The following is a 57077-nucleotide window of genomic DNA, read 5'->3' as shown; positions in this document are numbered from 1 at the left end:
ATGGGCGTGAGTTGGGGTCAGACGTTGTCAAGGGCGGGTTTGCATACCGCGGTTGCTGCAGCAGTGAATTCTTCTTTGGCGGTGGTGATCAACCTCGCGACCAGTGATGCTCATCCAGGGTGGGTGTGGGTGGCGGTCGGGGCGCTGACGGTGTGTGTGTTCGGGGTTTCGCTGTGGGCTCAGCACAGTCAGTCGTCGGCGCCCTCTGATGTGGGGGGTGATTTCGAGCTGGGGAAGGTCAGGGCGGGAAAGAATCTGCGGTTTGGGAAGATTCGTTCGCATGGGGGATTTCGGATCCACAGGGCCCGTTCAGGTGGGGACATGGAGTTCCGAGACATTGAGTCCGGCCGTGGTGATGCCTCACACCCATGAGCGTCGTCCGCCGACCAGCGACGCTGAGGCCTTCCACCTCGATCGGGAAGGCCACGGCGGGTGGCGATCTGAATATCACCTACAACCAGTCTGGTGGACAGCCTGTCCAGGCTTCGTCTTCACCTCTGGCGGGTTTGAGGGTAGGAGCGTCTGGCCTGATTCCTCAGAAGCCGGCGCATTTCGTTGAGCGGGATCAAGTCGAAGCGCTGGAAACTGGGTTGGGTGGTGACCGAATAGCAGTGGTAGTGACTGGTATGCGTGGTGCTGGAAAGACTCATCTGGCAGCCGCCTACGCTCGCCGGGTCCTCGCCCGGCGGGAGGGTCTGGTGGGGTGGATTAACGCCGAAGCCCCGGAAACTCTCTACACCGGGTTGGCTGGCCTAGCTGATCGTCTCGAGGTCGCTGCTCCCGATGGCGACACTGTCGAATCGGCACGTCTGTTGCGTGACTATTTGTCCTCCAGTGAGGATCGACATCTGCTGGTGCTCGACAACGCTGAAGACGTCGAGTTGCTGCGCGCGGTGATTCCGGTCGATGGCGGTACCCGGGTGGTGATTACCACAACCAACCAGGCGATGGCTGGGCTGACCACGGTCGTGGTCGACGCGGGTACCGGCTACACACCCGATCAAGCACACACCTACCTGCGAGAAGCTACTGGTATCACTGACGACCCGACCGGAGAGGAGGCGCTCGCCTGCGAACTCGGCTACCTGCCGCTGGCGTTGGCAGCCGCAGCTGCGTCGATCGCTCCGCCCAATGCGCCTCGCCTGAATTACCACGCCTACCTGCAGCGGCTTCGTGACCAGCCGTTACCGTTGGCATTGAAGCGTCGTGAGGGCCACGAGTATCCGTTCTCTGTGGATCAGGCGCTGTTGTTAGCCATCCGTTCCGCTCAAACCCCCACGGGTATAAGGGAACTCGATTCCACGGTCGCGTGGCTGCTTGGGTTGTTCGCGCTGTTGTCGCCGGCGGGTATCAACAGGAACCTCCTCGTCCATCCAGATCCGCTTCTGAACCAGTTCGTCGATGCCGCCATCAGTCATTGCACGCGACGTTCGCTGCTCACCTGGTCCGCGACCACCGAAGCCCTACTCGCCCACCGGCTGACCGCCCGTGTGCTACTTGAGGAAGCCCGTGACCACCATGGCACCACAGAGTTGATACGCAACGCTCTGGACATGCTCGAACCACACTTGTTCGACGGCAGCCAAGGATGGCTGCGTCGTGCGGAGGGCGCTCACTTAGTCGACCAAATCGAGGCAATCCACGCCTATGGTGTCCCTGACCTCACGGCTAAAGAAGCAACACGACGATGGTTTGCGCGACGGCAGCGACCTACTTCGCTTGCCGAGAGGAGTCTGCTGAGCCTCAAATGGGCTACATCACAACTGATTTTCGCAGCTGACCCGCAACGCGCGATCCCGCTCGCACATGTTCTTCTTCGCTCTGCCGAAAAAGTCTTTGGGGCCCACGGGGTTGTAACGGCTATTTGCAGAGACGAGCTTGCCTTGGCCTATCGAGATAGGGGACAAGTTGAGCGAGCTATCCCACTGCTCGAACGCACCCTCATTGATACTGAGCGGGCACAAGGTGCTGACCACCGCGATTCTTGGACTTCACGCGGCAATCTCGCTGGCGCGCTCGAACGGGTGGGGCGGGTCGATGAGGCGATCCTGTTGTTCGAGCGTGTCCTCGCGGACCGTGAGCGGGTACAAGGAATCGACCACCCCGATACCCTGACTACCCGTTGCGACCTCGCCAGCGCCCTCCAGAAGGCGAGGCGGCTGGAGGAGGCGATTCTGCTATTCGAGTGCGTCCTCGCGGACCGTGAACACATCCTCGGCGACACCCACGCCAACACCCTCACCACACGCAACAATCTTGCCGTTGCTTACCGGGAGGCTGGGCGACCGGAGGATGCGATCCTGTTGCTTGAGCGTGCACTCGTCGACCGTGAGCGGCTACTTGGTGTGGACCACCCCGACAGCCTCGCTTGCCGCAACAATTTGGCTGTCTCGTACGGCGATGCTGGGCGAGAGGAAGAGGCGATGCAGCTGCTTGAACGAACAGTTGCGGACCGAGCTCGGGTGCTTGGTGTCGATCACCCCGATACCTTGATTTCCCGCAACAATCTCGCGGGCGCCGTCCAGAGGGCTGGGAGAATCGACGAGGCGGTCCTGCTGTTTGAGCGGACCCTCGCCGATTCTGAGCGAGTACAAGGTGCCGACCACCCAGTTACGCTGGCCGTCCGCGGCAACCTTGTGATCGCCCTCCAGACGGCAAAACGTGCGGAAGAGTCGATCCCGCTGTCCGAGCGGACCCTTGCCGACCGCGAGCGAGTGCTTGGTGTTGACCACCCCCATACCCTGGCCTCTCGCAATTGCCTCGCTAAGGGCTATCTGGAAGCGGGTAGGACGGAGGAGGCGATATCGCAATTTGAGCGGAATCTGGCTGAGCATGAGCGGTTGCTTGGAGTCGATGACCCAGATACCCGCGCCCTTCGCAGCTATCTCGCTCGATTGCGTGCAGATCTCGAATGCTGATCACCCCGCCCGGGCGGGCAGGCCGACGTATGGCCGGCGGCCGCGCACGCTCACGGCGATGTGAGATGAGTTGTGGTGTGGGCAATCCGGAATGTCTAAGGTATGCCTTAGCTTGGTGAAAGACACCGACGCATGTCACGTGGACGCCAGGATCGCACTTCTGGATTGGTCTGTGTCATGCTGCGGCCAGTTGGATTCGCCCAGCGGCAGCGGGCTGCCGGAACCTGGTGTCCTGCAGGACATCCGGAAGTGCATTTTCAGAGTGTTTTCGACCCACGTGCGCGCGAGTTGAAGGCCGACGACCGTGAGTGTGAGGCTGGGGCTCTAGAGCTCGGGTGAAGAACTGCCGAGAACTCAAGATCGGGCCCGAATCCGGCACGTGTGGCCGGGCGCGTGGACTGTCGGGCGCAGCTCTCCCCCAGATTGCCAAAAGTTTAGGAGGGGAGGCCGCCGCCGGTCGACCAGCGTTACGGCGAGGGCATTTCCTCGTCGCCGAGCGATGTCAGATTGCCACGGATGACCTGAGTGATCGGGTGGTCCGGTCCAAGGATTCGCTCACTGTCGGCGAGGGCCCGCTCCAACAGCGGAATCGCCTCGGCCAGCCGCCCCGCGGACCGGTAGGCGTAGGCGAGGTTGTTGCGGGAGGCCATGGTGTCGGGGTGGTCGCTGCCGAGCACCCGCTCGCGGTCAGCGAGGGTCCGCTCGTATCGCGCGATCGCCTCGGACGACCGGCCCGCAGACCGGTAGGCGTAAGCGAGGTTGCTACGGGACGCCATGGTGTCGGGGTGGTCGCTGCCGAGCATCCGCTCGCGGTCGGCAAGGGTTCGCTCGAACAGTGGGATCGCCTCGGACGACCGGCCCGCGGACTCGTAGGCGCTGGCGAGGTTGTTGAGGGAGGTGAGGGTGTCGGGGTGGTCGCTGCCGAGCACCCGCTCAAAGTCGGGGAGGGTCCGCTCATACGACCGGATCGCCTCGCCATGCCGCCCCACCGACACATAAGCGTAGGCGAGGTTGTTGCGGGAGGTGAGGGTGTCGGGGTGGTGGCTGCCGAGCACCCGCTCGAAGTCGGAGAGGGTCCGCTCGTATAGCGGGATCGCGCGGGTAGGCAAACCTTGGCCTCCGAGGAACATCGCCACCTTGGTGAGCAGGGCCGCGGTGGTGGTGGTGTCGCTGGCAGGGCGGGTGTGGCCGGCTAAGGCTTCGGCGTGAGGCAGCAGCGCCCGCCACACCGGCCAGGTGGTGGGATCTTCCGACTGGGCGGGTAGAGCGGTGTTCAGGGCTTCAGTGGCACGGTCGCGGGCCTGGTCGACCGCGGTCTGAGTGTGGTGCGCGCCGGGGTTGCGGGTGACCGCTTGCACGAGCCGGTGGATCGCTATTGTGTCGGTGCCGGTGCCGGTGCCGGTGCCGGTGCCGGTGCCGGGGTCGAGGGTGATCATGTTGTACGCGGTCAGGACCCCGAGCGCGGCGTTCACCGCGGGGGGTCGGCTAGCCCGTCGAGCAGGCTGGCGGGGATGCTGTCGGGGGCGTACCAGGCCAGTATCGCCAGTGCCTCGACCGCGAACGGTTCGGTGGCGGCGATGCGGTCCAGGCTCACCTGCCACACTCGTGCGACCGTGCGCTCCGACTTGGTAGCCACGCCTCCGCGGGCGTACATCGCGGCCGGGTACTCGCTCAACAGCGCCAGGTAGGCCTGCGGGCTGGTGATCGGGTTCTGCGCCAGATACGCAGCAGCCTGCTCGACCGCCAGCGGCAGATGCCCGAGCACGTCGCACACCTCGACCGCGCCGTCGAGCTCCCGCCGCGCACCGCTACCGCTGGTGGTGAGGATGCCGGTGAACAGTTCGAGGGATTCCCTAGGCGTCAGCACGTCGACCTGCAGCACGGTGGCAGCGTGCTGCCAGCCAGCGGCCATCCGGCTGGTGACGATGACTCGGCCGCTGGTGTGGCGGGTGCGGGCAAGCACACCCTGGATATCGTGCGGGTCGGCGACATTGTCGAGGACCAGCAGCCACCGGTCGTGGCTGGCCAGCCACTGCAACGCCCGCTCGGCCAGCTGTTCCACCGCCAGCACCCGAACCAGCGCCGGCTGCAGCGCCTCCGCCAGATCCGCCAGCCCTTCCTCCACCGCGGCCGGACTGGCGGCGGTGATCCACCAGATCGGTGTCAACCCGTGCGCGCGAGTGTCAGCCCACTGGGCCACCAGCGTGGATTTACCGATCCCGCCCAGCCCGTGTACCGCGGCCACCACCACCTGCGGCGCCTCGGCCAGCGCCTGATCCAGGCGGTCCAGCTCCGCTGTGCGGCCCACGAACCGCGCTGGCAGCAGGGGCAGATTGACCAGCTTGAGTGGGGCATCGACCTCGGCCACCGGCGTCAGTGTTTCGGGTGGCAGAGTCACTTCCACCACGTCCCGGCCAGCTTGGGTGATGCGGTTACCGGCCCCAGACACCGACACCGACTGGCTTACCTTGAGACCCGCTGGCACACCGGTTTCGACCGGTTCCTTGTCACCTTCGCCGGTCACGGATTCGAGGGCCGGTACACGTCACCACCGGCCCTGGATGGTGGTGTTGCGGCTGCCCTTGACTGTGGCCGTCTGGGTGAGCGTTGCGGTCTGGTTCGTGCCGGCCAGCATCGGTGCCAGCTCCTCGGCCAGCAGGTGCCGTAGTTCGGCGGCCAGGGCTGGATCGGTGGCGAGTAGTCGCTTGAACCGCAGCCGCCACTCTCCGGCCAAGGCGTCACGCGTGTCGTCGTCGATCTCAGCGTCGATGACCTCGTCGTGCAGCTGGTCGAGCTCGGCGCCGACCTGCTCGGCTTGCTCCGGATGATGTTTGCGCCACCAGCCGACCACAACATTCTTCGCGCCCGACCACACGTCGGTTGCCATCAGCTTCACCACGGCCGTACCGGCCTCCACCACAACAGGATCCACAGTCATCCCCACACAGTCGCCAACTCGGATGGCTTCATCCTAGAATCCCTGCAGTCTTCCCCGGCTGGGTTCTCGATCATGCTGATATGAGATGAGTTGTGGTACAGGCCATCCGGAATGTTTTGGGGTCTGCCTTGGTCTGGTAGAACAGGTCGCCTTACGTTACGTGGGAGCCAGAATCGCACTCCTGGGTTGGGTCCGCGTCACTCCGCCGCTACATACGCGGACCTCGAATCCACGAAAGCGGTGGCCTGATGATGATTTGGAGTGACGTCGTCGAGTTCGGCGACCGGTGTCGCGATGCGGGACGCTCCCGGCTGGCCGGCGGACGAGGACGTTGACCTCGCGCTGCGGTTGATCGCCGAAGAGGTCGGTGAACTGCGCACGGCGATCGGCTCGACGCGGAGTTCGGCGCGGCGACCGAGAGCTCAAGTTGACCGGCGCCAACATCGAGCTGCTAATCCAGCGTCTGCTTGGCAGTGCCCGCCTCCGTGCAGCTGCCGTTGAGGTCGCTGTGGAAGGAAGTCCACGCCAGTAATCGGGAAATCGCTGGACGGCAGGTGGATCCGTGTTTCCGGTGGAAGGGGCTGAAGTCCGCGGCGTAGAAATCCGCCGCAGGTAGCAGGTCCTGCCAGCTCGGCAGTGCGAGGAGGAGCCGGACCTCGGATGCCTTGCCAGCTGTTGTATTTCGACGCGCTTTGTCCAGGGCTGTTTTCGTATCGGTCGCGGCTTGGCTCTGGGAAGATGCTGCCTGTGACTGCGTGGTGGCAGATCCTCCTTGGTGGGGTAGGGACCGTTCTGGCGGCGATCGTTGCGGGGTCGTTTAGCGTCCGAAATGCGCGAAAGCAGCCCTTCGAGGTGCTGCAGGCCTTGCTGAAGGCTGCGGAGGACACGAGCACCTCGATGAGCGATCCGGACAAGGCGATACTCAACGATGCGATCCATCGTGAGATTCAGAGGATGGAGCAGCTCAACAGGGCCAGGTTGCAGGGCTTCTGGGCCTATCAGAAGGAACGAGTGAAGATTGCTCTGCAAATCGATTCGCAGCGCAAAGCGAAGACTCTTCCGATCATCTTTTCTGTGTTTCTTCTTTTATTTAGTCTGATGATCCTCTATCAGGTCAAGGCGGCGAGCGCTTGGCGTGAAGGGGTGGAAATGTATGGTGTGATAGGTGATGTCGCCGTTTCACCTATATTCTATCTCGTCTCTTTAGTGGGATTCGGGATCGCGTTGTGGTCCGCCGTCAACCTGCTTCTGGCTGCTGCGCGGTGGACGACTAGGTCGGTCCGATCCATTTCGACGTACACCTTGATAATTGGACTGTCGGTGATGTTATTTAGCCTACTTACCGATGGGATTTGGAATCGATTTGTGACCCTTGGGTTTGCGATTATACCGATGGTTGCGGCAGGTGCGGTGTACTGGTGGCACCGGATTGAGCCCCTGGTTCTTGCAAAATATCGACAGCGGCCGGTGGTTCGTCGGCGATTGCGCATTATCCTGGCAAGGAGGAGGGCGCGTCTCAGTATGGGCTCTGTATTTGTAAACCTGACGCTTCTTGGTCTTATATTTCTAATACCCATTATTATCACGGTGTTTCCTTTCGTGCGAGGCGCGGACGAGGAGCCCGTCTATTATTTCGATGAGTGGATGGGCTACCAGGTGCAGGTAAAGGGCGGCTTCATTCGCGTGGAGGATCATAAGGCTTGGCAGGATCATCGCGCGGATGCTCTGCCTCCCGTGACGCTCGTATATGCCACAGTTCGGTCGCGGGTGATTGGCTCTACGCGGTACTACGAGGAGCTCTATGATATTCATACTGAGACGACCGTCGATCGGCTTCGCCTGCATGATGTCGCAGTGGGGCCAGTGCATTCGCAGGTCGCCGAGGTGAAAGTCCATCGCCTAGCCGGATTCATGCTGTGCAGGCGGCAGGACGTTGCGGACGAGTGCTCCCGCTGGGTTGAGACGCCCGCCTACAGGTCTGCGTAGGCCAGCTAGTTCACGGCGGCCATTCAATGAGCGGAGTCGTACCCGCAGCCTGACTAGACCAGACCACTACTTCAACACCGACACCTATGTCGCCTCTAATGACGGCAATCAGTTTTGACTGGTTACCAAGGGCGTGCTCGCGACGCCATGAGCCTAGGTGCTATGGGAGCCCGGCAGCGTCGAGATCATCTATCAGCTTGCTGACAAACGTGTGAAGGCGGCGGAGCACCTGCACGACGTCGTCGTGATTCGGTGTGCCCGGGTTTTCGGGATTCTCTGTGCCCGGAATATCGATAACTGACGTAAAGACCGGCTTGGTGACGTAATCAATCTTCGCCCTCGTTGCATCAGGCGTAGTGGGATGAAGGGTGTAGATCCCGATAACTGACCCGACTGACAGCTCTGAGTTGTATAGCGATGGGATCGGCTGTTCCTGGATCTCAAAGTCGCCAGCGAAGCGAAGAGCGAGATCAAGCTTGCATCCATTGGCGATCAGGATCTTTCGATGCTTGTCCTCGTTGACGAGTTCGAACAGGATCCCGAGTTCATGCATGTGAGGATCGGCACTCTCGTATGGCTGCGCAGCCACCATCACCGCGGTGGCTTGCGGATAGCCCGGGATCGGGTCGACTTGCTTTGGGAGTTTGGTCTTTCTATCGACCGGCTGTGTCTTTGCGGTTGGGAACTGCCGGATCAGACCGTAGACCGAATGATCGAGTGCTGCACGCAGATTCGTCAGCGCGTCGCCAGCGATGAGTGGCCACTCCTCTGGAACCTCTTTGACGTCAGTCACGATGGCGTGGCACTTGACGTCCCGATCCGTGGATGTGCTCTCCTTGACGACCACCATCTTGTAGGTGCACGCGCCGTCTTCTTGATACGAAGCGATCGCACTGTCCAGGTCATCGATGTGGTGGAGTGCGCGCTTTAACTTCTGTCGTGCACTAGCAATTCCGGTCAGGGACACCGAGTCAGCCTACTGGATGGTCCTGGCTCGAATGACTTAACTGCGCGTAAAGCGTAGTGCGACCTCAAGATCGAGGTAAAGCAGTGGCGGTGCTGCCCAGAGAACGCCTATCGCACTTGGCGAAGCTTCAGATCGCGTCACCCGAACGGGGATAGTCGACTGACCTGGGGCATCTGTCGCAGTCCTTAAGATTTCGCCACCACCCTGGTGCCCCATTCGGCAACGGGGTCACACCCCCACGGCGGGTAGCAGGGCATCTCGATGGCGGGTCGCAGGTAGCCCTCGGCGCCGCGACCAGCCCGCTACCCCGATGCCGCGGCGGGCTTCAACATCACTCGCCGCAGCGGTAGGCCCTGCCATGGCCGATGCGGCGGGTGATCTTGAGATCTGCTGGCGTGGAGAGGGTTTGGGTCAAGTAAGGCATGCCTTGCCTTGATGGAATAGGTCCGCAGAAGTCTCGTGCACGCGATCGCACCAGACAGGTGTCAACCCCGCACCCGAGGTGTAGTTGCATCATCGTATGTGCCTGTGCGGCAGTCAGTTTGCCGGGATCGGAGTAGCACGACCACAATCCACGCACCGAATACCCGGCCACCGCGGGCTCCTCGGTCGCTCGGTCGCCCACTACGGTCTGCCGCTTCTCGCGTTCGATGCGGTCGATGATCGCCTGCACCGACCACTGGTTGTCGCTGGACATAGTCACCTGCCTCCGTGTCGTCGCTGTGACCAGGACACCACCGGGGGCGATTCTGAAAGCGGAGAATCTGAATATTCAGATCAGCTAGTCTGAAACCCCACGGCAAGAACCAGATCGGCCGTGTATCAACATTCGGATTCCGTTGTCAGCTGTATTCACTTTTCAGGGGAGCAGCCATGGTGGAGGACGTATCGCCGACCCTCTTGCGGCGGCAACTGGGCAGATTCCTGCGTGAACGCCGTCAGGCCACGGGCTTGACCCTCGAGCAGGCGGCAGTCCAGGTTCAGCTCAGCTTCAACGCATTACAGCGATTGGAGACGGGGCGCACGGTCAAGCCGCGACGGCAGGATGTGCGAGAGCTGTGCATGCTCTACGAGGTGGACGCCAACGACACCGAGCGGGCGGTTGGTCTGGCCTTCCGTGCGGCCACCGCCAAGGACGAGGGTGGGATCTTCTCCCTCGGTGGGCTTTTCAGCGACGCGTTCAACATGTATGTCGGCATGGAACGATCCGCCCGACGCCTGATCACCTACCAGGAGCAGATACCCGGGCTCCTGCAAACCGCCGACTATGCGCGCGCGGTCTTCCGTTCCTTCCCTGGCTTCGAGAACGAGGAAGACATCCAGCGACGTGTGGAGATTCGGTCGAAACGTCAGATCATCGTGACCCGCAAGGCCAATCCGCTCACTGTCGAAGTGCTGCTGCACGAAGCGGCGCTGCGTCGCGTAGTCGGCGGCAAGCGTGTCATGGCTGCGCAGCTACAGCATCTCGCCGACGCGAGCACCCGGCCGAATGTGACCGTGCGGGTTCAGCCGTACACGTCCGGGTACATGTGGGGTTTCCAACACGGTCCGTTCGTGCTGCTGGATTTCGGTGTCGACGCAAGGAACACCCAGATCGAGCCGCCGATCGTCTACGTCGAGGGCCGGCTGACCAGTGACTTGTACGTCGAGAGGCGCGAGGACGTCGAACGCTACGTCGAGTTGACCCAGGCCATCCGGGCCGAAACCCTGGATGAAGTACGAACCAGAGATCTGATCCGCCAGGTAGCAAGGGAGTTCGATCGTGACCGTTGATTCGACCGAGGGCCGCTGGTTCAAGAGCAGTTACAGCGAAACCGGATCCCAGTGCGTGGAGGTCGCGTTCTTTGCCGCAGGTCGGGTCGGAGTCCGTGACTCCAAGAACCCGACCGGCCCGGCCCTCGTGTTCAGCGCCGGGGAGTGGGATGCCTTCACAGCCGGCGTGATCGGAGGTGCGCTCGACGGTTCGGAATGAAGGACCCTCGCGCCGCGAAATATGCTGTCGCAGTGCCCGATATCGCAGACCTGACCCTGCCCCCTGCCCTGGCGGAGGTTTTCGCCATCGGATTCGAGTGGAACTGGGACGAGGAGACCGACGAAACCACCGGCTGCGACTTCGAACCGTATGAGCAATTCGAAGCGCCCGACCGTACGGCGTGGTGGTTCCGGCTCTGGACGGGCAACGACGAGGTCGACGGTGGCGAATTCCGGTTCTTCGGTTCCACCGGCGCCGGAGACTACGCCGGCTGCTGGCTGATCCGGCCGGATGCGCCGCTCGCCGACCAGCCCGTCGTCTACGTCGGCTCCGAGGGTGAAACGGGTGTGATCGCACGGAATCTCGGCGATCTGCTCTGGATCTTCGCCAACGGCTCGGGGCCGGCGGAGGCGTACCTCTACCCGAGTATCGACACCGAGCCGAACGACGAGTTCCGTGCCATCGCCGAGCGTCACGCGCCGGGGGCAGGCCGTCCGACCGCACAGATCGTGGCCGATGCCCGCGACGAGTTCCCCGGCTTCTCGGCGTTCATCGAATCCCTGTGCCGTTGAGCGATCGTGACCGTTGATTCGACCGAGGGACGCTAGGTGTCGGTACGCGATCGCCGAAATGTTCAGCAGGGGCGCGTGATTCCGTCGAGCCAGTGCCCGACCAGGGCCCGTACCGTCTCGGCGCGCTCCACCTGTGGGTTGTGCCCGGCGGCATCGAGCACCGTCGCGGCCATCCGGGGGTAGTGGTCGAGCAGGGCCTTGTCGTGGGCCCGCCAGCCGGGCAGCACGTATCGCTCGAACAGCTCCCACCCGGGCTTGTCCAGGTGGGCCATGACGCAGCCGAAGAGCTCGCGGTCGGCGGCCGGGAGGCGGTCGAGCAGTTCCTCGTCGCGTTCCAGCACCGATTCCCCGGGCAGAGTCCGGTCGTCGCCCCAGCGCACCACCGGCACCAGCAGCGCCGAGCACCTGCTCCCCGTACCGTGCCGTCACCGCCCGCGTCAGCTGACCGCCGAAGGACTCGCCGCCACCCTGCTGCAGACCGCCGTCGCCGACGCCGCGGGCACGGCCGCCGATCTTGCTCAGTCCCTCTTGGTCACCTGCTGGAACCTCGGCATCGCCGCCGCAGCGTTTGCCGGCGGCGTCTTGCTCGACCACACCGGCCCGGGCTCTCTGCCCTGGTCGGCCCTGGCGTTGCTGGCCCTCGCCCTGACCATCACGGCCGCTGCCCGCCACCACGGCTTCCCGACCCGCCGATGACCTCGTTCGCAGATCGCCGAGCGTCATGTTCAGCGAATCACTGTGCCGTTGAACGCGGTTCAGTGGCCGGTGCGCGGGGACAGTTCGACGACGGGGATCACTCGGGTGGTGCGGTTCTGGTAGGTCTCGTAGCCGGGGTAGGCCTGGAGGATTTGGGGCCAGCGGGCTTCGCGTTCGGCGGCGGGGAGGACTCGGGCGGTCATGGGCTGGGACGGGCCGTGCTGGAAGGACACGTCCACCGAGGGGTTGGCAGACAGGTTGTGGAACCAGGCGGGGGAGATTTCGTCGCCGCCTCGGGAGGCGACGATCAGGTAGCGGGGGCCGTCGACGATCGGGACGGTCAGGACGACGGTGCGGGATCGGCCGGTGCGACGGCCGGTGGTGGTGAGGGTGAGGGTGGGCATGTTCTTGAAGCGGGTGCCGAGTTTGCCGGCGGTGACGTCGATCAGGCGGCGGTGCAGGGTGGTCGAGGTCTTCAGGAACAGCTCGGTGGCGGTGCGGTGGAGGTCGGGCACGGCGGGCTCCTCGGGTCGGTGGGACGGTCGGGAACAACGATCGAGCCACCCACTAGTAGACGACCAGTGACCGGTCAGTGGCGGAGGCGCGCCCTGGCGGCGGTCACCCAGGTGGGGTTTCCGCACGCCCGGCCGATATCGAGGGCGGCGCGGTGGTGCTCGGCGGCCAGGGCGGCTTCGCCACGGCGGGCCGCCAGATCGCCGAGCACGGCGTCGACGGGACCGACGACATACGCGCCGGTGTCCGCGCCACCCAGTCGACCCCGGTAGACCAGCAGGTCGGTGTAGGTCTCGTGCGCCTCCTGTGGCGTGCCCAATTCCGCGACCACCATGCCGCGCAGGGTGAGGAAGAACGAGCGGAACCGGTCGTGGCGGATCGGTTGCGCTCGGCGCCACAGCGATTCGGCCGCCGCGCGATCACCGGCGGCGAGCAGGACGAGCGCATGGAAGTCGACGACGGCGTCCAACGACACCGCGTCGGCCTGCTCGACGAACGTCGTGATCACCGGCGCCAGCTCGCCCAGCCGCTCGCGGCCCAGATAGACCGTGAAAATGGCCATCAGCACGATGCCGTCCGCATTGAGAATGCCCGCGCCGGCGAGCAATTCACCGGCGCGCAGGTAATGGCGCTCGGCGTCGTCGGGGTCACCGGCGGCCAGCGCCAGCAGCCCGCGCGCCATCGCGTTGGCCAGCTGAGCCTGCCGCCACTGGTAGCGGTCGGCCGTCACCGTGGTCGCCTCGAGATGCTCGCGGGCCGCGGCCAGGTCCCCGGCGGAGGCGGCAGCTTGCAGCGCGATGGTGTGGCCCAGCAGCTGATACGTGTGATCGCCTGTACGCCGCCCGATCTCGATCAGCTCGGCGCCCAGCGCGCCGCGATCCGGCTTGTCGTACAACGAAGCCCGGGCCTGTAGCACCGGTGCGAGCAGGGTGTCGTCGCCCAGTTCACGGGCGATCGCCTCGGCCTCGGCCGCCGCCGGGCTCGCCTGTTCGCCTGCCTCGCCGCCGATCTCGTCGACCAGCGCCACCAGCAATCGGCAGCGATCCGCCGGGGACAGGCCGGGCAAGCGCAGCGCGTTCTCCAACCGGGCGACGATCGGGTGCTCGACAACGCCGTATTGACGGTTCATCCACGGGGTCGGTGCATCCCAGGCGGTGAAGGCCCGCACCACCAGGTCCGGCCGATCGGCGTCCTCGGCCAGCCGCACCGCGCGGTCACGGGCGGCGCGTGCGGCCAGAGCGGACCCGGCGGAGAGGTGATCGTGACCGGCCCTGCCCAGCAACGCGACTCGTTCGTCGACCGTCTCGTCGCGGGGGAGTCGCTCCAGCGCGGCCACCGCGCGTTCGTAACCGGTCGCGGCGACGTCGTAGGCGAATCGCCGCTCGGCGCGGTCGGCCGCCGCCACCGCGTAGCGGGCAGCCCGCCGCGCCGTCTCCGGGGTCACCGATTCGCCGAAATGATGCGCAAGAGCGGTCAGATCGTCCGGAGCGATCTCCTCGAGCGCGGCCCCGATCCGGCGATGCCAGCGATCGCGGCGCACCCGCGACAGATCCCCGAGCAGGGTGTCGCGGACCAGGACGTGGGTGAAACGGGCACGGCCGCTGGCGGGTTCGTCGAGCAGACCCGCCACGCTGCCCGCCTCGACCGCGTTGAGCACGTCCTCCTCACCCACCTCCGCGGCCCGCAGCAACACCGAGAGATCGAACTCCCGGCCGATCACCGCCGCCAGGCGCAGCAACGCCACATCGGTCTCCGGCAATCGGGACAGTCTGCGGCGCAGCACATCTCGCACGCCCTCGGGAACCTCCGACGCGGCGACCAGCTCGCCCTCGCTGCGCAGCAGCCGCGCGGTCTCGGTGAGGTAGAAGGGGTTGCCGCCGGTGCGTTCGTGCAGGGTCGCCAGCACCGAGTCCGCCGGGGCGCTCCCGGTCAGCGCGGTGACGAGCCGGGCGCTGTCCTCGAGGCCCAGACCGCGCAACTGGATTCGCGCCCGGATCGTGGTCGCGAGACCGGCCAGGGCTTGGGTCAGCGCGGGCGGCGCCTCGTCGGGCCGGAAGCCGATCACGACGAACACCGGCGCCCGGGTGGCCGCGGCGGCGAGCAGGGCCGCGGTCTCGGCATCACAGCGATGCACGTCGTCGAAGAGAATCGCCAGCGGTCCCTCGGCCGCGACGGCGGTCAGGTAGTCGCACACCGCCCGGTGCAGCAGGAACCGGCCGTGCGCGCGGTCGGTCTCGGGTGCGCCCGCGGCGTCGGTGAGCAGGGGAGCGAGTGCGGGCGCGAGCCCGGCGGGGTCGTGCTCGGCGGCCAGGGCGCGCAGGATCTCGACCCAGGGCCACGCCGAGGGCGCGGCCTCGTCCTCGGGGCAATGACCCAGCACCACGCGATAACCCGAGTCCCGCAGGTCGTCGCGCAGTCGGCGCAGCAGCGAGGACTTGCCACTGCCCGCCTCACCCACCACGGTCGCCGTCCGCGGACCGGGGGCTGCGGCCGCCGCATGCAGGGACGCGAGTTCGGTTGCACGCCCGAGGAACTCGGGGACCGCCCGACCCGGAACCGGATCGCGCGGCGGCGCGGGAACGGCGATCACCTGCTCCTGCACCGGGATTCGCTGGGCCAGGATGTCGGCTTCGAGCCGGGCCAGGGCCGGTCCCGGATCGATGCCCAACTCCTCGGCGAGCACCTCGCGCGCCTGCCGCAGCGCCGCGAGCGCGTCGGCCTGACGGCCCGCGCGATACCGGGCCAGCGCGGTGAGCCGCCACGCCTCCTCCCGCAACGGATGCTCCCGGCACAGCACCTCGGCCTCGGCCGCCGCCAACGCCGGCTCGTCCTGTTCGAGCAGCGCCACCGCGAGCTGTTCGCGCGCGCTGAGCCGCAGCTCCTCGAGTCGCACGGCCTCCGCGTTCGCCCAGGACTCCTGCGCGAACGCCCCGTACGCCGGTCCCTGCCACGCGGCCAGCGCCCGCTCGAGCGCGCGCCGCCGTTCGCGCGGATCGTCCAGTCGTGCCGCCGCGTCCAGGTCGGCGCCGAACGCCCACGCGTCCACCTCGGTGGTGTCGAGTCGCAGCGCGTATCCGGGAGCTCGGCTGATCAGCACCGTCGCCGGTGTCCGTGGCGCGCGATCCGGTTCCAGCAGCCGCCGCAGATTGGAGACGTAAGCCTGGAGCGAACCCAGCGCCCGGGGCGGCGGCTCGCCGCGCCACAGGTCATCGATCAACCGATCGACCGGCACCACATCGCCCCCGGCGACCAGCAGTCGTGCCAGCACCCCGCGTTGCCGCGGCCCGCCGAGATCGAGTTCCCCGCGCTCGCCGGTCGCGGTCAGTGCGCCGAGTACCCGAATCCGAACCATGATCGCGTAAGTCTAGGACGGCCGCCCCCAAGTCCGCCTCGAGTCGATTCCAAGCGCGCCGAAGCACTCTCGTCGCAATCACCGACTTCGACAGGAGCAGCCATGAGCACCGACATCGCGCAGGCCCGGCCCGACACCTACGACATGGTGGTCGTGCACAACGCCTTTCGCCGCCACTTCCGCGCCCTGCCCGCCCTGGCGGCGGCCGTCGCCCCGGGCGATGTCGAGCGCGCCCGCGTCCTCGCCGACTTCCTCGCCGAGCTGGGCACCGGGCTGCACAGCCATCACACCGGCGAGGACGAACTGATGTGGCCGCTGCTGCTCGAACGCGCCCCCATGGCCGCCAACCTCGTCCTGCGCCTCGAGGAGCAGCACGAACGCATCGCCGAACTCTCGGCCCGCGCGCAGCGCGACGCCGCCGAGTTCGCCACCGCCGCCGACCCCGCCGCGCGAGACCGGTTCGCCGCCACCGCCGCCGCCCTCGCGGCCGCGTTGGACGAGCACCTCGCCGAGGAGGAGACTCACATCCTGTCGGTCGTCGAGCAGGTCATGACCGTGCCGGAGTGGCGGGCGCTCGGCGAACGCGGCCGCGCGCACATGCCCAAGGATCGCCAGCTGGTCTTCCTCGGCTTCCTCCTGCACGCCGCCTCCGCGCCCGATCGGCGCAAGGTTCTCGCGGAGCTCCCGAGGGCCGCGCGCCTGGCGTGGCGGCTGCTCGGTCGTCGCACGTTCGACCGGGAATATCGCCAGGTCTACGGCATCGGGCCGAACTGGTGACAGATCAAATGAACGCTATTTAGTAATACGTGTTCACAAACCGGCCTGTGGTGTGGTTCACTCGACGTCGAACGTGTTCCAAAGGAGGTTCCGTGTCCGCGCCGTCCATTCCCAACGGTTTCGACTTCACCAACCCCGACCTGCTGGCCGAGCGCCTGCCGGTCGAGGAGTTCGCAGCTCTTCGCAAGCAAGCCGCTCCGTTCTGGGTGCCGCAGGCCGATGGCCTGACCGGCTTCGACGACGGCGGCTACTGGGCGATCTCCCAGATGGATGACATCAAGGAGATCTCCAAGAACCCCGAGCAGTTCTCCTCCGAGGAGAACACCTCGGTCATCCGCTTCTACGGCGACATCGCCCGCGAAGAGATCGAGGTGCAGCGCTACCTGCTGCTGAACATGGACCCGCCCAAGCACACCAAGCTGCGCCGCATCATCTCCAAGGGCTTCACCCCGCGCGCGGTCGAGTCGCTGCGCAACGCCCTGCGCGAGCGCGCCGAGCGAATCGTGCACGAGGCCAAGAAGAACGGTTCTGGCAACTTCGTCGAGCAGGTCGCCTGCGAGCTGCCGCTGCAGGCCATCGCCGAGCTCATCGGCATCCCGCAGGAAGACCGCCGCAAGATCTTCGACTGGTCCAACCAGATGATCGGCTACGAGGACCCCGAGTTCGACGGTGACCACAAGGTCGCCACCGCCGAGGTCATGGGCTACACCTACAACCTCGCCGAGCAGAAGCGCGCCTGCCCGATGGACGACATCGCCTCCACCCTGCTGCAGGCGGACCTCGAGGGCGAGTCCATGGCCTCGGACGAGTTCGCCTGGTTCATGATCCTGCTGTCGGTGGCCGGCAACGAGACCACCCGCAATGCCACCACGCACGGCATGAAGGCGTTCGTGGACAACCCGGATCAGTGGGAGATCTACAAGGAGCAGCGTCCGCGCACCGCTCCCGACGAGATCGTCCGCTGGGCCACCCCGGTCATCGCCTTCCAGCGCACCGCGACCGAGGACCTCGAGCTGTCCGGCGCCTCGATCAAGAAGGGGCAGCGCATCGGAATGTTCTACAGCGCGGCCAACTTCGATGAGAAGCACTTCGAGAACCCGAAGCAGTTCAACGTGCTGCGCAACCCGAACCCGCACGTCGGCTTCGGCGGCACCGGCACCCACTACTGCGTGGGCGCCAACCTGGCCCGCCTGCAGCTGGATCTGATCTTCAACGCGATCGCCGACGTGATGCCGAACCTGCGTCAGGTCTCGGAGCCGGTTCGCCTGCGCTCCAGCTGGCTGAACGGCATCAAGAGCTGGGAAGTCGCCTACGAGTGAGCGATCGGGCCCCGGACGCGGTAACTTTTGATACCCCATCCGGGGCCCTGCTCGTTTCTACATTGGAGTCAACCATGAGTGAACCTCGCCGACGCGGACGAGCGCCGGCGGTCAGCGACGCCGATATCCGCCGCGTCGCGCGGTCACTACTGGTCGACCACGGCCCGGACGCGATCACGCTCCGGGCCATCGCCCGTGAACTGGGCATCACCGCCCCCGCGCTGTACCGCTATTACGAATCGCGCGACGACCTGGTCGCGGCCGTCCGCACCGATGTCTGCCTCGACCTGGCCAAGGATCTCGAGGCGTCGGTCGAGGGTCTCCCCGACGACGCCGGGGTCCGCTTCTTCGCCATCTGCCGCGGCTTCCGCCGCTGGGCGCTGACCCACTCGCGCGAATTCACCCTGGTCTTCGCCTCCCCGGTCACCGCCGGAATCACCAGCGCCATGCAGCAATTCGGCGAACCGGTCGGCCGCATCTTCCTCGGGGCCGCGGGCCGCCTGCTCACCGACTACCAGGTCGTGACCACCCCCACCGAGCTGATCCCGCCGGAACTGCGCGACGACCTGATCACCTTCCAGACGGAACTGCTTCGCGTGCTGGCGGATTCGGGCCAGAAGTTCCCCGCCGAGAAACTCGACCTGGGCGTCAGCTACGTCATGATCCAGTTCTGGGCGCGCCTCTACGGCCACGTCACCCTCGAGGTCTTCGGCAACTACCCGATCCAGATCTCGCACCCCGACGTGCTCTTCGACTCCACCCTGGCCGATATCGGCCGCGGCATCGGCCTCGTGGCGCGCTGACCCTGGCGTCAGGAACCATGGTGGCCCGCAACCGATCCGGTTACGGGCCACTGGTCGGTCGCCGCGGTCAGGCCAGCATCTTGGCCTTGAGCGCGGCGATATCGGCCGCGGTCAGCCCGAGGCCGTTGCTCACGTAGTTGGCGAAGCTGCCGTAGGACTTGTTCGCCTGGGCGAAGGCCGAGTCGAGCTCGGCGGTGGTCACGCCGTTGTTCACGTCGCCGGGGGCGGCGTCGCGGTAGTAGCTGGACAGCATGAAGTCGTAGTACACGGTGTCCTTGTCGACCCCCAGCAGGGTCAGCAGCACCGCGCCCGCCCAGCCGGTGCGGTCCTTGCCCGCCGTGCAGTGGAACAGGACTCCGCCGTTGTTGTAGGCGATGTCGCGGATCACGTCGGCGAAGCCGGCGTTCGCGCCCGGAGCGGTGATGAACTGCGGATACGCGTTCGCCGCCGACGACGCCGTGCTCAGCCCCGATATCGGCGAGAGCCCGCCCAGGACGTCGTCATGGTGCTCGGCCGCTCCGGCGGGGATCTTGTCCGAGCCCGCGAGCAACTGCTCGTAGCCGGTGCGCAGATCGTGCACCGAGACCACATTGTGCGCGGCCAGCGACGCGACGTCAGCGGTGGTCGCCGAACTCAGTGCGGCGGTGCGGAATACCACACCGGTGCGGACGCTGTGACCGTCTGTGGTCCGGTACCCGCCCGCGTCGCGGGCGTTCTGCACACCGGACAGGTTCAGCGAGCGCGCGGCCGGATCGAGCAGGACATTGGCGGTCGCGACCGGCGGATCGACCGCGAGCGCCAGGCCGGGCGAAACCCCGAAGGTCAAGGCGGCGGCCAGTACCACGGTCGCGCCGATCGTACGAGGTCGAATCATGGGTGTTCCCTTCGATAGACGCCCCGGCACCCGCCGGTGCGTACAACACCGGGCCGGGACAGCCGGGAGCCTAGCTGACACCGTGTCTATCGAATGGATAGTTTGTTAGCGAACGTCGGGTGTGGCCGAAAAGGTCAGCGTCAGACGCTGAGGCGCGAACCTCCTGCCGCGCCGACCATGTCGGCCACCGGGGGCTCGGCGGGGGCGCGCTCGTCGTCGAGGATGGGTTCGCTCAGGCCGATGCGCTGCTGAATGCGCTTCATCCAGGCCGGGGCCCACCAGCAGCGGTCGCCCAACAGCTTCATGACCGCCGGGACCAGCATCATGCGCAGGACGGTGGCGTCGATGATCAGGGCCGCGATCATGCCGTAGGCGATGTACTGCATGAGGACCAGGTCGGAGAAGGCGAACGCGCCGGTGACGACCAACAGGATCAGCGCCGCCGCGGTGATGATGCGACCGGTGTGGGCGGTGCCGGAGCGGATCGCCTCCTCGGTGCTCGCGCCCCGGGCGCGGGCCTCGACCATGCGCGACAGGAGGAAGACCTCGTAGTCGGTGGAGAGGCCGTAGATGATGGCGATGATGAGGAACAGGATGTTCGCCTGAATCGGCTGCGGCGTGAAGTTGAGCAGCGTCGCGCCGTGACCCTCGGTGAAGATCCAGGTGAGGATGCCGAGGGTGGAGCCCAGGCCCAGCACGCTCATCAACGCGGCCTTCAGCGGCAGCACCAGGGAGCCGAAGGTCAGGAACATCAGGATCGTGGTCGCGGCCAGGACCAGCGCGATCATCAGGGGGAGACGGTTCAGCAGCGCGGCGATGGTGTCGTGCTGGACCGTGGGGACGCCGGACACCATGAGGGTGGTGCCGTCGGCGGTCTCCAGATTGCGCAGGAAGTCGATCGTCTTGTCGTACTTACTGGAATCGACCAGATACGCCTGGGTCTTGTAGATCGTCGGATCGGTCTGGGACCGGGTCGGGATCTCGAAACCAGAGGGCAGCAGACCGGGGGCGAAGCTCGCCCGCTCGACCAACGGGCCCACCTCGGTGCTGTCGCCGGTGACGATGATCAATTCGATCGGGTCGGATTTGCGCAGCGGGAAATAGGTGTCGATCTCGTGCTGGGCCACCCGCACCGCATTGTCCGGCGGCAGATACTTCTCGCTGAAACCGCCGAAGGCGATATTGCGCACCGGCAGGATGAGCACCAGCAGGCCGAGGATCAGCAGCGCGGTGATCTTGCGCGGATGCCGCATCACCCAGGAGGTGCAGCGGCCCCAGAAACTCTGCTCCACATCGCGGGCCGCGTCGGCACGCCGGAAGCGCTCGATGCCCAGGGCGTTCACCCGCGGGCCCAGGATCGCCAGCATCGCCGGCAGGATCGTGACCGCCGTGAACGCGGCCAGGCTGACCGTGGCGATCGCGCCGTAGGCGATGGACTTCAGGAAACCCTGCGGGAACAGCAGCATTCCGGCCAGACTCGCAACGATCATGGTCGCCGAGAACACCACCGTGCGGCCCGCGGTGGTCACCGAACGCCGCACCGCAGTCGGGGTGTCGTACCCGGCGGCCACCTCTTCGCGGAAGCGGCTCACTATGAACAACGCGTAGTCGATGGCCAAGCCGAGCCCGATCATCGAAACGACCGGAGCGACGAACGAATTCACCTCGGCGATATTGGTGATCCCCCGCACGATGCCGTTCGCGCCCAGAATCGTGAGCACACCGATCATGAGCGGCAGCGCCGCCGCGACCACGCCGCCGAAGATGAAGAACAACAGAATCGCGACCGCCGGGATCGCCAGCAATTCCATGCGATGGGTGTCGGCGGAGATGGTGTCGGTCAGCGCGGTCCCGATGGGTTGCAGCCCACCGACCTTCACATCGATGCCCGGCACCGCGAACGCGTTCTTCACCTGCACGTAGTGCGCCGACAGCGCATCACCGGTCTCACCCTTGAGGGCGATGGAGGCGACCGCGCGCGTCTTGTCCTTGGTGGCCAGGCCCGACTGCGAGCCCAGGGTCGTGGTCACCCCGGGCCAGTAGGTGGCGTTGACCGCCTGCACCGCGTCGGGGAACCGCGTGGTGAGGCTGTTGAGACTGTCCACCACCGGTTGATTCACGGTCGGGTCGTCGACCGTCGTCCCGTCGGGGAAGTGATAGATGATGACCATGTCCGCGGCGTGGTTCGGCCCGAACGCGCCCGCCGCCAGCTCCGCGGCCTGCACCGACTCCGAATTCGGGTCGTCCAGACCACCCGCGCTGAGGCGACCCTCGAACCCCAGTGAGTACGCGCCGAGGGCCAGCAGGGCGGCCGCGACCGCGGCCAGAACGAGGAAGCGATAGCGGGCGACGAGTTGTCCCCATAGCGCGAAGACATCGCGTTCGCGCGGGCGGCGGCTCGTGGTCATACTGCACGGTAACAGGCATGATCAGAATTAATTAAAAGCCTTGTCTGGCAATACAATTAGAATTACACGAAACGTGATTTCATGATAGATGAAAGGTATTTATCGAGGTCGCGAATCAACCGGCCGCGAGCCGGGGGCGGCGCAACGAGCCCATGCGCCGGATGATGCGCGGACGCCGCAGGTCACGGGCCATCCATTCACCCAGGGTGACGCCGGCGGCCAGCGCCAGACCGACCGCGAACGCGCTGAACAATTGGTTCAGCCCGATCAGCAGTTCGTCATTGAGCAACGCGTACAGGCCGCGATAGACCTTCAGACCCGGCAGCAGGGGAGTGATGCCCGCGACCGCCACCACCAGTGGGGGCGTCAGCGCGCGCCGGGCGAGCAGACCACCGGCCAGACCCACCACGGTGGCGGCCACACCCGACGAGACGACCGGCCCGAACCCGAAATGCTGGGCCAGCAGATAGACCACGGTCGCCGCGCCACCGCTGAACGCGGCCGCCGCGAGCGCCCGCTGCTCGGCATAACAGGCCAGCGCGAACGCGCCGGCGGTCACCGCACCCGCGAACAGCTTGAGCGGCAGATTGGTCAGGTCGCGGGTCGAGATCATCTCGACCGTCGGGACCGTCGCCTCGAACACCTCCGCCACCCGCAGCGTGAGCGCGATCCCGCCGATGATCCCGACGGTCATCATGATCACTTCCAGCATGCGCGCCGACGCGGTCACCGGCGCCCCGGTGATCGCGTCCTCCACCGCGCCTACCAGTTGTAAACCGGCCAGCAGCACCGCGATTCCGGCCGCGATGATCAGCGCCGGGTCCAGATGCAACCCGGACGCGAAGGTGGACACCAGTACCGCGGGCGTCGCGGCGATGACACCGCCCATCATGTGCTGGAAGAAGAACGGCAGCCCGCGCCGGTTCAGCAGCCGGTTGGTGCGGTCGATGAGCATGGTGGTCACGAAACTCAGCAGCCCGATCAGCCAGCCGCCGTTGAGCAACAGCGCCACGGCCGCCGCCATCAGCGCCCAGCCCAGCGTCGCCGACCACCGCGGGTACGGGTGCGGCGCGGAGGTGATCTCGTCGAGAGCGGACAGCGCGTCCTGTGGCGGCACCAGTTCGCTGCGGATGCGCCGGGTCAGCCGGTCCACCGCGGCGAGCCGGGTGAAGTCGAGCGACCGGTAGTGCACGACCCGCATTGTGGTGGCCGGCGGCAGCCGGGTGCCGCGGTCGGCGGAGATACGGATCGAGTTGTAGGTGACGTCGATATCGCAGTTGGACAGCCCGTAGGTGGCGGCGATGAACTCGATCTGGGTGGTGGTGTCCATCACCGCCGTGCCCGAGGCCAGCACGACTTCCCCGACCCGCTCGGCCAGATCCAGCACCTCGGTCACGGTCGCGTCGTCGGTGAGATCGATCGGCTGGACCGGGGCGGGCGCCTCCACGACGGTGTCCACGGTGGCGCGCTGATCAGCGACGACGTGATCGGAGACGGTGGTGAGCAGGCGGCGCCACCACCGGGTGCGCAGCCCCGCGGGCAGACCCGGCGACTCGACGGCCACCTCATTGCTCACAGTAAGAAACGTACACGGGCGATCCAGATCACCTGGATGAGCACAGCCGTGGCAGTAGTGTTTTGGGTATCGCGACGAGCGGCGTTTCGATCTCCGAAGAGCTACGCACGGCACTCGACGGCCCCTGGCGGGAGGTTCGCCAACGGGCCCGCGCAGTCCTCGACGACGACCGCCTGTTCGGCGATCCGAGCCTCGATCTGAAAGCTGCGCGGGCACGTGTGCTGGAGCAGATGGGGCTGGTCTCCTCCTTCGGCTGGGTCGAATCCGGCTTCCGCCACGCCGACGGCACCCCCGGTGACGCGGGCGGGGTCGTCACAGCGCTCGAGATGCTCGCCTACACCGATCTGTCGCTGTGGGTGAAAAGCGGTGTGCAGTGGGGGCTTTTCGGCGGCGCGGTCGAGAACCTCGGCACCGAGCGGCACCGCGAGTACCTCGACGAGCTGATCCCGCTGCGACTGCTCGGCTGTTTCGCCATGACCGAGACCGGTCACGGCAGCGATGTCGCCAACCTGGAGACCACCGCCACCTACGACCCGGCCACCCGGGAGTTCGTGGTGCACAGCCCGACTCCCTCGGCGCGCAAGGACTACATCGGCGGCGCGGCCGAACACGCCCGCATGGCAGCGGTTTTCGCGCAGCTGATCACCGGCGGGCAGAGCCAGGGCGTGCACTGCTTCCTGGTTCCCATCCGCGACGAGGCGGGCGGCGACCTGCCCGGCGTGACCACCTCCGACTGCGGCTACAAGGGCGGCCTGCCCGGCGTCGACAATGGCCGAATCCTGTTCGACCAGGTCCGGATTCCGCGCGAGAACCTGCTCAACCGGTATGCCGACGTGGCCGAGGACGGCACCTACAGCTCCGAGATCGAGAACCCCAGCCGCCGCTTCTTCACCACCCTGGGCACCCTGGTGCGCGGGCGGGTCAGCGTCGGCGGCGCGGCGGCCGCCGCGGCCCGGGTCGCGCTGAGCATCGCGGTCCGCTACGGCGAGCAGCGCCGGCAGTTCGCCGACCCCGACACCGGCGAGGAGACGGTGCTGATGGACTACCGCAGTCATCAGCGCCGCCTGCTGCCGCTGGTAGCCCGCTCCTACGCACTGGCTTTCGCGCAGAACGACCTCGTGTACCGCATGCATCTGGTGCAGACCGGGCAGGAGACCGACCCGCAGGCTCGGCGCGCGCTGGAGAACCGGGCCGCCGGACTCAAGGTGGCGCAGACGCGCTTCGCCACCGCCGCCATTCAGGAGTGTCGCGAAGCCTGCGGCGGCGCGGGCTATCTCACCGAGAACCGCCTGGTCGGCCTCAAGGCCGATACCGACGTGTTCACGACGTTCGAAGGCGACAATGTCGTCTTGACCCAGCTGGTCGCCAAGGATCTGCTGACCGCCTACGCCGACGAGGTCCGCGATCTCGACGCGCTCGGCTGGGTGAAGTTCGCCGCCACCATGGCCCGCGACGTGGTGCGCGAGCGATCCGGTGTGCGCCAGATGATTCAGCGTCTGCGCGACCGCGGCGACGACACCGTCGACGAGGGCGACCTGTCGCGGCGCTCGATTCAGTTGCAGCTGTTCGCCGACCGCGAGGACTACCTGGTCCGGACGGCCGGACACCGGTTGCGTGCCCGCGCGAAGGAGACCGGGCCGTTCGAGGCCTTCAACAACGCGCAGGATCACATCCTGGCCGCGGGGACGGCCCACATCGAGCGCTTGGTGCTGGAGGCCTTCATCGACGGCATCGCCGCCATCGAGGATCCGGAGGCGCGGGCGCTGGCCGACACCGTCTGCGATCTGTTCGTGTACTCGGCCATCGAGCAGCATCAGGCCTGGTACATCATGCACCGGTTCATGTCGGTGGAGCGGGCCAAGTCGGTGCGGCGCGGGGTGAACGAACTCGTGGATCGGCTACGGCCGCAGGCGCTCACGCTGGTCGAGGGCCTGGGTGTGCCGGAGGGTCTGCTGCGCGCGGCGATGCTGGGCTGACAACAGCATGGCTGGGCTGAACCGGCCTGCCGCACTGAACCTTTCCCCGGCGCCGCCTCGTTGAGAGGTTGCCCACGCTCGCCTCTACTACATGCTGTCGTAGTGCTCACCGTCGAATCACCCGGCGGCGCACCCGATCCCGCGACCGCCGCCCGCGGCAAGGACATCGCACAACGGCTCAAGGGCGACTCGCGCATCTCCAAGGCGGTCTCGCCGTGGACCGAGCCGACGCTGTCCACGGCGCTGCTGAGCACCGACGGCCGGATCGGGCTGATCGTGGCCAATGTGCGCGGCGACGAGAACGTCTCGCCCGGCGCGGCCCGCGACCTCGCCGACGAATTCACCGGCACCCACGACGGCGTCAGCAATGCTGGGCCTGGGGCTGGCGCTGGCCGTGCTGATGGACGCCACCCTGGTGCGCATGGTGCTGGTCCTGGCGTTCATGCGGGTCATGGGCACCGCGAACTGGTGGGCCCCGCCCCTGTCGCGGCCGCTGCTGGAACGGGCCGCGCTGCGGGAATGAGCGCGGACGCTATCGTGCAGACGTGAGCAGACCGACCACCCCCGTCCCCGAGCTCCCGGCGGCCCGGCCCCACCCGGCCACCCTGTCCGCCGTGATCCTGGCGGGGGTGATCGTCACCCTGCTTGTGCCGCTGACCTTTCCGTCCGGCGGCGGCTCCACGAGCGCGGACCTGACCCTCGAGAACGGCATCCACTCGGCGCTCGACGCCCACACCTGGGTGTACCGAGTGCTGGTGTTCCCCAGTAACAGTCCCGTCGTGCTGACCCTGCTGGCCGTGTCCGCCGCGTGGCTGGCCTACCAGCGGCTGTGGTGGCAGGCTGGCTTCGCGCTGATCGCCCCGGAACTGGTGGTGGCGGTCAATACCTATGCGCTCAAACCGTTCTGGGAACGCAAGCTCGAGCACTATCTGGCCTACCCGAGCGGGCACACCGTGCAGTTGGTCGCCGTGGTGACCGCGTTCGCGCTCGTGACCGAATCCGCGCGGGTGCGCCGGGGCACGGTGGTCGTCATGGCGGTGGTGCTGCCCGCCGTCATGATCGGCATGGTCGGTCTCGGATACCACCATCCGACCGATGTGGTCGGCGGCACCGCGGCCGCCGTGGCGCTCGTGACGGCCCTCTACCTGCCGTGCCGCTACCTCGCGGCAACCACCGCGGGGCGGGCGGCTAGAACAGCGACGCCGCCCCCGCCAGAATGAACCAGACCACCCACAGCGCCGCGATGACGAAGCCCAGGGTGAGCATCACCCGCATGGCCCCGCGCCCCACCTCGATCCGGTCGCTGCGGCGCGGATAGAGCTTCCACGGGCTGAACCACGGCGAGGGCATGACGAAACCGCGGCCCGCCGAGGCGTGCTCCTGCTCCAAGCGGGCCTGCTCCAGGGCGTACGCCTCGGCCTGCGCCTGCTGGGGGCCGCCGTGCCACAGGGTCGGATCGACCGGGCCCAGGAAGCCCTCGTTCAGCAGATCCTGCGGAGCGGGCAGATACGGCAGGATCCCCAGGCCGCGGAACGCCCACGCCACGTCATTGGCCGACCACTGCGGGCGCCCCCGCGACAGCAGACCCGTGAAGTGGTCGCGCAGCCGCCGCTCGTCGCCCAGCAGCACCTGGAAGCTCGGGTCGTTCCACAATTGGGTGACCTTCAGATTCGACCCCGGCGGCGGCACCACGAGCACGATGCCGTGGATGACCCGCTGCCCGAGTCCCCGCTCGGCCAGCCAGGTCTGCAATGCGAAGGTGTGATCGCGGGACTTGTCCAGGGGGCTGCGCTTGTCGCCGCCCTCGAAGGTGACGATCCGGTCTCCGACCCGCCACGGGCCGTTGACCGGCACCTGCAGCTCGCCGTCGAGACGCTCGCCCAGCGCCTCGGCCTCGATCACCACGCAGCTGGTCGGCGTCCACACCACCGCGTCGAAGGGATGCAGCTTATCTCCGTGGAACAGAGTGCAATTGACGGTCGCGACACCCTGGGGGTCGGTGCTGCCCTTCCAGGTTCGCAGCCAGTCGATCAGCACCCTCTCGGCGTGCGTGCCGGCGGCGTTCTGCACACGGACGAGCATCGGCTCTCACCTTCCTCGTCGGATCGGTACCGCGAATGGTACGGGCACAACGCCCCAAACTACCGCCGGGCGCGCCGCCGCGCTCAGTTCCGGTGGTCCGCCGGGAAAATCGGCAGCCGCAACGCGCCCGGAGCGAACTCCGGCACCGCCGCCGACTTCGGTGCGACCGGGCTGATCCGACGGTACGCCGCGCCCAGCGGCGGTCGCGGATCGACGTCGTTTCGGTTGGGCCAGAACGCCATTGCGCGCTCGGCCTGCGCGGTGATGGTCAGCGACGGGTTCACGCCCAGGTTCGCCGTGACCGCCGAACCGTCGGCCACGTGCAGGCCCGGATGACCGAACACACGCTGATACGGGTCCACCACACCGCTTTCCGGCCCCTCACCGATGACGCAGCCGCCGATGTAGTGCGCGGTGGCGGGAATGTTGAACACGTCCATCGCCAGCATCTGCACATCGCCGTCGACGTGCTCGCCGAAGCGGCGGCCGACCTCGTGGGCCAAGGGGATCCAGGTCGGATTCGGCTTGCCCATACCCTGTTTCGTCTTCAGCTGCCCCCAGCGCCGGAACGAGGTCAGCGAATTGTCCAGCGACTGCATCACCAGCAGGATGACCGAGCGCTCCGAGGCCCGCCGCGCGTTGAGGCTGCGCGCGAACACCACCGGATGCAGCAGCATGGCCAGCAGGAAGCGCAGGAACCGGAACGCGCCGCCGTCGACGATCGGCACCGACAGCGGGAACAGGCCGTTCTGTCCCTTGCCGTAGTGACAGACCTCCACGTGGGTGTCGGGTTCGGGGTGGATGGAGGAGGTGATGGCGATGCCCTCGGCGAAATCGTCGCGGGACTTGCTCACCACATTGAGAATCGCCTCGGAGTTGGAGCGGGTCAGCTCGCCCAGCCGCGGCGACAGGTTCGGCAGCACGCCCTCGTCCCGCATCTTGTGCAGCAGCTTCTGGGTGCCCAGCGCGGCCGCCGCGAACACCACCTGCTCGGCGGTGAACACCTTGCGGCCCTTGCGGACCCAGCGGTCCGAGCGCTGTGTCTCGATGGCGTAGCCGCCGCCGGTCATGGGCCGCACCTTGGTGGCCGTGGTGAGTTCGAACACGTGGGCGCCGGTCTGCTCGGCCAGGTACAGGTAGTTCTTGGGGGTGGTGTTCTTGGCGTTGTGCGGGCAGCCGGTGAAGCAGCGCGCGCAGTGGATGCAGCCCCTGCGCCGCGGGCCCGCGCCGCCGAAGTAGGGGTCCTCGACCTCCTCGCCGGGGGCGGCCTCGTTGAAGAACACGCCGACCCGGGTGGGGTGGAAGGTGTCGCTCACGCCCAGATCGGCTGCCACCGAACGGATCACGTCGTCGGCCGGGGTCATGCGCGGGTTCTCGGTCACGCCGAGCATGCGCTGGGCCTGGTCGTAGTAGGGCGCGAGCTCGGAGCGCCAGTCGGTGATGTGGGCCCACTGGCGGTCGGTGTAGAAGGCCGGGAGCGGCTCGTAGAGGGTATTGCCGTAGATCAGCGACCCGCCGCCCACGCCCGCCGCCGAGAACACCGCGCACTTGCCCAGCACGCTGATCCGCTGGGTGCCGGTCAGGCCCAGCCGCGGGGCCCAGATCGCCTTGCGCACATTCCAGTTCGTCTTGGGGATGTCCTCGGCGTTCCAGCGGCGGCCGGATTCCAGTACGGCCACCCGGTAGCCCTTCTCGCTCAGGCGCAGCGCGCTGACGCTGCCCCCGAAGCCGGAGCCGATCACGACGACGTCATAGTCGAAGTCGGGCATGGTCTTTCCTCTCGCGGTCCCAACCAGATGTGAGAAGGATTGCACACAACTCTCTCACGGAGTAGGTTCGCGTCCGGCGCGGCGGCGTGCCCGGATGGTGATGGCGCGCCGATTGGGGTAGGACGGGGACTGTGACAACCGAGCGGAACGCCGAACCGGTGTACAGCGACCGCATCCTGACCGTGCCCAATGTGCTCAGCTTGGTGCGGCTGATCGGCGTACCGGTGTTCCTGTGGCTGCTGCTGGTCGAGAAGGCCGACGGCTGGGCCTTCGCGCTGCTGGTCGCCAGTGGTTTCACCGACTTCCTCGACGGCAAGCTGGCCCGGCTGTTGGATCAGTCGTCCAAATTGGGCGCGATCCTGGATCCCCTGGTTGACCGGCTCTACCTGCTGGCGACGCTGGGCGGCTTCCTGATTCGCGGCATCCTGCCCTGGTGGGTGGTGCTGATCCTGGTCGCCCGCGACGGCATCCTGACCCTCACCCTGGGCATCTACAAGCGCCGCGACCTGCCCCCGCCCGAGGTCATCTACCTGGGCAAGGCCGCCACCTTCGCGCTCATGTCGGCGCTGCCCTGGCTGCTGGCCGGGCAGATGGACTGGGCCGCCGCGGGTTTCGGCCGTGCCTTCGGTGGGGCATTCTTGATCTGGGGCACGGCGGTCTACGTCTGGACCGGAATCCTGTACCTCGGCAAAGCCCTCGCCGTGGCCCGAGCGATACCGCCCGTGCCACACCATGATCACTCCCGATAGGGTGTGCGGCGGACGGATCGACGACGATCCCGAGAGGAACCGCCCGTTGAAAGGACACTGCCAGTGACCGCAGTACCCGAGGATTTGCGCTACTCCGAGGAGCACGAGTGGGTGAGCAAGGTGGGTCCGACCCGGGTGCGGGTGGGCATCACCGATTACGCGCAGTCGCAGTTGGGTGACGTCGTGTTCGTGCAGCTGCCCGCGGTGGACTCCGAGGTCAAGTCCGGCGACAGCATCGCCGAGATCGAATCCACCAAGAGCGTGTCCGACATCTACGCGCCGCTGTCGGGCAAAGTCGTTGCGGTGAACGAGCTTCTGGACGCCGAGCCCGAGACGGTCAACTCCGACGCCTACGGTGACGGCTGGCTGTTCGACATCGAGACGGACTCGGCCGAAGCCCTCGACGCGGCGCTCGGCGAGCTCCTCGATGCCGCAGGTTATCAAGGAGTTATCGGAGGCTGAAGCAGCCTTCACAGTTCTACCTGCACGGGTACGCCCTGGCAGGGTACGGTCAATGCCAACAGAAGTGCGCGCAGCCGGTGCCCCGGAATTTCCGGAACCCACCCGAGGCGGGGAGCGGCCGGAGCGCCGCATCGCTGAGGGCATCAATTGCTTGCATGGATTATTCGGTTCGAGGAGGAGAGCAAGGGTGAGCGAGAACAAGGACCCGGGTTACCAGGAAACGGCAGCAGAGACCACTTCGGTGTTCCGTGCCGACTTCCTGAACGAGGTCGACACGTCGCGCACCGAGCAGACCGGCGAGCAGCCGGTGCAGGGGGTGGAGGGTCTGCCCGCGGGCGCGGCCCTGCTGGTGGTCAAGCGTGGTCCGAACGCCGGTTCGCGCTTCCTGCTCGACCAGCCGACCACCTCGGCGGGACGCCATCCCGACAGCGACATCTTCCTGGACGATGTCACGGTCAGCCGTCGCCACGCGGAATTCCGCCAGGACGACGACACCTTCCAGGTCGTCGATGTGGGCAGCCTCAACGGCACCTACGTCAACCGTGAGCCGGTGGACTCCTCGGAGCTGCAGAACGGCGACGAGGTCCAGATCGGCAAGTTCCGTCTGGTCTTCCTGACGGGTCCGCGACCGGCGACGAGCGACTCGGCGCTATAGGACCGAGCGGAATGACTGGCGCAGCGCAGTGGACGCGCGGAGGCATGTCGATCGGCTCCGTGCTGGATCTCCTGCGTCCGGATTTTCCGGACATCACCATCTCCAAGATCCGATTCCTGGAATCGGAGGGCCTGATCAGCCCGGAGCGCACGCCCTCGGGATACCGCCGCTTCCATGTGGCGGATGTCGAGCGCCTGCGCTTCGTGCTGACCGCGCAGCGGGACCAGTACCTGCCGTTGAAGGTGATCAAGGAACAGCTCGAAGCGATCGACAGTGGGGCGGCGACGCTCGGAGTCCGGGAAGCGCGGGCCCGGGCGAACGCCGTGGGAGGCATCGTGCCCGAATCCCGAGGCATCCCGGAAACCCCGGATGCCTTGTCCGGCAACGGGAGCGGCCGGCTACGCCGGTTGAACGCCGTGCCCGGTGAGGTGTCGCCCGAGGAACTCCGGTTCGATCACGAAATCCGGATCACCCGGGCGGATCTGCTCGATCAGGCCGGCATCGACGAGAAGTTCCTCACCGAACTGATCCGGGCCAACCTGATCACCCCCGGCGCCGCCGGGTACTTCGACGGCGACGCCGTCACGCTCGCTCGCACCGCCAAGGCGCTGAGCGAATTCGGTTTGGAGGCAAGGCATCTGCGCGCCTTCAAGCTGGCCGCGGACCGTGAGGCCGCCATGGTGGCCCAGATCGCCGCGCCGATCGCCAAGAGTCGCGACGCCGATGCCCGCGCTCGCGCCGAGGAGACGGTCCGGGAATTGGCCGCACTGTCGCTGACGCTGCACACCTGCCTCGTGAAGACCTCGGTGCGCGCTTCCCTCGGCGGCTGAATTCTTCGCCTAGACTCGGTAATACAGCCGGGTTGGGCGGCCTGGTGAGGATCTGGGAGGCAGTGCGATGAGCGAAATGCGTGTGATCGGCATCCGTGTCGAACAGCCACAGAATCAGCCCGTGCTGCTGCTGCGTGAGGTGTCCGGGGACCGGTACCTGCCGATCTGGATCGGGCAGGCCGAGGCCACCGCGATCGTGCTGGAGCAGGAGGGCGTCACGCCCATCCGCCCGCTCACCCACGACCTGATCAAGATCCTGATCAAGGAGCTGGGTCACACCCTCAAAGAGGTGCGGATCGTAGATCTGCAGGAGGGCACCTTCTACGCCGACCTGGTCTTCGAGAACGATCTGCGCATCTCCGCGCGGCCCTCGGACTCGGTCGCCATCGCGTTGCGGGTGGGCTGCCCGATCTATGCCGAGGAGCCGGTGCTCGAGGAGGCCGGACTGGTCATGCCCGACGAGCGCGAGGACGAAGTCGAGAAGTTCAAGGAGTTTCTCGAATCGGTATCGCCGGACGATTTCAAGGCCACGGACAGCTGACCAACTCTTGACCGGGCAAAGCATCCGAAATGAGACATTTCCTAGTCTCTACCTCAGCTTTAGGGTGAGAAACACGCGCTCGGCCATGCTTTAACGGTGCCGATTTTGCGGCCACAATCAGGGGAGTAGCCTCGATTGTTAGGCCAACGCTCCAGAGTCGATCAAGAGCCCAGCCCTGATAGGCGCGCAGTAAGGGAGTAAGTCAGTGGGAGATCAACCGCAACCTCGCGATGTGGTGCAGCCAGGGCTGTTCCCCGATGACACTGTGCCCGACGAACTCGTCGGTTACCGCGTGCCCAGCGCGTGCCAGGTGGCCGGAATCACTTACCGGCAGCTCGACTACTGGGCCCGCACCGGACTGGTCGTCCCCTCCATCCGAAGCGCCACCGGATCCGGCAGCCAGCGGCTGTACTCGTTCAAGGACATCCTGGTCCTCAAGATCGTCAAGCGGCTGCTCGACGCGGGTATCTCGCTACAGAACATCCGCATCGCCGTGGACCACCTGCGCAGCCGCGGTGTCGAGGATCTCGCCGGAATCACCCTGTTCAGCGACGGGACCACGGTCTACGAATGCTCCTCCGCCGAAGAGGTGGTCGATTTACTGCAGGGTGGCCAGGGTGTGTTCGGCATCGCCGTGAGCGGCGCCATGCGCGAACTCACCGGAGCGATCGCCAACTTCCCGGCCGAGCGCGCGGAGACCGCGTCCGCCACGGATCGCCCCGAGGACGAGCTCTCGTTCCGGCGCAAGGCGCGGATGAGCAAGACCGGTTAGTCCGGTCGGCAACATTCTTGTAACCTGCGGCCGCTTAGACTGACAGTGCGTCGCAGCCGTGCGGGAGAGTTCCGGGGATAGTCTCGGACGCCGAAGGAGCAGCACCTCCCCGTCAATCTCTCAGGCACAAGGGACCGTGCGGAGTTTCGACGCCTCTGGAAAGTGATGGCCGCGTGCCGTCCGCCCATGGTGAAAGGTCACCGGTCGCCAGGCCGGGGTCCGAATCTCTCAGGCATCGAGGACAGAGGGGGAGGGCAGACGACACGTCGACCCCATGGTCGACCCCCGCCCACCCCTTGGAGCAGCCGTGATCTGGACTCGATCCTTCGCCGACCGCCACATCGGCCCCGACAGCGGCGAAACCGGCCGCATCCTCGAGACCGTGGGCGTCGAGTCGCTGGACGAACTCGCCACCAGGGCCGTGCCCGCCAGCATCCTGGACGCCCCCGAGGGCAATGGCCTCACCGTGCTGCCCGACGCCGTCTCCGAACACGACGCGCTGGCCGAGCTTGCGGCACTGGCCAATTCGAACACCGTCGCCACCTCCATGATCGGGCTCGGGTACTACGACACCCTCACCCCACCGGTGCTGCTGCGCAACCTCGTCGAGAACCCGGCCTGGTACACCGCCTACACGCCCTACCAGCCCGAGATCAGCCAGGGCCGCCTCGAGGCGCTGCTCAACTTCCAGACCATGGTCGGCGACCTCACCGGCATGGAGGTCGCCAACGCGTCCATGCTCGACGAGGCCACCGCCGCCGCCGAGGCCATGACCCTGCTGCAGCGGGCCAACCGCAAGTCCAAGTCCGAGCGGCTGCTCATCGACACCGACCTGTTCCCGCAGACCCGCACCCTGCTCTACACCCGCGCCGAGCCGCTGGGCATCGAGATCGTGGAGGCCGACCTGGCCGAGGGCGGGCTGCCCGAGGGCGACTTCTTCGGCGTCATCGTGCAGCAGCCGGGCGCGTCCGGCCGGATCGTGGACTGGGCCCCGGTCATCGACGCCGCCCACGAGCGCGGCGCGCTGGTCGCGGTGGGCGCGGACCTGCTCGCGCTGACCCTCGTCACCCCGCCCGGCGAGCAGGGCGCGGACGCCTGCTTCGGCACCACGCAGCGCTTCGGCGTGCCGCTGGGCTTCGGCGGACCGCACGCGGGCTACCTCGCCGTGCACACCGCGCACGCGCGGCAGCTGCCCGGCCGTCTGGTGGGCGTCTCCGTCGACGCCGACGGCAACCTGGCCTACCGGCTCGCGCTGCAGACCCGTGAGCAGCACATCCGCCGCGAGAAGGCGACCTCCAACATCTGCACCGCGCAGGTGCTGCTGGCCATCCTGGCCGGCATGTACGCCTCCTACCACGGCGCCGACGGGCTGCGGTCGATCGCGCGCCGCGTGCACGGGCACGCGCAGTGGCTGGCCGCCGGTCTCGGCGACGCGGTGGTGCACCAGACCTACTTCGACACCGTCCTGGTGAACGTGCCCGGCGGCGCGGAATCCATCGTGGCCAAGGCGAAGGGCGAGGGCATCAACCTGCGTCTCGTCGACGCCGACCACGTGGCCGTCGCCTGCGACGAGGTCACCACCGACACCCACGTGGTCGCGGTGCTCGACTGCTTCGGCGCGGAGGTTCCGGTCGGTCCCGAGGGCGCGCTGTTCCACGGCAAGCAGCGCCCGCACATCGAGGTCCGCACCTCCGAATACCTGACCGCGCCCGCGTTCACCAAGTACCGCACCGAGACCGCCATGCTTCGCTACCTGCGCGCGCTCTCGGACAAGGACATCGCGTTGGACCGCAGCATGATTCCGCTCGGCTCCTGCACCATGAAGCTCAACGCGGCCGCCGAGATGGAGGCCATCACCTGGCCCGGCTTCAACCGGGTCCACCCGTACGCGCCGGTCGAGGACGCGCCCGGCCTGATCAAGCTGATCGAGGACCTCGAGGGCTGGCTGTGCGCGGTCACCGGCTACGACCGGGTTTCCTTGCAGCCCAACGCCGGTAGCCAGGGCGAGTACGCTGGCCTGCTCGCGATCCGCCGCTACCACCTGGATCGTGGTGACTCCCACCGGGATACGTGCCTGATCCCGTCCAGCGCGCACGGCACCAACGCCGCCTCCGCGGCCATGGTCGGCATGCGGGTGGAGATCGTCAAGACCAGCCCCAACGGTGATATCGACCTCGACGACCTGCGCGCCAAGATCGCCGACCACGCCGAGCGGCTGGCCTGCATCATGATCACCTACCCGTCCACGCACGGCGTGTACGAGCACGAGGTGGCCGAGCTGTGCGGCCTGGTGCACGAGGCGGGCGGCCAGGTGTACGTCGACGGCGCGAACCTCAACGCCCTGGTCGGCCTGGCCCGTCCGGGCAAGTTCGGCGGCGACGTCAGCCACCTGAACCTGCACAAGACCTTCTGCATCCCGCACGGCGGCGGCGGTCCCGGCGTCGGCCCGGTCGCGGTGCGCGAGCACCTGGCCCAGTACCTGCCCGGCGACCCGCTGGTGAAGGGCTCGCACGCGGTGTCGGCGGCCATGTACGGTTCGGCGTCGATCCTCCCGATCACCTGGGCCTACATCCGCATGATGGGCGCCGACGGCCTGCGCCGCGCCACCCTCACCGCCATCGCGTCGGCCAATTACATTGCGCGCAAGCTGGACCCGCACTTCCCGGTCCTCTACACCGGCGACAACGGCATGGTCGCCCACGAGTGCATCCTCGACCTGCGCGAGATCACCAAGCGCACCGGCGTCACCGTCGACGACGTCGCCAAGCGCCTGGCCGACTACGGCTTCCACGCCCCCACCATGAGCTTCCCCGTCGCCGGCACCCTCATGGTGGAGCCCACCGAGAGCGAGAACCTCGAAGAACTCGACGCTTTCATCGAGGCCATGATCGCCATCAAGGGCGAGATCGACCAGGTCGAAGCCGGCGTCTGGCCCGTCGAGGACAACCCGCTGCGCGGCGCCCCCCACACCGCCGAATGCCTGGTCGGCGACTGGAACCACCCCTACACCCGCGAGACCGCCGTCTACCCGATGGGCGTCAAGCACACCCGCGCCAAGGTCTGGCCGTCCGTCCGTCGCATCGACGGCGCCTACGGCGACCGCAACCTGGTCTGCTCCTGCCCGCCGATGGACTCCTACGCCGACGCGGAGTGATCCGCCCCAGCTGAACAGGCAAGCGCCCCATCGGTTTACCGAACCGATGGGGCGCTCGTCGTTGTGGCGCAAGGTGAAACGGGTCAGGCGTGGACCGGCTTGTAGGTGGAGATCGCCCAGATCACCACGACGTCGAGGGCGATGATGAGGAGCGACCAGGCCGGGTAGTAGGGGATCCAGAGGAAGTTCTCCACGATGGACAGCGCCGCCAGCACGAGGGCGGCGGTGCGGCCCCAGGTGGAGCCCTTCAACAGGCCGATCGACACGATGATCTGGACGATGCCGACACCGATGTGGATCCAGCCCCAGCCGGTGGTGTTCAGCTTGTAGATGTAGTCGTAGCCGACGACCAGCAGATCGTCCGACGCCACCGCGGAAATGCCCTGCAGGACCGAGAGCACGCCGATTACGAGCAGCAGAATGCCGGCACCGATGGTCGTTCCGGCGGCCAGGCCCTGCTTCAATGTGGGTTCGGGACCCGTACTGTGTGCCATCCGCCGAATATGCCACGAATTAGCTGGCGGATCCGGACATTACGGCCATGTGTTGCCGTGCTGTTGCTCGGCCCGGATCCGCCCGCTGGGTCAGGGCGTCGTCAGCGCCTGCGAGACCGCCGTGCCGAACGGCAGATCCGCGGTGGTGTTGACCTTCGTGTAGGTGCCGCCGGTGCGCTGGGTGAGCGTTTGCAGGGTCTGGGTTCCCGCGCCGCCGACCACGATCACGTCGATGCGCACCGGATGCGCCGGATCGGTCGCGGCGGCGATATCGGCGAGCAGCTGGTCACCGGTGACGGGGGAGTCATCCTCGGGGCCGTCGGTGATGAGCAGGATCGAATTGGTGCGCGCGGCGGCGTAGTTGGCGAGCACGCTCTTGTAGGCCGCCTCCAGAGTGGGGTACGTGCGGTCCTGCTTGGACTGGCTCGCGGTCACCGTGGTCAGGCCCTGGGCGAGGGCGTTGCGCTGGGCGTCGGTCAGCGGCGCGGTCGGGGTCAGCACCTTGTGCGCGTTCGCGCCGTCGAGGCTCTTGGAGTACTCCCACACGCCGAGCCCGAACTCCGGTGGCATCACGGTCATCGTGGACGACAGCGCGGCCACGGCATTGCCGAGCCGGGTGCCGAAGCCCTCGGTGGTGGACATGGAGGAGGAGACGTCGAGCAGGACGGTCGCCTGCACGCCCAGCACCGGGTGGGCCAGGATCTGATTCACCTTGTCCAGGACGGCCTTCGACGGCGCCTTCGTGGTCGCGGGGGCGGCCGCGCCGAAACCGTTGTCGGTGAACAGTTTCGACTGGTCGGGGGCGCGCAGGAAGTCGGAGAACAGGCCCGCGATGAGGTTCTGGGTCTGGTCGACCCAGGGGCCGGTGAGCTGTGCGGCGGGGAAATCGGCCACCGGGCCCGCGTTGTCGGGACGGTAGGCGGTCAGTCCCGCGTGGGCGCGAATCTGTTGTTCGGTGGCGGGCACGGCGTGCACCGGCCCGGCGGCGTCTGCCGCGCCGGCCAGATCGGCGAGCGCACCGGAAGCGTCCTTCACGGCGGGCGCGCTCGCGGCCAGACCGGAGATCGCGGAGACGACCTGTCCGGTGGCGACCGCCTTCTCGTCGAGCGGATCGGTACCGGAGACGCCCGACCCGACCGCGGCCGCGACGGCGACCGTCGTGTCACCTCCGGGCATGGCCAGGCGCAGCTTGCCCCACGCGGGCAGCCCGGCATCGGCCAGCGAACCGGTCTGCAGCCTGGCCAGATCCGCCCAGTGCACCTTCGAGGTATCGAGGGCTTGGCGCAATTCCTCGGGCACGGCAAGCACCACCGGGCTCACCGCGACCGGGGCCGGTGTGCCCGCGATCAAACCCGGCACCCGCATCTGCTCGACCGATCGCGAGGACTGCGGAATCCAGAGCGCGGGCTGCGGACCCAAGGCCGGGTCCCACTTGTTCGCGACGAACGCCGCCACCATCGCCGCCGACGGCTGCGCGGTCACCGCCACCTGCGCGCAGTGATCGCGAACATGCGGCGCGGTGGCATTGAACCGATCCGCGGCGGCCTTCACCGGCGTCAGAATGTCCGGATCGACGGTCACCGCCAGCGTGGCGGTCCCCTCCACACACGACGACGCGGCCCGGCTGTCCTTCTCCTTCGACCGATTCGACAACCAGGCCCAGCCGACGACCGCCAGCACTAAGACAATCACCGCGACGACTGCGATAACCGGTCCTTTGCTGACACCTCGTGACCCGCCCGCGGCGCGATGAGTACCCACGAGCGCCCATCCTATGTTGACGCCCACCACCCCACCTGTTCCAGCCGGTAACGCCCATCCCGACCGGCACGAGAACGGGCGGCCACCCCGTTCTGGCGAGGTGACCGCCCGTGCTACCAACTCCCACATCGGGGGTTCAGGGGCAGAGCCCCCGCAGTCCCCGGGGGTTCGGGGGCGAAGCCCTGAGAGTCCCGAGAGTTGGGCTAGTCGCGGATCATCTTGCCCCGGTCGTACTCGTGCCCGCCCCAGACGCCGGACTGGCCGGTGCGGGCCGCGAAGTCACCGCAGTCACGGCGGATCGGGCAGCCCGCGCAGATGCCGCGGGCGTAGTCGAAGTCCTGCGACGGGTACGGGAACCACGCCTCGTGGTTCGGGTCACCCTTGCAGGCCGCGCGCGCCCAGTAGTCCTTCGAGTCGGAGATGGGGAGCAGATCCGCCAGGGTCTGCTCCTGCAGTGCAATGTTCGTCATCGGATCTCGCTCCTTTCATGTCCGATCACGCGTGATGGCTGTGTGTCGTTCCTCGAGTCAGGAAGCCGCCAGTTCCTTCCAGATCTGGCGCTGGGCCCGCTCTCTGTCATTGGGGGCCTTGGGCTCCCACAGCAGGCGCATGCCGGCCTCCGCGGGAGTCCGGTCCGCCTTGTACGTATTGCAGGGACCGCACGCGGCGATGAGGTTGGCCCAGGTATTGGGCCCGCCCCTCGACCGCGGGCGGATGTGGTCCACGGTGCGAGCCCAGCCGGAGCAGTACCCGCAGCGGTACCGGTCGCGGCGCAGCACCGCCGGGAGGGTGGCGCGGCTGTCGTCGTCGTGCGTCAGGATCCGGTGCTCGAGGTAGATGTAGCGGGTGAGCCGGATGGTCTCCGGCAGCGCCACCTCCACGTGCCGCGAGCGGATCGGGAAGTGCGGCTGCCGTTCGGCGACGGTCTCGGCGGCCCCGCCGAGCAGCAGCACCACCGCGCGCTCGGCGCGGATCGTGGTCAGCGCCTCGTAGGAGGCGTTGAGCAGCAGCACTCCGGCGTGTATCCAATTGTCGGTGGTTATCTCCGGGTCTTCGGCATGACGGAACAGCATGGGGGTCACCATGTTTCGTGAAAGGGATCGAACAGAAGAAGGGGGTCGGCCGGTTACGAATGGGCCCGGAGACGGCCGAAGTCCCGGTACTGTTCGTCGATACTCGGATTCAAAGCCGTCTCCCCCTTCCTGCTGGTCACGACCGTGTCGGTCGGCTGATCTTCGATGAATCACATGGTGGCACAACGACGCTGCGTTGTCGGCTGATTTTTTCCGCCCCCGGTGCATGGAGAACGATCCGCGACGGCCGTTTGTTCCCCACACTGGAAAGGTGACGATCGACGCTTGGGCTCAGCATCCGACGGAGCGGTTTCTCGCGCGCGACATCTTCGATTCGCTGCGACGGTGGACCGGGGGAGCGATTCCCACCGGCGAGATCCCGTTGAAGGCGACGCTGGCGGCCATGGACGCGGGCGGCATCGACCGGGCGCTCATCTCGGCGTGGTGCGCGCCGGAGGGCACGCTCATCTCCAATGACGAGGTCGCCGCGTGGGTGGCCGAGGCCCCGGACCGCCTGACCGCCGTGGCCTCGGTGGACCTGCGGAAACCCATGGAATCGGTGCGTGAGCTGCGGCATCGGGTGCGCGACGAGGCCTTCGCGGCGGTCCGCGTGCTGCCGTGGCTGTGGGAGGTGCCGCCGACCGACGCCCGCTTCTATCCGCTCTACGCCGCCTGCGTGGACCTCGGGATCCCGTTCTGCACGCAGGTCGGGCACACCGGTCCGCTGCGGCCCTCGGAGCCGGGCCGCCCGATTCCCTATATCGACCGCGTCGCCCTGGATTTCCCGGAGCTGACCATCGTGTGTGGTCATGTCGGCTATCCGTGGACCGAGGAGATGATCGCGGTGGCCCGCAAACACGAGAACGTGGTGATCGACACCTCGGCCTACACCACGAAAAGGCTGCCGCCCGAACTCGTCTCGTATCTGAAGTCCGCGAGCGGGCGGCGCAAGGTGCTGTTCGGCACCAACTATCCGATGATCCTGCCCCAGCACGCTCTCGACGGTCTGGACGCGCTGGGCCTGGACGACGAGACCCGCGAGCTGTATCTGGACGGCAACGCGCGTCGCGTCTTCGGGCTCTGACGCGGCGCGCGGTGGTCGTGCGATATCAGGCGGCGGGTGCCGGACCGGCGACCGAGCCGTGGGTCCCGGTGTGCTTGGGCAGCTCCTCGTCGAGGGGAATCCAGTCCTCGTGCCGCTGCGAGACCCGCCCGCCGGAGACGGCGATGGCCGTGACGGCGAGGTCGACGGCCAGGGCGGCATCGTCCTCGTCCATGGCCAGGATCGACAGGCTCAGCGGTTGCGCGGTCAGGCTCGGTCCCGGCGTGGGAGCGAGGGGGTCGGTGGTCGCGGCCGCCGGGCAGCCGGTGGACAGCATGATCGCGGCGGCCAGGAATTCGACCGGGGTGGCCGCGGCCAGCCGCGCGCCCTGGGCCGCCGCGCTGATCAGGCTGTGCGGCGTCGGAAGTCCCTGCGGCAACGGCAGAGTGGGGACCGCGCCCCAGCGGTGCAGCGGCGGGAACATGTCGAAGTCGGAGCGGCCCAGCCAGCGGCGGTGGCACAGGAGGGCGAGCCGCGAGGCGGTGTCGCGCAATCGGGTCTGCTCGGCTTGGAAGCTGAGCGTGATCCGCCGGTAGGGCGGCAGCGCGATCGGGCGGGGAGCGGAAGGAACAATCACTACGGTCATGAGGCAGCTCGTTCTCTTCGCGGCGGGGTCAACCCTGCACGTCGGCCGGCATCGGGGTGGTGCGGCTGCGGCGCCAGGCCGCGCCGAGAGACAGCGCCGAGACAGCGAACATCGCCATCAGGATCAGCGTCGCGAAGAACAGCGTCGCGCTGGCCTCGAGACTGCGGCTGCTGTGGTACCAGATCGCGATGGCCGCCAGAATGGGACCGCTGGTCAGGAGCGCCGGTATTAAAGACAGCAAACCAATAGCAAATAATATTGATTGTGGCGGGGCTTGCTTGACCGCGTCGAACCATGCAGCGAAGCGCTGGCTTTCCCTCGGCGGCGTTGCTGTCCCGACCATTCTTGCGACACCTCCACATCGTCCGAAAATGCGGTCCCACCAGTACGGCCTGAGTGACGTTAGCGCATCGAACGGTTTCGGAAGGTGAAGTTTTATCGAAAGGTGACCACTCGGTTTGTTCTGTCGCGCATGGACCGCGATGTTTTCTCGCCCGGCCTCGTCATTCGCCGCTCATTAACTATGGTCGACCGACCAGTTTTGTGATGCTCGTCGCTTCGGCGATGGGCGAGTCGCGCGGAAATCCCCGATCCGCGCGGCCGCCTATGGACCCGTCTAGAGCTGGACGGGAAGCTCCTTCAACCCGTGCATGAGGGTGCTCGGATGCCATTCCAGCTCCTGTGCCGGCCGCGCCAGCCGCAGATCCGGGAATCGGGAGAGCAAGGCCGAGAAGGCGACTCGCGCTTCCAGCCGGGCCAGGGGAGCGCCGACGCAGAAGTGGATGCCGTGGCCGAAGGCCAGATGGCCGCCGGTGTCGCGGGTCGGGTCCAGGGCGTCGGGTTCCTGGTAGCGCTCCGGGTCGCGGTTGGCGGCGGGGAGTGCGACGAAGACGAATTCGCCTGCGGGGATGTCGGTTCCGGCGATGGTGACCGGTTCGGCCGTGTGGCGGACGGTGCTCATGTTCACCGGTCCGTCGAAGCGCAGGAACTCCTCGATGGCGGCAGGAATCGCCTCCGGATCGGTCTGCAAGGCGCGCAACTGTTCCGGATTGCGCAGCAGGGCGAGGGTGCCGTTCGCGATCAGGTTCACGGTGGTGTCGTGGCCCGCGATCAACAGCAGCGTGGCCATCCCGACCAGTTCGGTCTCGGTCAGGGTGTCGCCGTCGTCGGCCGGCAGCACCAGCGCCGACAGCAGATCCGATTCGGGGCGTTCCCGTTTCGCCCGCACCAGCCCGGTCAGATAGTCCGCCATGGCCGCCGCGGCGCCGGCCCGATTCTCCTCCAGCCCCGCCACCGCGACGAGCGCCCGAGTCCACTCCTGAAAATCGTCGCGATCCCCGAGCGGCACTCCCAGCAACTCGCAGATCACCGTGATCGGCAGCGGTTCCGCGAACTCGCGCAGCAGATCCACTTCGTCCCGGCTCGCCAGCGCGTCCAGCAGCCCGTCGGTGATCTCCTCGATTCGAGGCGCCAGCTCGGCGACCCGCCGCGGGGTGAACGCCCGGGTCACCAGCTTCCGCAACCGTGTATGCCCGGGCGGATCGGTGCTCAGCATGTGGGTGAGGACCGCCAGCTGCTTCGGATCCGACGGCGGCGCACCGCGTTTGCGGCTGAGCAGCTCGTCGTTGACCGCCGCCGCCTTGTGCAACCGCGGATCGTTCAACGCGGCCCGCCCCGCCGCGTAGTCCAGCACGACCCACCGCACGATCCCGTCCGGGAATCGCACCTGCCGCACCGGGCCGTCCTCGCGCCAGCGACGGTAGTGGGCGTGCGGGTCGGCGAAGAATTCCGGACCGAGCGATTCGATACGGTCCAGGGCTTCGAGATCGGCCATGGTTTCGACAGTAGCCGATGGAATCGGTTGCGGCGAAGGCTGTTTCGCAGCTATGTAAAGAATTCTGTACATAGTGTCGTGTTTTCTTTACACTGATGCCATGCCCTACGAGGAGAAGCGAACCTGGATCCTGGGTGTCGCGGCCGTCGTCTCGTATGCGATCTACCTGATCGTCGTGCTGGCGCGGGCGCGGCAGACCGCGTTGGTGGACGTCGCCTATGTCTCGCCCATGCTGTGGGCGATCGGCGGCTCCGTCGCGGCCTCGATCGTGGCCGGTATCGCCGTCGCGATCGGATCCCGGGATCGGGACCGGCGCGACGACCGCGACCGCGAAATCGATCTGCGTGGAGCGCATATCGGCCAGGCCTTCGTCGTACTCGGGGCGGTGGCGGCGCTGGTGCTGGCCCTGGCGAACGGCGACAGATTCTGGATCGCCAATGTCATCTACCTCGGGTTCACGCTGTCCGCGGTCGTCGGCGCGACCGCCAAACTCGTCGCCTACCGGCGGGGGATGTGGCCATGGTGAAACCCACGAAGGTCACCAACAACATTCGCGCCCTGCGGTTCTCGTATGGCGAGATGACCCAGGCCGAGCTGGCCGACCGGCTCGGCGTGACCCGGCAGACCGTCAACGCCATCGAACAGGGCAAGTACTCACCGTCGCTGGAGATGGCGTTCCAGATCGCCCGGGTGTTCGGTGCACCACTGGACGAGATCTTCGAGTATCCGGAAGAGGAAGAGTCGTGAAAGCCATCACCCAGGACGTCTACGGCACCGTTGATGTGTTGTCCTACAGTGATATTCCCACCCCGCAGCCGGGCCCGGACGGGGTTCTCGTCCGGGTCCGCGCCGCGGGTGTGGACCCCAGTGTCTGGCACATGATGACCGGCGAACCGCTGGTCGCCCGGCTCGCGCTGGGCCCCGGCAAACCTCGGGAGCGGGTGCGCGGCTGGGACGTCGCGGGCATCGTCGAAGCGGTCGGCCCGCAGGTCACCGCATTCGAGCGCGGAGACGAGGTCTTCGGGACGGTCCCCGGTTCGTTCGCCGAATTCGCCGCCGCCCCCGCGGCCAAGCTGCAACACAAGCCCGCAAACCTGAGCTTCGAACAGGCTGCGGCGCTGCCGATCTCGGGCACGACCGCGCTCACCGGTTTGCGCGACGCGGGCCGCATCGAAGCCGGTCAGCGCGTGCTGATCATCGGCGCCTCCGGCGGTGTCGGTCACCTGGCGGTCCAGCTTGCCAAGCACTACGGCGCGGCGGTGACCGGTGTGTGCTCGGGCGCGTCCGCGCGCTTCGTCACCGGGCTCGGCGCCGATCACGTCATCGACTACCGGACCGAAAAGCTCAGCGGCCGTTACGACCTCATCCTCGATATGGCCGGAAACCGCCCGCTGGCGTTGTTGCGCTCCCTGCTGACCGAGACCGGCACCCTGGTGCTCGGCGGTGGTGAGGGCGGCGGCCGCTTCTTCGGCGGCCTGGGCCGTTCGGTGCGTGCCGAGTTGCTCTCGCCCTTCGCGCGGCAGCGTCTGCGCGCCCTGCTTGCCCTGCCCAAGCCCGAAGCCCTGGTCACGCTCGCCGAACTCGCGACCGCGGGCGCGGTCGTCCCGCACATCGACCGCACCTACGCCCTGTCCGAGGCGCCCGCCGCCATCACGCACCTGGCCGCCGGCCACTCGCGCGGCAAATCGGTCATCGTGGTCAGCTGACTCGGAAACGGCCGATCGGCTCCGGCCATGACACTGCCCGGCGCACAGGTGAATCAGCAAGGTCGGCGGACAGGCGCGGGGCCGTGGTCCTGATAGACGCCATCGGGGGCATCCGTCGGCCGGGTCAGTCCAGTCGGCCGTAGATCAGGCGCAGGATCGCTTCGGTCAGGTCGTCGAGGCCGCGAGTCACCTCGTTCGGGGGCGCCGCGGACAACTGCGACAGCCGGCCGTCGCGCATCAGGGTGACGAGAGTCGCCAGCGTTGCCGAGTCGATGCCCTCGGGTGCGAGGCCGGCCGCGCGGTCGCGCTCGATCTTGGCGGCCAGCGCGCTGGTGAATCGGTTCTGGATGGTGGCGATGAATTCGGTCAGTGGCGGGTAGTTGTTGTCGTAACCCTCCAGTGAGCAGACCAGGATCGTGCTGTTGTCGTGCCAGATCGCGGCCGTCCCCGCGAGTTGGGTGCGCAGGAGTTCGCGCTGCGGGCCGGCGGACGGCAGCCAGACGTGGGTCTTGGCGTAGCCGTCGCTCACGTCCTCCATCAGGCGCGCGAGAACCGCGTGTTTGGACGGGAAATAGAAGTAGAAGCTGGTGCGCGAAATGCCTGTCGCGGTGGTGATGTCGTCGACGGTCAAGTTGGCCATCGGCTTCTCGGTCAGCAGTCGGCGGGTCGCGTCGAGGATCTCGGCCTCGCGCTGATCACCCTTCGACACGGCGCCGCGGCGGCGCAGTCCTTCGGTCGTGACTCGGGTCTGGTTCACCTTGCGTCCGCCCTGCTGCGCCATGTGTTCACCCTATTCGAGTTCCATTCCTGCAATGGACGTGGCGTCTATCATAATCGACACTGTGTCGATTCCGTCGTAGGGTTTCACGAATGACCTCCCCGCTCGAGCATCGGCGTTCCCCCTCGCCGACCGCGATCGTGCTGACCATGGCCAGCACCGTGTTCCTTCTGGCCATGGCCCAGACCCTGCCGGTGCCCGCGCTGCCGCAGATCGGTGTGCAGCTCGGTGTCTCGGCGACCACCGTCGGATGGGTCACGACCGCGACCATGCTGGCCGCCTCGGCGCTGACGCCGCTGCTCGGGCGATTGGGGGATGTCTACGGACACAAGCCGGTCATCCTGGCGACGCTGGCGGTGACGCTGGCCGGCAGCTTGATCGCGGCCTCGGCGCACAGCATCGATCTGCTCATCGTCGGAAGGGCCTTGCAGGGGGCCAGTTTCGGACTGTTCCCGCTGGCGATCAGCGTGCTGCGCCATGAACTTCCCGCCGAGCGCCTGACCGGGGCGCTGGCCGTCACCGCGTCCACGCTGGGTGTGGGCAGCGGTGTCGCGCTGGTGGCCACGGGTCTGCTGACGCAGGGCGGCGCGGATTACCGTCGCATCTTCTGGCTGTGCGTCGTGCTGACGGTGGTGGTGCTGGCGCTGGCGTTCTTCACCCTGCCGCGGCGCGCGGGCCAGAGGGGACGCGTCGACTATGTGGGCGCCGCCGTCCTCGGTGTCGGTCTGGTCTGCTTGCTGCTGCCGATTTCCCAAGGCCACGAATGGGGTTGGGGCAGCGCCCGGGTGATCGGACTGTTCATCGCCGCGGTGGTCGTGCTGGCCGGGTTCCTGGTGCTGCAGTCCAAGCTGCGTTCGCCGCTGGTGGCGACCTCGTTGCTGGCGCATCGCCCGGTCGCGGTGACCAATCTGGCCAGCTTCTGCGTCGGTTTCGCGATGTTCAGCGTGTTCCTCGGGGCGACCTACTTCGTGGCGACGCCGCGGGCGCTGGCGGGCTTCGGTTTCGACGCCTCCGTACTGCGCACCAGCGTGGCCTTCATGCTGCCGGGTGCGGTGGTCTCGGTCGTGATGGGCCCGATCGCCGGCCGCCTGGTCGGGCGGATCGGGGCGCGCTACGTCCTCTTGCTCGCCTGCGTCATCGGCCTGTTCGCGCTCACCGCCCTGGCGCTGCTGCACACGACCAGCTCGGAAGTCGTTGTCGCACTGATCATCGCGAACGCCGCCATCGCGATCGCCTACGCCGCCATGCCCGCTCTCCTGGTCGCCAATGTGGCGCCGCACGAGACCGGCATCGCCAACTCGATCAACTCGATCATGCGCACCGTCGGCGGCGCGATCGGCAGCGCACTGGTCGTCACCATCCTCACCAGCGACACTCTCGGCCACGCCCTGCCCAACGGTGCGGTGATCGCGCTCCCTGCCGAAGAGGCCTACCGCATCGCCTTCCTGACGGGTGCGGCCTTCTTCGCGGTGGCAGCGCTGCTGGCCGGCTTCGGCCTCGGCCACACCGGCCGCCGCCTGACCCCGCACGAGGTCGAGGAGGACGCCGCCTTGGCTTCCGCCGGCGAATTCGCCACCGCCTCCGCCGCCCTCTGATCCGAAAACGCCCGAACCCCTCCGCCGTCCGTACGGTGGAGGGGTTCGCGCTGTCGTCCGCGCGGTCTTACAGCGGGATCGGGCCCGCCGAGCCCGAGGTGAACCACGACACGGTCGCGTTGACGTGGGTCAGGATGACATTGACGATCTCGAGAACGGCAGAACCCATCGATAAATCCTCATGCTCGGGGTGATTGACGCTGCGCAGCGTATCCGACCTGCTCCGAAATGGGGAATCCCCGGTCGACGGGGATCGACCGGGGATTCCGTTGCAGCTCAAACGAAGTCGAAGCGCGATCACATGCCCGCGGAGCCGCTGAAGATCGGCAGCACGGCCGCGGCCGAACCCGACGCGGAGCCGGAGTTCACGGCGCTGCCGATGATGCCGCACGCGCTCGACACGGCGGATCCCGGTGAGAACGAGATGTCGGGATAGGTCGACGGATTCTTCGGGCAGATGCTCACATTGACCGAACGCGAGGAGGCGCCCTGGGTGACCGTCAAGGTGTACGCGCCCACGGCCGGTGGGGTCCAGGTGATCTGCGCGAACCCATTGAGCCCGTCCGCGCTGGTATACGGGGTGTCCTGGCCGATGACGGTGCCGTTGACCGTCAAGGTCACCGGGCTGAGCCGGTCGGCCCCCTTGGTCGTGATCGATACGTGGCAGGGCACGGCGGGTGTCCCGCAATCGACGCCGAAATTGTCGATGGCGGCATGGGCGGTCGGGGTCAACAGCAATGGCAGCGCGAGCGCCGGCGCGCCGAGCAGCCCGGCGCGAGCGATCCGCGAGGAGTTGATCATCGCCGGATCATATTTGGAATCAACGCTTTTCACACCTGGCTCGGCCGCCCCGGATTTCAGGGGCAGGTCCGGGAAAAGGGGGAATCCCCGGCCGACCGTGGTCGACCGGGGATTCCCTGTCATGCGCCGAAGCGGCTGATTCCTACACGCTCTTGTTGAACGCCTTGGCCTCACGGCGGCGGCGGTGCAGGATCGGCTCGGTGTAGCCGTTGGGCTGGGTGGTGCCCTCGAGGACCAGTTCCTTCGCCGCCTGGAAGGCGATGGAGGCGTTGAAGTCCGGAGCCATGGCGAAGTACGACGAGTCGCCGGCGTTCTGGCGGTCGACGACGGGGGCCATGCGCTCGAGCGAGGCGATGACGTCCTTCTCGGTGACGATGCCGTGGCGCAGCCAGTTGGCCATCAGCTGGCTGGAGATGCGCAGCGTGGCGCGGTCCTCCATGAGGCCGATGTCCTTGATGTCGGGCACCTTCGAGCAACCGACGCCCTGGTCGATCCAGCGCACCACGTAGCCGAGGATGCCCTGCGAGTTGTTGTCCAGCTCCTGCTGGATCTCCTCGGCGGACCAGTCGGTGTTCGGGGCGAGCGGGATCTCGAGGATCTCGTCGACGGTGGCGCGCGGGCCGCCCTTGGCGATCTCGGCCTGCCGCTTGAACACGTCCACCAGGTGGTAGTGGGTGGCGTGCAGGGTGGCGGCGGTGGGCGAGGGCACCCAGGCGGTGTTGGCGCCCGACTTCGGGTGGCCGATCTTCTGGACGAGCATCTCGGCCATCAGATCCGGCATGGCCCACATGCCCTTACCGATCTGCGCCTTGCCGGGCAGGCCGGTGGCCAGACCGGTGTCGACGTTCCAGTCCTCGTAGGACTTGATCCACTGCTGGCCCTTCATCTCGGCCTTGCGGACCATCGGCCCGGCCTCCATGGAGGTGTGGATCTCGTCGCCGGTGCGGTCCAGGAAGCCGGTGTTGATGAACACCACGCGGTCCTTGGCGGCGTGGATGGACGCCTTCAGGTTCACCGTGGTGCGGCGCTCCTCGTCCATGATCCCGACCTTGAGGGTGTTGACCGGCAGGCCCACGACCTCTTCGATGCGGCCGAACAGCTCGTTGGTGAAGGCCACCTCGTCCGGGCCGTGCATCTTCGGCTTCACGATGTAGATCGAGCCGGTGCGGGTGTTGCGCTTCGCGGACTCGTCGCCCGCGGCGTCGAGCGCGTGCTTGGCGATCAGGACGGTGATCAGGCCGTCCATGATGCCCTCGGGGATCTCGTTGCCCTGGGCGTCGATGATCGCGTCGGAGGTCATCAGGTGACCGACGTTGCGCACGAACAGCAGCGAACGGCCGTGCAGCACGAGCTCGCCGCCGTCGATCGCGGTGTAGACGCGGTCCGGGTTCATGGTGCGGGTGAAGGTCTTGCCGACCTTGGTGACCGTCTCGGCCAGGTCGCCCTTCATCAGGCCCAGCCAGTTGTGGTAGCAGAGGACCTTGTCCTCGGCGTCCACGGCCGCGACCGAGTCCTCGAAGTCCATGATCGTGGTGACCGCGGACTCCAGCACCAGGTCCTTGACACCGGCGGTGTCGGTGGAGCCGATGGGGGAGGACGGGTCGATCTGGATCTCGATGTGCAGCCCGTTGTGCTTCAGCAGCACCGAAGTCGGGTTGGCCGGGTCGCCCACGTAGCCGACGAGAACATCGTTGTCGGCCAGGCCGATCTCGGTGCCGTCCTCGAGGCCGACCACGAGCTCGCCGTCCTCGATCGAGTACTTGGTGGAGCCGACGTGCGAGCCGGTGATCAGCGGCACCGCGTCGTCGAGGAAGTTGCGGGCCCACTCGATGACCTTGTCACCGCGGACCTTGTTGTAGCCCGAGCCCTTCTCCGCGCCGTTGGCCTCGGAGATGGCGTCGGTGCCGTACAGGGCGTCGTAGAGCGAGCCCCAGCGCGCGTTCGCGGCATTGATGGCGAAGCGGGCGTTCATCACCGGCACGACCAGCTGCGGTCCTGCCTGGGTGGCGATTTCGGCGTCCACGTTCTCGGTACCGATCTGGAAGTCGGCCGGTTCGGGACGGAGATAGCCGATCTCGGTGAGGAACTGCTTGTAGGCAGCCTTGTCGTAGCCTGCGCCCGGGTTCGCGCGGTGCCACTCGTCGATCTTGGCTTGGATGTCGTCGCGTTCCGCCAGCAGTGCGCGGTTGCGGGGGGCGAGGTCATTGATGACGGCCTCGGCACCCGACCAGAACGCGGCGGAATCAACTCCGGTGCCGGGGAGGGCCTCGTTCTCCACGAAATCGTGGAGCACCTTGGCAACCTGCAGCCCGCCGACCTGAATCCGCTCTGTCATCTACTGCCTCATTTCGAGAAGCCGGGTGAAAAAGTACGCCCGTCATATTACTCGCCGGTACGGGGCGTTATTCCCCGGCCTCGGGGTGGAGGCCTCGGGCGATGGGGGTTGTTTGTATCGATCGGTACATTTAATGTACTGGGTGGAACATTTTCCGGGGGCGCGACGCGAAGGTGCGATTCATGGGAAAAGCCTTGTCGGGCAAGGTCTCTGTGGTAACAGGCGGCAGCCGCGGGCTCGGGCGGGAGATGGTGCGGGCGTTCGCGGCCGCCGGATCCGATGTCGTGATCGCCAGCCGCAAGCTCGACGCGTGTGAGGAACTGGCGCGGGAAGTGCGCGACGCCACAGGGCAGCGCGCCCTGGCCGTGGCCTGCAATGTGGGCGATTGGGGGCAGTGCGAGACGCTCGCCGACGCGGCCCATGAGGAGTTCGGGCGTGTCGACGTGTTGGTCAACAACGCGGGGATGTCGCTGCTCTATCCCAGCTTGGACCAGGTTTCCGAGGCCATGTTCGACAAGGTGATCGCCACCAATCTGAAGGGGCCGTTCCGGCTTTCGGCGCTCATCGGCGCGCGCATGGCGGCGGCGGGCGGGGGATCGATCGTGAATATATCTTCGATCGAAGCCGCCCATCCCGAACCGCTCGCGGTGCCCTACGCGGCCGCCAAGGCCGGGCTCGAGACGCTGACCGGGGGTTTCGTCCACACCTACGGACCGGCGGTGCGGGTCAACACGATTCGCTGCGGGCCCTTCGACACCGATATCGCCAAGGCGTGGCCCGCGGAGATGCGCACCGAACTGGCGCGGCACACCGCGGTCGGCCGCCTCGGCGTCCCGGCCGACATCGTCGGGGCGGCGCTGTTCTTCGCCTCCGACGCCTCCGCCTACTGCACCGGCGCGACCCTGGCCCTGGACGGTGGATTCCGATGACCGCCGCCGTCCCGGCCCGCCGCCGCGGCCGCCCGCCCGCCTCCGAGGCCGGGCCGGGGGAGACCCGGGAGCGGATCGTGGCCGCCGCGCTGGAGTTGTTCGCGGAGAAGGGCTTCCACGGCACCGGCGTCGCCGAGATCGGGGATCGGGCCGGGGTGCAGCGCGGTGCCCTGTACTACCACATCGGGTCCAAGGAGGAGCTGCTGTGGCAGATCCTCGGCGACTACACCCGGCTCATGCTGGGCGAGGCCGAGCAGATCGCGCACGGTCCCGACCATCCGGTCACCAAGCTGCGCAGACTGATCCACTCGCACGTGGTGATGATCATCGCGAACCGCGCCGCCGTCGCCATCCAGCTGCGCGACGTGTCCGCGCTCAACGGTGATCGGGCGCGCGAACTCCAGGACCTGCGCGACCGCATCCAGCACCTGTGGCAGCAGGTCATCGACGCGGGCACCGCGGCGGGCGTGCTGCGCACCGCCGACCACGTGGTCACCAATGGCGTGCTCGGCATGCTCAATTCGGTGACCTTCTGGTACCGGCCAGGCGGGCAGCACACGCCCGACGAGATCGCCGGCATCCTCTGCACCACCGTCCTGGACGGGCTCATCCAACCGCGCAAGACCACGAAAGGCTGACCATGGCTTGGGATTTCGGCACCGATCCGGAGTATCAGAAGAAACTGGACTGGGTCGCGGAGTTCGTCCGGACCGAGGTGGAACCCCTCGACCTGATCTACCCGAACCCGTACGACCGCACCGACCCGGAGATCCGGGCGCTCATGCAGCCGCTGCAGGAGAAGGTGAAGGAACAGCATCTGTGGGCCTGCCACCTGGGGCCCGAACTCGGGGGCCCCGGCTACGGGCAGTTGAAGCTGGCGCTGCTCAACGAGGTGCTCGGGACCTCGCAGTGGGCGCCGCTGGTGTTCGGCTGTCAGGCGCCGGATTCCGGTAACGCCGAGATCCTCGCGCACTTCGGCACGCCCGAGCAGAAGGCGAAGTACCTGCGGCCGTTGCTCGACGGCGAGATCGGGTCCTGCTACGTCATGACCGAGCCGACCGGCGGGTCGGATCCGACGGCGTTCCGGACCCGCGCGGTGCGGGAGGGCGACGAGTGGGTCATCAACGGCGAGAAGTGGTTCAACTCCGCCGCCGAATTCGCCACCTTCCATATCGTCATGGCGGTGACCGACCCGGACGCGCCGCCGCATCAGCGGCTGTCGATGTTCATCGTGCCCGCCGACACCCCGGGCCTGGAGATCGTGAAGAACTTCACGGTGCCCGGTTTCAGCGAGCACGAAGGGCACCTGCGGTTCACCGATGTCCGCATTCCCGCGGACTCGCTGCTGGGCGCGGAGGGACTCGGATTCATCGTGGCCCAGACACGTCTCGGCGGCGGCCGCGTCCACCACGCCATGCGCACGGTCGCGTTGGTGCGCAAGGCCTTCGACATGATGTGCGAGCGCGCCGTGTCCCGCCCGATGGGCAAGGGCAATCTCGGCGGCAAGCAGATGACGCAGGAGAAGATCGCCGAATCCTGGATCGAGATGGAGCAGTTCCGGCTGCTGGTGCTGCGCACCGCGTGGCGCATCGACCAGGAGCAGGACTACCGCAAGGTGCGTCACGACATCGCCGCCATCAAGGTCGCCATGCCGAAGGTCATGCACGACATCGCCCAGCGGGCCATGCACCTGCACGGCGCGATCGGCGTCAGCACCGACCTGCCGTTCACCGACATGATGACCTACGCGCAGATCATGGCCATCGCGGATGGACCGACCGAGGTCCACAAGATCACCTTGGCCAAGGAGGTGCTGAAGGCGTACGCGCCCGCGGATCCGGTGTACCCCAGCGGATATCGGCCCATCCTGCGCGAGAAGGCGCGTCAGCTGGTCGCCGAACGGCTCGAACACACCGTCGGCAACCTCTGATCCGGTGCCGGGGCGGGCGACTTGCCCGCCCCGTCGCTGTCTCCGTGGAGCGGGGTGGCGATCAGTCCTGGCGCGGTTCGATCCAGAGCGCCTCGGAGACGGCGCACAGGTCGCCGTCCGCGGTCGAGAGCGCCACTCCGACAGTGTGTTTGCGGCCCTCGCGGGCGATGACCCAGGCGTGGGAGATGTAGTCGTTCCCGGCGTACACGGGCCGGAGCAGGGTCGCGCTGAGCGCGGCGGTGAACGCGCCGCCGCGCATATGGGAGAACACGAACGCGGCGCGCCCGCCGGGGCAGTCGAGCGCCGACCAGACCACCTCGGGCGGGAGCTCGCCGGACTCGTCGGCCAGCCGCGCGTCGGGAGTCCAGGTGGCGGCCATCTGCTGGTGCCCCGGCAGTTCCGACGGGAACAAGCGCAGACCCAGGCCGGGTTCGCAGGCCAACCCGCAGCCGTAGCAGTCGGTGACCGTCCGATCGCCCGACAGGCTGAGCTCGACAGCGGATTTCGCCGCCGCCCACGACGGGGCGGGCGGCGGGTCGAGGGCCAGGGTGGTGGGCGTGGCCTCCACCAGCAAGGTGTCGTCGGTGGCGGTGCAGATCGCGTGACCGTGCTCGGGACGCGACAGCAGGATCGGGGTGCCGACCATGACCGGGCGCCGGAAGTCGACGCGCACGGTGTCCGCGCCGGACCGCTCGGCCAGCAGGCCCGCGAGGTAGCCGCCGAACACGATCTGCGGGTAGCCGTGGATGTGCGCGGGAAGGGTGAGCGCTTGCGCCTGCGTCATCGTGGGAGGCCCAGCCTTTCCCGGCCGCCGTGGCCGATCATCACGACTGACGATACCCAGGCCGCGATCACGCGTTCCCGTGACATTTCACACCCGGCGAGGTGTGCGGTGGCCGCTCGGGGACTAGCGGCGTTTGCGCTCGCGGACCACGTGGGAACGCAGGCGCGAGATGCCTTTCACGCGGACGCTGCGCAGGTGGCGCAGGGTCAGGTCGGGGTCGGCGTCGAGCTGGGCGGCCGCGCCGTCGTCGGCGAGGACCGTGCCGGGGCGGGCCACGCCGGTGAGGCGGGCGGCGACATTGACGACGGTGCCGTAGAGGTCGCCGAAGCGGGTCAGGACCGGGCCGTAGGCCAGGCCGACGCGGATCTGCGGCATCTCCGGGATCGTCTGGGCCGCACGGGCGATCGCCTGTTGCATGTCCAGGCCGATGCGCGCGCCGGCGCGGGGGTGCTCGGCGGCGAACATGACCTCGTCGCCGACGTTCTTGATGACCCAGCCGCCGTGGGCGGTGATCACCTCGGTGGTGGTGGTCTCGAAGGCGTCGAGCAGTTCGGTGAGCTCGTCCGGGTCGAGGTGCCGCGACAGCCGGGTGTAGCCGACCATGTCCGCGAACCCGACCAGCAACGGCCTTGTGGCGGTACCGGATTCGTGGGCGCGGCTCAGCGCCGCGGCCAGGTGCCGCTGCCAGGCGTAGTCGTGCAGTTCGGCCAGCACCGCGATGGTGTGCGCGGTGGCTTCCCGGCTCGCCTCCGGTGTCGCGCCATTGGCGGCGGCGAGCCGGCCGCCGACCTCGCGGGTGATCAGATCGGCTTGCCACTCGGCCAGGCGCGCCATCGCCTGGCCCATGGTGCGGGCGGCCGCGACCTGGCTCTGCTCATTGGTCAGCGAGGCCGCGCTCAGGGCCGCGAAGGCGCGGACCGCGGCGACGTCGTTGTCGGTGAACGCCACCTCGTCGTCACTGGCGGCGGCCGGGAAACCCAGGGCCACCCACAATTTCCGGGCCTGCTCGACGGGCACTCCGGACAGTTCGGCGACCTGGGTGCGGGTGTACCGGCGCGGCCCGCCCAACAGCGACCGCTCGACCACCGCGTCGACGATCTCGGTCGACCCACCGGATTCGATCATGCGGTCAGTACAGCACACGACGCGGCCGCGAGGGGCGGTCGGGAATCTCACGACAGCGGTTGGGCATTGCGTTGCGCGAGCATGATCGTCATCAGGCCCGCTTCCTGCGACTGCGAGGCGATCATGCCGCGCGCGGACTCCTTCACCGGACCCGACGCGACCAGCTGATCGGCCGCCTTCGCCATGGCCACGCCACCGCGGTGATGACGCAGCATGAGCTGCAGGAACAGCACCTCGGCGTCCTTGCCGCGGGCGGTGGCGAGGGCGTCGAGCTCGGCCTGGGTGGCCATCCCGGGCATCGAGGCGCCGTCCGCCATCGCCGAATGATCGTGCGCCGCCACCGAATCCGTGGTCATCCACGTCATCGGATGCGAGGACTGCGGTGCGGCATTGGCCAGGCGCAGCCAGCCGAGCAGGGTGCCGATCTCCAGACGCTGGGCGTCGGCGATCTGCTGGGCCAGCTGGCGCACCGTCGGGTCGACCCCGGAATCCAGGCGCTGCACCATGATCAGGGCCTGCTCGTGGTGCGCGCACATGTCCTGGCTGAAACCGATCTCGACCGGGTTGAGAACCGGTGCGGCGGAATGGCTCTCGGGAATCAGCAGCGGCCGCAGCAGCATCCCGGCCGCGAGCAGGGCCAGGGCGAGCACGGCGATCGAGAGCGGCCGCCGTGCTCGATCACGCAGTGGTGCGGGACTTTCCGTCACGACCCCACCACGGAGTGCTGGTCGGCGGGCGGGGTGTACGCGTCGTCGGCGAGCTGCAGCACCATGAAGCCGTTGTCATTGCAGGTGGCCCACAATTGGTTGCCGTGCCACTCCGGCGGTGAGAAGCACCAGTCGGTGGACAGGTCGCCGAAGGCCAGCATGCCGGTCCGCGAGGACAGCGCCTGGTTCGGATCGAACTTGCCCTCCAGCATGGCCCGCGCCGCCGACGGGAACTCCATGACCGGCACGCCGATGATCGAGGCCAGCGCGTGCGGCGAATTCCACAACTCCAGGTTGCGGCCCTTGCGTGCGGGCGGGTTGAAGTAGGCGATCTCCTTGACGTGGAACGGATCCCGCACATCGAACACCCGGATGCCGGACTCCTCCCAGGCGCAGGCCAGGGCGGTCGGGTCGTTGGGGCGGTCGGCGGCGCAGTAGTGGGCGTCGTAGGAGAACACCGAACCGCCCATTGCCGAGGCCATCGCCGAATCCTGGTTCTCCGGCAGGTTGATCTCCAGCTTCAGCTTGGCCGCCACCGACGGATTGGTGTCGTCGGAGACGTCGATGAGCTTCACCCCGCCCGCGCCGCCCTCGTCGACAGTGAACAGGTAGGGCTTGCCGTCGTAGGTGACCGGGATGCTGTGCTGGGTTGCCCAGCCGTCGGTCCAGAACACCCGGCCCAGGTGCGGGACCTGCGGATTCGGGTCGCGGCGTTGCACGGCGCTGATGTCGAGGACGGTGAAGCCGCCCAGGGCGGACAGGTACATACGGTTGCCGTCCGGGCTGATGCCGAACCCGTGCGCCTCGATGCCGGTGAGGCCCTGCCAGATCACGTGCGGGTTGGTCGGATCGGTCAGGTCGACAGCGCTGACGAAA

53 protein-coding genes, 1 pseudogene and 1 riboswitch (1 of these 55 only partly in view) are annotated in these 57077 nt (G+C 67.4%); of the genes and pseudogenes, 27 read left to right on the top strand and 27 right to left on the bottom strand.

Features of this window, described 5'->3' with window-relative positions; translation table 11 throughout:
* The first annotated feature begins 368 nt into the window (after positions 1–368).
* Positions 369–2918, top strand: coding sequence for an FxSxx-COOH system tetratricopeptide repeat protein (fxsT, locus tag ACWEOI_RS14960; RefSeq protein WP_452359924.1), 2550 nt, complete (start codon positions 369–371; stop codon positions 2916–2918).
* Between the two features lie 467 nt (positions 2919–3385).
* Here the strand turns inward: fxsT and ACWEOI_RS14955 are convergent, their stop codons facing one another.
* The 3 genes from ACWEOI_RS14955 to ACWEOI_RS14945 all read right to left on the bottom strand — a co-directional run bounded on the left by ACWEOI_RS14955 (position 3386) and on the right by ACWEOI_RS14945 (position 5856).
* Positions 3386–4390, bottom strand: a complete 1005-nt coding sequence (locus ACWEOI_RS14955; RefSeq protein WP_452359923.1) for a tetratricopeptide repeat protein — start codon at positions 4388–4390, stop codon at positions 3386–3388.
* Positions 4387–5286, bottom strand: a complete 900-nt coding sequence (locus ACWEOI_RS14950; protein WP_452359922.1) for an NB-ARC domain-containing protein — start codon at positions 5284–5286, stop codon at positions 4387–4389. The genes ACWEOI_RS14955 and ACWEOI_RS14950 overlap by 4 nt, the downstream gene beginning before the upstream one ends.
* Before the next feature lie 177 nt (positions 5287–5463).
* The gene (locus ACWEOI_RS14945; RefSeq protein ID WP_452359921.1) at positions 5464–5856 is read right to left on the bottom strand and encodes a hypothetical protein; all 393 of its coding nucleotides are present in this window, start codon (positions 5854–5856) and stop codon (positions 5464–5466) included.
* Positions 5857–6603: 747 nt separating this feature from the next.
* Here ACWEOI_RS14945 and ACWEOI_RS14940 point away from each other — a divergent pair.
* Positions 6604–7842: a hypothetical protein gene (locus ACWEOI_RS14940; RefSeq protein ID WP_452359920.1), complete on the top strand. Its 1239-nt coding sequence runs from the start codon at positions 6604–6606 to the stop codon at positions 7840–7842.
* Positions 7843–8002: 160 nt separating this feature from the next.
* Here ACWEOI_RS14940 and ACWEOI_RS14935 read toward each other — a convergent pair whose 3' ends face one another.
* Positions 8003–8809 carry a hypothetical protein gene (locus ACWEOI_RS14935; RefSeq protein ID WP_452359919.1) on the bottom strand — a complete coding sequence of 269 codons (807 nt, stop codon included), beginning with the start codon at positions 8807–8809 and terminating at the stop codon, positions 8003–8005.
* 331 nt (positions 8810–9140) lie between these two features.
* Positions 9141–9506, bottom strand: a complete 366-nt coding sequence (locus ACWEOI_RS14930) for a hypothetical protein (protein ID WP_452359918.1) — start codon at positions 9504–9506, stop codon at positions 9141–9143.
* A 176-nt stretch (positions 9507–9682) separates the two neighbouring features.
* Here ACWEOI_RS14930 and ACWEOI_RS14925 point away from each other — a divergent pair, with 176 nt between their 5' ends.
* From ACWEOI_RS14925 to ACWEOI_RS14915, 3 genes are read left to right on the top strand one after another with little or no spacing between them, the layout of a single operon-like run.
* Positions 9683–10582, top strand: a complete 900-nt coding sequence (locus ACWEOI_RS14925; protein ID WP_433666226.1) for a Scr1 family TA system antitoxin-like transcriptional regulator — start codon at positions 9683–9685, stop codon at positions 10580–10582.
* The gene (locus tag ACWEOI_RS14920; RefSeq protein WP_433666225.1) at positions 10572–10781 is read left to right on the top strand and encodes a DUF397 domain-containing protein; all 210 of its coding nucleotides are present in this window, start codon (positions 10572–10574) and stop codon (positions 10779–10781) included. Before ACWEOI_RS14925 ends, ACWEOI_RS14920 begins: the two co-directional genes overlap by 11 nt.
* Positions 10782–10813: 32 nt before the next feature.
* Positions 10814–11353, top strand: coding sequence for a hypothetical protein (locus ACWEOI_RS14915; RefSeq protein ID WP_452359917.1), 540 nt, complete (start codon positions 10814–10816; stop codon positions 11351–11353).
* A 62-nt stretch (positions 11354–11415) separates the two neighbouring features.
* Here the strand turns inward: ACWEOI_RS14915 and ACWEOI_RS14910 are convergent, their stop codons facing one another.
* A complete protein-coding gene (locus ACWEOI_RS14910; RefSeq protein ID WP_452359916.1) occupies positions 11416–11742 on the bottom strand; it encodes a hypothetical protein in 327 nt (108 codons plus the stop codon).
* A gap of 139 nt (positions 11743–11881) precedes the next feature.
* On the opposite strand from ACWEOI_RS14910, the gene ACWEOI_RS14905 reads away from it, so the two are divergent.
* Entirely contained in the window at positions 11882–12049 is a 168-nt protein-coding gene (locus ACWEOI_RS14905) for a hypothetical protein (protein WP_452359915.1), read from the top strand.
* Between the two features lie 59 nt (positions 12050–12108).
* Here the strand turns inward: ACWEOI_RS14905 and ACWEOI_RS14900 are convergent, their stop codons facing one another.
* Together ACWEOI_RS14900 and ACWEOI_RS14895 are read right to left on the bottom strand one after the other, a co-directional pair.
* Entirely contained in the window at positions 12109–12564 is a 456-nt protein-coding gene (locus ACWEOI_RS14900) for a nitroreductase/quinone reductase family protein (protein WP_433666221.1), read from the bottom strand.
* A 74-nt stretch (positions 12565–12638) separates the two neighbouring features.
* Positions 12639–15914, bottom strand: a complete 3276-nt coding sequence (locus ACWEOI_RS14895) for a BTAD domain-containing putative transcriptional regulator (RefSeq protein ID WP_452359914.1) — start codon at positions 15912–15914, stop codon at positions 12639–12641.
* Positions 15915–16016: 102 nt separating this feature from the next.
* Here ACWEOI_RS14895 and ACWEOI_RS14890 point away from each other — a divergent pair, with 102 nt between their 5' ends.
* The 3 genes from ACWEOI_RS14890 to ACWEOI_RS14880 all read left to right on the top strand — a co-directional run bounded on the left by ACWEOI_RS14890 (position 16017) and on the right by ACWEOI_RS14880 (position 18813).
* Positions 16017–16691 carry a hemerythrin domain-containing protein gene (locus ACWEOI_RS14890; protein ID WP_452359913.1) on the top strand — a complete coding sequence of 225 codons (675 nt, stop codon included), beginning with the start codon at positions 16017–16019 and terminating at the stop codon, positions 16689–16691.
* 92 nt (positions 16692–16783) lie between these two features.
* On the top strand, positions 16784–18010 hold the full coding sequence (locus tag ACWEOI_RS14885; RefSeq protein WP_433666218.1) for a cytochrome P450: 1227 nt from the start codon (positions 16784–16786) through the stop codon (positions 18008–18010).
* Between the two features lie 74 nt (positions 18011–18084).
* On the top strand, positions 18085–18813 hold the full coding sequence (locus ACWEOI_RS14880) for a WHG domain-containing protein (protein WP_433666217.1): 729 nt from the start codon (positions 18085–18087) through the stop codon (positions 18811–18813).
* Positions 18814–18880: 67 nt separating this feature from the next.
* On the opposite strand, the gene ACWEOI_RS14875 is transcribed toward ACWEOI_RS14880, so the two are convergent.
* The 3 genes from ACWEOI_RS14875 to ACWEOI_RS14865 form a co-directional block, all read right to left on the bottom strand.
* On the bottom strand, positions 18881–19687 hold the full coding sequence (locus ACWEOI_RS14875; RefSeq protein WP_433666216.1) for a tyrosine-protein phosphatase: 807 nt from the start codon (positions 19685–19687) through the stop codon (positions 18881–18883).
* A gap of 140 nt (positions 19688–19827) precedes the next feature.
* On the bottom strand, positions 19828–22095 hold the full coding sequence (locus tag ACWEOI_RS14870; protein WP_433666215.1) for an MMPL family transporter: 2268 nt from the start codon (positions 22093–22095) through the stop codon (positions 19828–19830).
* Between the two features lie 115 nt (positions 22096–22210).
* Complete coding sequence (locus ACWEOI_RS14865; RefSeq protein ID WP_433673391.1) at positions 22211–23626, bottom strand: threonine/serine exporter family protein; 1416 nt, start codon at positions 23624–23626, stop codon at positions 22211–22213.
* A gap of 107 nt (positions 23627–23733) precedes the next feature.
* Here ACWEOI_RS14865 and ACWEOI_RS14860 point away from each other — a divergent pair, with 107 nt between their 5' ends.
* The 3 genes and pseudogenes from ACWEOI_RS14860 (at position 23734) to ACWEOI_RS14850 (ending at position 26867) form a co-directional block, all read left to right on the top strand.
* The gene (locus tag ACWEOI_RS14860; protein WP_452359912.1) at positions 23734–25647 is read left to right on the top strand and encodes an acyl-CoA dehydrogenase family protein; all 1914 of its coding nucleotides are present in this window, start codon (positions 23734–23736) and stop codon (positions 25645–25647) included.
* Between the two features lie 367 nt (positions 25648–26014).
* A pseudogene (locus ACWEOI_RS14855) lies at positions 26015–26170 on the top strand (hypothetical protein); the annotation flags it as partial.
* A gap of 22 nt (positions 26171–26192) precedes the next feature.
* Positions 26193–26867, top strand: coding sequence for a phosphatase PAP2 family protein (locus tag ACWEOI_RS14850; RefSeq protein WP_452359911.1), 675 nt, complete (start codon positions 26193–26195; stop codon positions 26865–26867).
* Here the strand turns inward: ACWEOI_RS14850 and ACWEOI_RS14845 are convergent.
* Together ACWEOI_RS14845 and ACWEOI_RS14840 are read right to left on the bottom strand one after the other, a co-directional pair.
* Entirely contained in the window at positions 26836–27729 is an 894-nt protein-coding gene (locus ACWEOI_RS14845) for a nuclease-related domain-containing protein (RefSeq protein WP_452359910.1), read from the bottom strand. The genes ACWEOI_RS14850 and ACWEOI_RS14845 overlap by 32 nt on opposite strands.
* Positions 27730–27812: 83 nt before the next feature.
* Positions 27813–29498, bottom strand: a complete 1686-nt coding sequence (locus ACWEOI_RS14840; protein ID WP_452359909.1) for a GMC oxidoreductase — start codon at positions 29496–29498, stop codon at positions 27813–27815.
* 131 nt (positions 29499–29629) lie between these two features.
* Between ACWEOI_RS14840 and ACWEOI_RS14835 the strand changes: the two genes are divergently transcribed.
* The 7 genes from ACWEOI_RS14835 to gcvP all read left to right on the top strand — a co-directional run bounded on the left by ACWEOI_RS14835 (position 29630) and on the right by gcvP (position 36661).
* A complete protein-coding gene (locus ACWEOI_RS14835; RefSeq protein WP_357085007.1) occupies positions 29630–30247 on the top strand; it encodes a CDP-alcohol phosphatidyltransferase family protein in 618 nt (205 codons plus the stop codon).
* Between the two features lie 63 nt (positions 30248–30310).
* Positions 30311–30709: a glycine cleavage system protein GcvH gene (gene gcvH, locus ACWEOI_RS14830; protein ID WP_379272402.1), complete on the top strand. Its 399-nt coding sequence runs from the start codon at positions 30311–30313 to the stop codon at positions 30707–30709.
* Between the two features lie 187 nt (positions 30710–30896).
* Positions 30897–31364 carry a glycogen accumulation regulator GarA gene (gene garA / locus ACWEOI_RS14825; protein WP_213555026.1) on the top strand — a complete coding sequence of 156 codons (468 nt, stop codon included), beginning with the start codon at positions 30897–30899 and terminating at the stop codon, positions 31362–31364.
* A gap of 44 nt (positions 31365–31408) precedes the next feature.
* On the top strand, positions 31409–32194 hold the full coding sequence (gene ftsR, locus ACWEOI_RS14820) for a transcriptional regulator FtsR (protein ID WP_433666210.1): 786 nt from the start codon (positions 31409–31411) through the stop codon (positions 32192–32194).
* Positions 32195–32261: 67 nt separating this feature from the next.
* Positions 32262–32735 (top strand): bifunctional nuclease family protein, encoded by a 474-nt coding sequence (locus ACWEOI_RS14815; protein WP_040807814.1) that lies wholly within the window; start codon positions 32262–32264, stop codon positions 32733–32735.
* A gap of 205 nt (positions 32736–32940) precedes the next feature.
* Positions 32941–33507: a MerR family transcriptional regulator gene (locus ACWEOI_RS14810; protein WP_357200843.1), complete on the top strand. Its 567-nt coding sequence runs from the start codon at positions 32941–32943 to the stop codon at positions 33505–33507.
* Between the two features lie 51 nt (positions 33508–33558).
* Positions 33559–33654, top strand: a riboswitch (glycine riboswitch).
* 160 nt (positions 33655–33814) lie between these two features.
* The gene (gene gcvP, locus ACWEOI_RS14805; protein WP_452359908.1) at positions 33815–36661 is read left to right on the top strand and encodes an aminomethyl-transferring glycine dehydrogenase; all 2847 of its coding nucleotides are present in this window, start codon (positions 33815–33817) and stop codon (positions 36659–36661) included.
* A gap of 83 nt (positions 36662–36744) precedes the next feature.
* Here the strand turns inward: gcvP and ACWEOI_RS14800 are convergent, their stop codons facing one another.
* From ACWEOI_RS14800 to ACWEOI_RS14785, 4 genes are all read right to left on the bottom strand, one after another.
* Positions 36745–37155, bottom strand: coding sequence for a DUF7144 family membrane protein (locus ACWEOI_RS14800; protein ID WP_433666208.1), 411 nt, complete (start codon positions 37153–37155; stop codon positions 36745–36747).
* 90 nt (positions 37156–37245) lie between these two features.
* Positions 37246–38847, bottom strand: coding sequence for a VWA domain-containing protein (locus ACWEOI_RS14795; protein WP_452359907.1), 1602 nt, complete (start codon positions 38845–38847; stop codon positions 37246–37248).
* Between the two features lie 272 nt (positions 38848–39119).
* Positions 39120–39386, bottom strand: coding sequence for a WhiB family transcriptional regulator (locus ACWEOI_RS14790; protein WP_379280559.1), 267 nt, complete (start codon positions 39384–39386; stop codon positions 39120–39122).
* A gap of 57 nt (positions 39387–39443) precedes the next feature.
* Positions 39444–39989: an HNH endonuclease gene (locus ACWEOI_RS14785; protein WP_357085029.1), complete on the bottom strand. Its 546-nt coding sequence runs from the start codon at positions 39987–39989 to the stop codon at positions 39444–39446.
* A gap of 271 nt (positions 39990–40260) precedes the next feature.
* Here ACWEOI_RS14785 and ACWEOI_RS14780 point away from each other — a divergent pair, with 271 nt between their 5' ends.
* Positions 40261–41073 carry an amidohydrolase family protein gene (locus tag ACWEOI_RS14780; protein WP_452359906.1) on the top strand — a complete coding sequence of 271 codons (813 nt, stop codon included), beginning with the start codon at positions 40261–40263 and terminating at the stop codon, positions 41071–41073.
* A 25-nt stretch (positions 41074–41098) separates the two neighbouring features.
* Here ACWEOI_RS14780 and ACWEOI_RS14775 read toward each other — a convergent pair whose 3' ends face one another.
* The 3 genes from ACWEOI_RS14775 to ACWEOI_RS14765 form a co-directional block, all read right to left on the bottom strand.
* Positions 41099–41677, bottom strand: a complete 579-nt coding sequence (locus ACWEOI_RS14775; RefSeq protein ID WP_452359905.1) for a hypothetical protein — start codon at positions 41675–41677, stop codon at positions 41099–41101.
* Positions 41678–41705: 28 nt separating this feature from the next.
* Positions 41706–42020 carry a hypothetical protein gene (locus ACWEOI_RS14770; RefSeq protein WP_433666203.1) on the bottom strand — a complete coding sequence of 105 codons (315 nt, stop codon included), beginning with the start codon at positions 42018–42020 and terminating at the stop codon, positions 41706–41708.
* A 273-nt stretch (positions 42021–42293) separates the two neighbouring features.
* Positions 42294–43511 carry a cytochrome P450 gene (locus ACWEOI_RS14765; RefSeq protein WP_433666202.1) on the bottom strand — a complete coding sequence of 406 codons (1218 nt, stop codon included), beginning with the start codon at positions 43509–43511 and terminating at the stop codon, positions 42294–42296.
* A gap of 100 nt (positions 43512–43611) precedes the next feature.
* On the opposite strand from ACWEOI_RS14765, the gene ACWEOI_RS14760 reads away from it, so the two are divergent.
* From ACWEOI_RS14760 to ACWEOI_RS14750, 3 genes are read left to right on the top strand one after another with little or no spacing between them, the layout of a single operon-like run.
* Positions 43612–44037, top strand: a complete 426-nt coding sequence (locus ACWEOI_RS14760; protein WP_452359904.1) for a hypothetical protein — start codon at positions 43612–43614, stop codon at positions 44035–44037.
* Entirely contained in the window at positions 44031–44258 is a 228-nt protein-coding gene (locus tag ACWEOI_RS14755) for a helix-turn-helix transcriptional regulator (protein ID WP_452359903.1), read from the top strand. The genes ACWEOI_RS14760 and ACWEOI_RS14755 overlap by 7 nt, the downstream gene beginning before the upstream one ends.
* Positions 44255–45217: an NAD(P)-dependent alcohol dehydrogenase gene (locus tag ACWEOI_RS14750; RefSeq protein WP_452359902.1), complete on the top strand. Its 963-nt coding sequence runs from the start codon at positions 44255–44257 to the stop codon at positions 45215–45217. Before ACWEOI_RS14755 ends, ACWEOI_RS14750 begins: the two co-directional genes overlap by 4 nt.
* A 124-nt stretch (positions 45218–45341) precedes the next feature.
* Here ACWEOI_RS14750 and ACWEOI_RS14745 read toward each other — a convergent pair whose 3' ends face one another.
* Positions 45342–45998, bottom strand: coding sequence for a TetR family transcriptional regulator (locus ACWEOI_RS14745; protein ID WP_433666198.1), 657 nt, complete (start codon positions 45996–45998; stop codon positions 45342–45344).
* A gap of 89 nt (positions 45999–46087) precedes the next feature.
* On the opposite strand from ACWEOI_RS14745, the gene ACWEOI_RS14740 reads away from it, so the two are divergent.
* On the top strand, positions 46088–47590 hold the full coding sequence (locus tag ACWEOI_RS14740) for an MFS transporter (RefSeq protein ID WP_452359901.1): 1503 nt from the start codon (positions 46088–46090) through the stop codon (positions 47588–47590).
* Between the two features lie 297 nt (positions 47591–47887).
* Here the strand turns inward: ACWEOI_RS14740 and ACWEOI_RS14735 are convergent, their stop codons facing one another.
* Together ACWEOI_RS14735 and ACWEOI_RS14730 are read right to left on the bottom strand one after the other, a co-directional pair.
* Entirely contained in the window at positions 47888–48391 is a 504-nt protein-coding gene (locus ACWEOI_RS14735; protein ID WP_379280341.1) for a hypothetical protein, read from the bottom strand.
* Positions 48392–48533: 142 nt separating this feature from the next.
* Complete coding sequence (locus ACWEOI_RS14730) at positions 48534–50726, bottom strand: malate synthase G (protein ID WP_452359900.1); 2193 nt, start codon at positions 50724–50726, stop codon at positions 48534–48536.
* Positions 50727–50908: 182 nt separating this feature from the next.
* Between ACWEOI_RS14730 and ACWEOI_RS14725 the strand changes: the two genes are divergently transcribed.
* The 3 genes from ACWEOI_RS14725 to ACWEOI_RS14715 are packed head-to-tail and all read left to right on the top strand — an operon-like array spanning position 50909 to position 53585.
* Positions 50909–51655, top strand: a complete 747-nt coding sequence (locus ACWEOI_RS14725; RefSeq protein ID WP_452359899.1) for an SDR family NAD(P)-dependent oxidoreductase — start codon at positions 50909–50911, stop codon at positions 51653–51655.
* Positions 51652–52293 carry a TetR/AcrR family transcriptional regulator gene (locus tag ACWEOI_RS14720; protein ID WP_452359898.1) on the top strand — a complete coding sequence of 214 codons (642 nt, stop codon included), beginning with the start codon at positions 51652–51654 and terminating at the stop codon, positions 52291–52293. Before ACWEOI_RS14725 ends, ACWEOI_RS14720 begins: the two co-directional genes overlap by 4 nt.
* Positions 52294–52295: 2 nt before the next feature.
* A complete protein-coding gene (locus tag ACWEOI_RS14715) occupies positions 52296–53585 on the top strand; it encodes an acyl-CoA dehydrogenase family protein (protein WP_452359897.1) in 1290 nt (429 codons plus the stop codon).
* A 61-nt stretch (positions 53586–53646) separates the two neighbouring features.
* Here ACWEOI_RS14715 and ACWEOI_RS14710 read toward each other — a convergent pair whose 3' ends face one another.
* The 4 genes from ACWEOI_RS14710 to ACWEOI_RS14695 all read right to left on the bottom strand — a co-directional run.
* The gene (locus ACWEOI_RS14710) at positions 53647–54369 is read right to left on the bottom strand and encodes a PaaI family thioesterase (protein ID WP_433666191.1); all 723 of its coding nucleotides are present in this window, start codon (positions 54367–54369) and stop codon (positions 53647–53649) included.
* 123 nt (positions 54370–54492) lie between these two features.
* Positions 54493–55494 carry an adenylate/guanylate cyclase domain-containing protein gene (locus ACWEOI_RS14705; protein WP_433666190.1) on the bottom strand — a complete coding sequence of 334 codons (1002 nt, stop codon included), beginning with the start codon at positions 55492–55494 and terminating at the stop codon, positions 54493–54495.
* Positions 55495–55541: 47 nt separating this feature from the next.
* Positions 55542–56114: a DUF305 domain-containing protein gene (locus ACWEOI_RS14700; protein WP_452360150.1), complete on the bottom strand. Its 573-nt coding sequence runs from the start codon at positions 56112–56114 to the stop codon at positions 55542–55544.
* An 83-nt stretch (positions 56115–56197) separates the two neighbouring features.
* A protein-coding gene (locus ACWEOI_RS14695) for an LVIVD repeat-containing protein (RefSeq protein ID WP_433666189.1) crosses the window boundary here: on the bottom strand, positions 56198–57077 show its 3' portion. The gene runs 698 nt beyond the window's last position; only the last 880 of its 1578 coding nucleotides appear in the window; its start codon lies off the right edge, out of view; its stop codon occupies positions 56198–56200.

The organism is Nocardia sp. NPDC004340 (assembly GCF_053602575.1).
Note: the sequence above shows the minus strand (reverse complement) of the source record. Positions and strands in the feature narration are given on the sequence as shown.

Coding starts and splice junctions, on each gene's coding strand:
- ACWEOI_RS14790 (WP_379280559.1), bottom strand. CDS start 39,386: ATGACGAACATTGCACTGCAGGAGCAGACCCTGGCGGATCTGCTCCCC.
- ACWEOI_RS14870 (WP_433666215.1), bottom strand. CDS start 22,095: ATGACCACGAGCCGCCGCCCGCGCGAACGCGATGTCTTCGCGCTATGG.
- ACWEOI_RS14930 (WP_452359918.1), bottom strand. CDS start 9,506: ATGTCCAGCGACAACCAGTGGTCGGTGCAGGCGATCATCGACCGCATC.
- ACWEOI_RS14840 (WP_452359909.1), bottom strand. CDS start 29,498: ATGCCCGACTTCGACTATGACGTCGTCGTGATCGGCTCCGGCTTCGGG.
- ACWEOI_RS14760 (WP_452359904.1), top strand. CDS start 43,612: ATGCCCTACGAGGAGAAGCGAACCTGGATCCTGGGTGTCGCGGCCGTC.
- ftsR (WP_433666210.1), top strand. CDS start 31,409: ATGTCGATCGGCTCCGTGCTGGATCTCCTGCGTCCGGATTTTCCGGAC.
- ACWEOI_RS14700 (WP_452360150.1), bottom strand. CDS start 56,114: ATGCTGCTGCGGCCGCTGCTGATTCCCGAGAGCCATTCCGCCGCACCG.
- ACWEOI_RS14720 (WP_452359898.1), top strand. CDS start 51,652: ATGACCGCCGCCGTCCCGGCCCGCCGCCGCGGCCGCCCGCCCGCCTCC.
- ACWEOI_RS14765 (WP_433666202.1), bottom strand. CDS start 43,511: ATGGCCGATCTCGAAGCCCTGGACCGTATCGAATCGCTCGGTCCGGAA.
- ACWEOI_RS14815 (WP_040807814.1), top strand. CDS start 32,262: ATGAGCGAAATGCGTGTGATCGGCATCCGTGTCGAACAGCCACAGAAT.
- ACWEOI_RS14875 (WP_433666216.1), bottom strand. CDS start 19,687: ATGATTCGACCTCGTACGATCGGCGCGACCGTGGTACTGGCCGCCGCC.
- ACWEOI_RS14710 (WP_433666191.1), bottom strand. CDS start 54,369: ATGACGCAGGCGCAAGCGCTCACCCTTCCCGCGCACATCCACGGCTAC.
- ACWEOI_RS14880 (WP_433666217.1), top strand. CDS start 18,085: ATGAGTGAACCTCGCCGACGCGGACGAGCGCCGGCGGTCAGCGACGCC.
- ACWEOI_RS14800 (WP_433666208.1), bottom strand. CDS start 37,155: ATGGCACACAGTACGGGTCCCGAACCCACATTGAAGCAGGGCCTGGCC.
- ACWEOI_RS14740 (WP_452359901.1), top strand. CDS start 46,088: ATGACCTCCCCGCTCGAGCATCGGCGTTCCCCCTCGCCGACCGCGATC.
- ACWEOI_RS14725 (WP_452359899.1), top strand. CDS start 50,909: ATGGGAAAAGCCTTGTCGGGCAAGGTCTCTGTGGTAACAGGCGGCAGC.
- ACWEOI_RS14895 (WP_452359914.1), bottom strand. CDS start 15,914: ATGGTTCGGATTCGGGTACTCGGCGCACTGACCGCGACCGGCGAGCGC.
- ACWEOI_RS14745 (WP_433666198.1), bottom strand. CDS start 45,998: ATGGCGCAGCAGGGCGGACGCAAGGTGAACCAGACCCGAGTCACGACC.
- ACWEOI_RS14735 (WP_379280341.1), bottom strand. CDS start 48,391: ATGATCAACTCCTCGCGGATCGCTCGCGCCGGGCTGCTCGGCGCGCCG.
- ACWEOI_RS14770 (WP_433666203.1), bottom strand. CDS start 42,020: ATGGTCGGGACAGCAACGCCGCCGAGGGAAAGCCAGCGCTTCGCTGCA.
- ACWEOI_RS14775 (WP_452359905.1), bottom strand. CDS start 41,677: ATGACCGTAGTGATTGTTCCTTCCGCTCCCCGCCCGATCGCGCTGCCG.
- ACWEOI_RS14755 (WP_452359903.1), top strand. CDS start 44,031: ATGGTGAAACCCACGAAGGTCACCAACAACATTCGCGCCCTGCGGTTC.
- ACWEOI_RS14845 (WP_452359910.1), bottom strand. CDS start 27,729: ATGCTCGTCCGTGTGCAGAACGCCGCCGGCACGCACGCCGAGAGGGTG.
- ACWEOI_RS14785 (WP_357085029.1), bottom strand. CDS start 39,989: ATGCTGTTCCGTCATGCCGAAGACCCGGAGATAACCACCGACAATTGG.
- ACWEOI_RS14705 (WP_433666190.1), bottom strand. CDS start 55,494: ATGATCGAATCCGGTGGGTCGACCGAGATCGTCGACGCGGTGGTCGAG.
- ACWEOI_RS14730 (WP_452359900.1), bottom strand. CDS start 50,726: ATGACAGAGCGGATTCAGGTCGGCGGGCTGCAGGTTGCCAAGGTGCTC.
- ACWEOI_RS14890 (WP_452359913.1), top strand. CDS start 16,017: ATGAGCACCGACATCGCGCAGGCCCGGCCCGACACCTACGACATGGTG.
- ACWEOI_RS14925 (WP_433666226.1), top strand. CDS start 9,683: ATGGTGGAGGACGTATCGCCGACCCTCTTGCGGCGGCAACTGGGCAGA.
- ACWEOI_RS14945 (WP_452359921.1), bottom strand. CDS start 5,856: ATGACTGTGGATCCTGTTGTGGTGGAGGCCGGTACGGCCGTGGTGAAG.
- ACWEOI_RS14715 (WP_452359897.1), top strand. CDS start 52,296: ATGGCTTGGGATTTCGGCACCGATCCGGAGTATCAGAAGAAACTGGAC.
- fxsT (WP_452359924.1), top strand. CDS start 369: ATGAGCGTCGTCCGCCGACCAGCGACGCTGAGGCCTTCCACCTCGATC.